This is a genomic window from Lacimicrobium alkaliphilum, from assembly GCF_001466725.1.
In the GTDB taxonomy this organism is placed as follows: Bacteria; Pseudomonadota; Gammaproteobacteria; order Enterobacterales; family Alteromonadaceae; genus Lacimicrobium; species Lacimicrobium alkaliphilum_B.
The window spans coordinates 4,205,036-4,262,706 of sequence record NZ_CP013650.1; the positions used below are offsets into that span (position 1 = coordinate 4,205,036).

Annotated in this window: 53 protein-coding genes, 3 tRNA genes and 3 rRNA genes (2 of these 59 running past the window's edge); 29 read left to right on the top strand and 30 right to left on the bottom strand. The window is 49.7% G+C overall.

Features of this window, described 5'->3' with window-relative positions; translation table 11 throughout:
* Nucleotides 1-148, top strand: the 3' portion of a protein-coding gene (locus AT746_RS18740) for a hypothetical protein (RefSeq protein WP_062483529.1). 212 nt of this gene lie to the left of the window's left edge; 148 of the gene's 360 nt are visible here — the last part of the coding sequence; its start codon lies beyond the left edge, outside the window; its stop codon occupies nt 146-148.
* Between the two features lie 70 nt (nt 149-218).
* Here the strand turns inward: AT746_RS18740 and AT746_RS18745 are convergent, their stop codons facing one another.
* Complete coding sequence (locus AT746_RS18745; protein WP_231730980.1) at nt 219-1,283, bottom strand: glycosyltransferase family 4 protein; 1,065 nt, start codon at nt 1,281-1,283, stop codon at nt 219-221.
* A gap of 199 nt (nt 1,284-1,482) precedes the next feature.
* Here AT746_RS18745 and AT746_RS18750 point away from each other — a divergent pair, with 199 nt between their 5' ends.
* From AT746_RS18750 to coaD, 5 genes are all read left to right on the top strand, one after another.
* A complete protein-coding gene (locus AT746_RS18750) occupies nt 1,483-2,208 on the top strand; it encodes a 3-deoxy-D-manno-octulosonic acid kinase (protein ID WP_062483533.1) in 726 nt (241 codons plus the stop codon).
* Nucleotides 2,209-2,282: 74 nt separating this feature from the next.
* Entirely contained in the window at nt 2,283-3,701 is a 1,419-nt protein-coding gene (locus tag AT746_RS18755) for a capsule assembly Wzi family protein (protein WP_062483535.1), read from the top strand.
* Between the two features lie 12 nt (nt 3,702-3,713).
* Nucleotides 3,714-4,109, top strand: coding sequence for an adenylyltransferase/cytidyltransferase family protein (locus AT746_RS18760; RefSeq protein WP_062483537.1), 396 nt, complete (start codon nt 3,714-3,716; stop codon nt 4,107-4,109).
* On the top strand, nt 4,106-5,134 hold the full coding sequence (locus AT746_RS18765) for a CDP-glycerol glycerophosphotransferase family protein (RefSeq protein WP_062483539.1): 1,029 nt from the start codon (nt 4,106-4,108) through the stop codon (nt 5,132-5,134). Before AT746_RS18760 ends, AT746_RS18765 begins: the two co-directional genes overlap by 4 nt.
* Before the next feature lie 45 nt (nt 5,135-5,179).
* Nucleotides 5,180-5,671, top strand: a complete 492-nt coding sequence (coaD, locus tag AT746_RS18770; protein WP_062483541.1) for a pantetheine-phosphate adenylyltransferase — start codon at nt 5,180-5,182, stop codon at nt 5,669-5,671.
* Nucleotides 5,672-5,698: 27 nt separating this feature from the next.
* On the opposite strand, the gene mutM is transcribed toward coaD, so the two are convergent.
* From mutM to radC, 5 genes are all read right to left on the bottom strand, one after another.
* On the bottom strand, nt 5,699-6,511 hold the full coding sequence (gene mutM / locus AT746_RS18775; RefSeq protein ID WP_062483543.1) for a bifunctional DNA-formamidopyrimidine glycosylase/DNA-(apurinic or apyrimidinic site) lyase: 813 nt from the start codon (nt 6,509-6,511) through the stop codon (nt 5,699-5,701).
* Nucleotides 6,511-6,972, bottom strand: coding sequence for a hypothetical protein (locus tag AT746_RS18780; RefSeq protein ID WP_062483545.1), 462 nt, complete (start codon nt 6,970-6,972; stop codon nt 6,511-6,513). The genes mutM and AT746_RS18780 overlap by 1 nt, the downstream gene beginning before the upstream one ends.
* Before the next feature lie 156 nt (nt 6,973-7,128).
* A complete protein-coding gene (rpmG, locus tag AT746_RS18785; protein ID WP_062483547.1) occupies nt 7,129-7,284 on the bottom strand; it encodes a 50S ribosomal protein L33 in 156 nt (51 codons plus the stop codon).
* A 10-nt stretch (nt 7,285-7,294) separates the two neighbouring features.
* On the bottom strand, nt 7,295-7,531 hold the full coding sequence (gene rpmB / locus AT746_RS18790) for a 50S ribosomal protein L28 (protein WP_062483549.1): 237 nt from the start codon (nt 7,529-7,531) through the stop codon (nt 7,295-7,297).
* A 149-nt stretch (nt 7,532-7,680) separates the two neighbouring features.
* Entirely contained in the window at nt 7,681-8,355 is a 675-nt protein-coding gene (gene radC / locus AT746_RS18795; RefSeq protein ID WP_062483551.1) for a RadC family protein, read from the bottom strand.
* 94 nt (nt 8,356-8,449) lie between these two features.
* On the opposite strand from radC, the gene coaBC reads away from it, so the two are divergent.
* From coaBC to AT746_RS18825, 6 genes are all read left to right on the top strand, one after another.
* Nucleotides 8,450-9,652 (top strand): bifunctional phosphopantothenoylcysteine decarboxylase/phosphopantothenate--cysteine ligase CoaBC, encoded by a 1,203-nt coding sequence (gene coaBC / locus AT746_RS18800; protein ID WP_062483553.1) that lies wholly within the window; start codon nt 8,450-8,452, stop codon nt 9,650-9,652.
* Nucleotide 9,653: 1 nt separating this feature from the next.
* Nucleotides 9,654-10,109 (top strand): dUTP diphosphatase, encoded by a 456-nt coding sequence (dut, locus tag AT746_RS18805; RefSeq protein ID WP_062483555.1) that lies wholly within the window; start codon nt 9,654-9,656, stop codon nt 10,107-10,109.
* Nucleotides 10,110-10,121: 12 nt separating this feature from the next.
* Nucleotides 10,122-10,712 carry a nucleoid occlusion factor SlmA gene (gene slmA / locus AT746_RS18810; protein WP_062483557.1) on the top strand — a complete coding sequence of 197 codons (591 nt, stop codon included), beginning with the start codon at nt 10,122-10,124 and terminating at the stop codon, nt 10,710-10,712.
* 60 nt (nt 10,713-10,772) lie between these two features.
* Nucleotides 10,773-11,342, top strand: a complete 570-nt coding sequence (locus AT746_RS18815) for a TetR/AcrR family transcriptional regulator (RefSeq protein ID WP_062483559.1) — start codon at nt 10,773-10,775, stop codon at nt 11,340-11,342.
* Nucleotides 11,343-11,431: 89 nt separating this feature from the next.
* The gene (locus tag AT746_RS18820; protein ID WP_062483561.1) at nt 11,432-11,755 is read left to right on the top strand and encodes a DUF1820 family protein; all 324 of its coding nucleotides are present in this window, start codon (nt 11,432-11,434) and stop codon (nt 11,753-11,755) included.
* 129 nt (nt 11,756-11,884) lie between these two features.
* Entirely contained in the window at nt 11,885-13,633 is a 1,749-nt protein-coding gene (locus tag AT746_RS18825) for a DUF885 domain-containing protein (RefSeq protein ID WP_062483562.1), read from the top strand.
* Nucleotides 13,634-13,640: 7 nt separating this feature from the next.
* On the opposite strand, the gene AT746_RS18830 is transcribed toward AT746_RS18825, so the two are convergent.
* Nucleotides 13,641-14,108: an EVE domain-containing protein gene (locus AT746_RS18830; protein WP_062483564.1), complete on the bottom strand. Its 468-nt coding sequence runs from the start codon at nt 14,106-14,108 to the stop codon at nt 13,641-13,643.
* A gap of 125 nt (nt 14,109-14,233) precedes the next feature.
* Here AT746_RS18830 and AT746_RS18835 point away from each other — a divergent pair, with 125 nt between their 5' ends.
* From AT746_RS18835 to AT746_RS18845, 3 genes are read left to right on the top strand one after another with little or no spacing between them, the layout of a single operon-like run.
* Nucleotides 14,234-14,872, top strand: coding sequence for a SulA-like leucine-rich domain-containing protein (locus AT746_RS18835; protein WP_197414295.1), 639 nt, complete (start codon nt 14,234-14,236; stop codon nt 14,870-14,872).
* Between the two features lie 10 nt (nt 14,873-14,882).
* The gene (locus tag AT746_RS18840; protein WP_062483567.1) at nt 14,883-16,289 is read left to right on the top strand and encodes a Y-family DNA polymerase; all 1,407 of its coding nucleotides are present in this window, start codon (nt 14,883-14,885) and stop codon (nt 16,287-16,289) included.
* Nucleotides 16,289-19,378 carry an error-prone DNA polymerase gene (locus AT746_RS18845; RefSeq protein ID WP_062483569.1) on the top strand — a complete coding sequence of 1,030 codons (3,090 nt, stop codon included), beginning with the start codon at nt 16,289-16,291 and terminating at the stop codon, nt 19,376-19,378. The genes AT746_RS18840 and AT746_RS18845 overlap by 1 nt, the downstream gene beginning before the upstream one ends.
* A gap of 526 nt (nt 19,379-19,904) precedes the next feature.
* Here the strand turns inward: AT746_RS18845 and rrf are convergent.
* The 5 genes from rrf to AT746_RS18870 form a co-directional block, all read right to left on the bottom strand.
* Nucleotides 19,905-20,019 (bottom strand): 5S ribosomal RNA (gene rrf / locus AT746_RS18850).
* Nucleotides 20,020-20,121: 102 nt separating this feature from the next.
* A 23S ribosomal RNA gene (locus tag AT746_RS18855) occupies nt 20,122-22,999 on the bottom strand.
* 248 nt (nt 23,000-23,247) lie between these two features.
* Nucleotides 23,248-23,323 (bottom strand) — tRNA-Ala (locus AT746_RS18860).
* A gap of 79 nt (nt 23,324-23,402) precedes the next feature.
* Nucleotides 23,403-23,479 (bottom strand) — tRNA-Ile (locus AT746_RS18865).
* Between the two features lie 72 nt (nt 23,480-23,551).
* Nucleotides 23,552-25,090 (bottom strand): 16S ribosomal RNA (locus tag AT746_RS18870).
* The 16S, 23S and 5S rRNA genes sit together here with 2 tRNA genes alongside, the layout of an rRNA operon.
* A gap of 375 nt (nt 25,091-25,465) precedes the next feature.
* On the opposite strand from AT746_RS18870, the gene AT746_RS18875 reads away from it, so the two are divergent.
* Nucleotides 25,466-25,993, top strand: coding sequence for a gamma carbonic anhydrase family protein (locus AT746_RS18875; RefSeq protein ID WP_062483571.1), 528 nt, complete (start codon nt 25,466-25,468; stop codon nt 25,991-25,993).
* Between the two features lie 7 nt (nt 25,994-26,000).
* Here AT746_RS18875 and aroE read toward each other — a convergent pair whose 3' ends face one another.
* Nucleotides 26,001-26,822, bottom strand: a complete 822-nt coding sequence (aroE, locus tag AT746_RS18880; protein WP_062483573.1) for a shikimate dehydrogenase — start codon at nt 26,820-26,822, stop codon at nt 26,001-26,003.
* On the opposite strand from aroE, the gene AT746_RS18885 reads away from it, so the two are divergent.
* Nucleotides 26,821-27,258 (top strand): group II truncated hemoglobin, encoded by a 438-nt coding sequence (locus AT746_RS18885; protein WP_082633347.1) that lies wholly within the window; start codon nt 26,821-26,823, stop codon nt 27,256-27,258. The genes aroE and AT746_RS18885 overlap by 2 nt on opposite strands.
* On the opposite strand, the gene hemF is transcribed toward AT746_RS18885, so the two are convergent.
* The 6 genes from hemF to AT746_RS18915 all read right to left on the bottom strand — a co-directional run bounded on the left by hemF (nt 27,252) and on the right by AT746_RS18915 (nt 32,147).
* Nucleotides 27,252-28,172, bottom strand: coding sequence for an oxygen-dependent coproporphyrinogen oxidase (hemF, locus tag AT746_RS18890; RefSeq protein WP_062483575.1), 921 nt, complete (start codon nt 28,170-28,172; stop codon nt 27,252-27,254). The two genes, AT746_RS18885 and hemF, sit on opposite strands and share 7 nt — an antisense overlap.
* Nucleotides 28,173-28,178: 6 nt before the next feature.
* Entirely contained in the window at nt 28,179-28,751 is a 573-nt protein-coding gene (locus AT746_RS18895; protein ID WP_062483577.1) for a Sua5/YciO/YrdC/YwlC family protein, read from the bottom strand.
* 66 nt (nt 28,752-28,817) lie between these two features.
* On the bottom strand, nt 28,818-29,396 hold the full coding sequence (locus tag AT746_RS18900) for a topoisomerase DNA-binding C4 zinc finger domain-containing protein (RefSeq protein ID WP_062483580.1): 579 nt from the start codon (nt 29,394-29,396) through the stop codon (nt 28,818-28,820).
* 67 nt (nt 29,397-29,463) lie between these two features.
* On the bottom strand, nt 29,464-29,940 hold the full coding sequence (locus AT746_RS18905) for a DUF494 family protein (RefSeq protein WP_062483581.1): 477 nt from the start codon (nt 29,938-29,940) through the stop codon (nt 29,464-29,466).
* Between the two features lies 1 nt (nt 29,941).
* The gene (dprA, locus tag AT746_RS18910) at nt 29,942-31,054 is read right to left on the bottom strand and encodes a DNA-processing protein DprA (protein ID WP_062483583.1); all 1,113 of its coding nucleotides are present in this window, start codon (nt 31,052-31,054) and stop codon (nt 29,942-29,944) included.
* Nucleotides 31,055-31,082: 28 nt separating this feature from the next.
* Nucleotides 31,083-32,147 carry a LysM peptidoglycan-binding domain-containing protein gene (locus AT746_RS18915; RefSeq protein ID WP_062483585.1) on the bottom strand — a complete coding sequence of 355 codons (1,065 nt, stop codon included), beginning with the start codon at nt 32,145-32,147 and terminating at the stop codon, nt 31,083-31,085.
* A gap of 248 nt (nt 32,148-32,395) precedes the next feature.
* Here AT746_RS18915 and def point away from each other — a divergent pair, with 248 nt between their 5' ends.
* From def to trkA, 4 genes are all read left to right on the top strand, one after another.
* Nucleotides 32,396-32,905, top strand: coding sequence for a peptide deformylase (def, locus tag AT746_RS18920; RefSeq protein ID WP_062483587.1), 510 nt, complete (start codon nt 32,396-32,398; stop codon nt 32,903-32,905).
* A 9-nt stretch (nt 32,906-32,914) separates the two neighbouring features.
* Complete coding sequence (gene fmt, locus AT746_RS18925; protein WP_062483590.1) at nt 32,915-33,850, top strand: methionyl-tRNA formyltransferase; 936 nt, start codon at nt 32,915-32,917, stop codon at nt 33,848-33,850.
* Complete coding sequence (rsmB, locus tag AT746_RS18930) at nt 33,847-35,145, top strand: 16S rRNA (cytosine(967)-C(5))-methyltransferase RsmB (protein WP_062483592.1); 1,299 nt, start codon at nt 33,847-33,849, stop codon at nt 35,143-35,145. The genes fmt and rsmB overlap by 4 nt, the downstream gene beginning before the upstream one ends.
* A gap of 67 nt (nt 35,146-35,212) precedes the next feature.
* Nucleotides 35,213-36,592 (top strand): Trk system potassium transporter TrkA, encoded by a 1,380-nt coding sequence (gene trkA, locus AT746_RS18935; RefSeq protein WP_062483594.1) that lies wholly within the window; start codon nt 35,213-35,215, stop codon nt 36,590-36,592.
* Nucleotides 36,593-36,716: 124 nt separating this feature from the next.
* Here the strand turns inward: trkA and AT746_RS18940 are convergent.
* From AT746_RS18940 to elbB, 5 genes are all read right to left on the bottom strand, one after another.
* A tRNA-Leu gene (locus AT746_RS18940) sits at nt 36,717-36,803 on the bottom strand.
* A gap of 72 nt (nt 36,804-36,875) precedes the next feature.
* Nucleotides 36,876-38,123, bottom strand: coding sequence for an EAL and HDOD domain-containing protein (locus tag AT746_RS18945; RefSeq protein ID WP_062483596.1), 1,248 nt, complete (start codon nt 38,121-38,123; stop codon nt 36,876-36,878).
* 126 nt (nt 38,124-38,249) lie between these two features.
* Nucleotides 38,250-39,701 (bottom strand): TrkH family potassium uptake protein, encoded by a 1,452-nt coding sequence (locus AT746_RS18950; protein WP_062483598.1) that lies wholly within the window; start codon nt 39,699-39,701, stop codon nt 38,250-38,252.
* Nucleotides 39,702-40,136 carry a YtoQ family protein gene (locus tag AT746_RS18955; RefSeq protein WP_062483600.1) on the bottom strand — a complete coding sequence of 145 codons (435 nt, stop codon included), beginning with the start codon at nt 40,134-40,136 and terminating at the stop codon, nt 39,702-39,704.
* Nucleotides 40,137-40,243: 107 nt separating this feature from the next.
* On the bottom strand, nt 40,244-40,897 hold the full coding sequence (gene elbB, locus AT746_RS18960) for an isoprenoid biosynthesis glyoxalase ElbB (RefSeq protein ID WP_197414296.1): 654 nt from the start codon (nt 40,895-40,897) through the stop codon (nt 40,244-40,246).
* Between the two features lie 394 nt (nt 40,898-41,291).
* Here elbB and polA point away from each other — a divergent pair, with 394 nt between their 5' ends.
* Nucleotides 41,292-44,030: a DNA polymerase I gene (gene polA, locus AT746_RS18965; protein ID WP_062484414.1), complete on the top strand. Its 2,739-nt coding sequence runs from the start codon at nt 41,292-41,294 to the stop codon at nt 44,028-44,030.
* Between the two features lie 299 nt (nt 44,031-44,329).
* On the opposite strand, the gene yihA is transcribed toward polA, so the two are convergent.
* Nucleotides 44,330-44,938 carry a ribosome biogenesis GTP-binding protein YihA/YsxC gene (gene yihA / locus AT746_RS18970; RefSeq protein ID WP_062483604.1) on the bottom strand — a complete coding sequence of 203 codons (609 nt, stop codon included), beginning with the start codon at nt 44,936-44,938 and terminating at the stop codon, nt 44,330-44,332.
* A 208-nt stretch (nt 44,939-45,146) separates the two neighbouring features.
* Between yihA and AT746_RS18975 the strand changes: the two genes are divergently transcribed.
* The 4 genes from AT746_RS18975 (at nt 45,147) to AT746_RS18990 (ending at nt 47,847) form a co-directional block, all read left to right on the top strand.
* Entirely contained in the window at nt 45,147-45,764 is a 618-nt protein-coding gene (locus tag AT746_RS18975; RefSeq protein ID WP_062483606.1) for a c-type cytochrome, read from the top strand.
* Between the two features lie 405 nt (nt 45,765-46,169).
* The gene (locus AT746_RS18980; protein ID WP_062483608.1) at nt 46,170-46,805 is read left to right on the top strand and encodes a class I SAM-dependent methyltransferase; all 636 of its coding nucleotides are present in this window, start codon (nt 46,170-46,172) and stop codon (nt 46,803-46,805) included.
* Between the two features lie 59 nt (nt 46,806-46,864).
* Nucleotides 46,865-47,383, top strand: a complete 519-nt coding sequence (gene yihI, locus AT746_RS18985; protein WP_062483610.1) for a Der GTPase-activating protein YihI — start codon at nt 46,865-46,867, stop codon at nt 47,381-47,383.
* Nucleotides 47,383-47,847, top strand: coding sequence for a DUF2489 domain-containing protein (locus AT746_RS18990; RefSeq protein WP_062483612.1), 465 nt, complete (start codon nt 47,383-47,385; stop codon nt 47,845-47,847). Before yihI ends, AT746_RS18990 begins: the two co-directional genes overlap by 1 nt.
* Here the strand turns inward: AT746_RS18990 and AT746_RS18995 are convergent.
* Nucleotides 47,817-48,398, bottom strand: a complete 582-nt coding sequence (locus tag AT746_RS18995; RefSeq protein WP_062483614.1) for a DNA-3-methyladenine glycosylase I — start codon at nt 48,396-48,398, stop codon at nt 47,817-47,819. The genes AT746_RS18990 and AT746_RS18995 overlap by 31 nt on opposite strands.
* A gap of 107 nt (nt 48,399-48,505) precedes the next feature.
* On the opposite strand from AT746_RS18995, the gene glyQ reads away from it, so the two are divergent.
* The 3 genes from glyQ to AT746_RS19010 are packed head-to-tail and all read left to right on the top strand — an operon-like array spanning nt 48,506 to nt 51,974.
* Nucleotides 48,506-49,414 carry a glycine--tRNA ligase subunit alpha gene (gene glyQ, locus AT746_RS19000; RefSeq protein WP_062483616.1) on the top strand — a complete coding sequence of 303 codons (909 nt, stop codon included), beginning with the start codon at nt 48,506-48,508 and terminating at the stop codon, nt 49,412-49,414.
* On the top strand, nt 49,414-51,480 hold the full coding sequence (gene glyS / locus AT746_RS19005; RefSeq protein WP_062483618.1) for a glycine--tRNA ligase subunit beta: 2,067 nt from the start codon (nt 49,414-49,416) through the stop codon (nt 51,478-51,480). The genes glyQ and glyS overlap by 1 nt, the downstream gene beginning before the upstream one ends.
* Nucleotides 51,481-51,530: 50 nt before the next feature.
* Nucleotides 51,531-51,974 (top strand): hypothetical protein, encoded by a 444-nt coding sequence (locus AT746_RS19010; RefSeq protein ID WP_062483620.1) that lies wholly within the window; start codon nt 51,531-51,533, stop codon nt 51,972-51,974.
* 84 nt (nt 51,975-52,058) lie between these two features.
* Here AT746_RS19010 and gyrB read toward each other — a convergent pair whose 3' ends face one another.
* The 4 genes in view from gyrB to dnaA are tightly spaced (at most 21 nt apart) and all read right to left on the bottom strand, a layout consistent with a single transcriptional unit that may run on beyond the window.
* Nucleotides 52,059-54,476 carry a DNA topoisomerase (ATP-hydrolyzing) subunit B gene (gyrB, locus tag AT746_RS19015; protein WP_062483622.1) on the bottom strand — a complete coding sequence of 806 codons (2,418 nt, stop codon included), beginning with the start codon at nt 54,474-54,476 and terminating at the stop codon, nt 52,059-52,061.
* A 7-nt stretch (nt 54,477-54,483) separates the two neighbouring features.
* Nucleotides 54,484-55,572 (bottom strand): DNA replication/repair protein RecF, encoded by a 1,089-nt coding sequence (gene recF / locus AT746_RS19020; RefSeq protein ID WP_062483624.1) that lies wholly within the window; start codon nt 55,570-55,572, stop codon nt 54,484-54,486.
* Between the two features lie 21 nt (nt 55,573-55,593).
* The gene (gene dnaN, locus AT746_RS19025) at nt 55,594-56,697 is read right to left on the bottom strand and encodes a DNA polymerase III subunit beta (protein ID WP_062483627.1); all 1,104 of its coding nucleotides are present in this window, start codon (nt 56,695-56,697) and stop codon (nt 55,594-55,596) included.
* Nucleotides 56,698-56,717: 20 nt separating this feature from the next.
* Nucleotides 56,718-57,671, bottom strand: partial view of a chromosomal replication initiator protein DnaA gene (gene dnaA / locus AT746_RS19030; protein WP_062483628.1) — the 3' portion only. Its footprint extends 432 nt past the window's final position; the window shows 954 of its 1,386 coding nt (coding positions 433-1,386); its start codon lies beyond the right edge, outside the window; its stop codon occupies nt 56,718-56,720.

The window sequence follows — 57,671 nt, forward strand, 5'->3', positions numbered from 1 at the left end:
TGAACGTCGTCAGGTGACTGGCACTCGTTTCGGCGAGCGTGTTTGTACTACCGAACGTCAGCGTGAAGCGGAGCGCAAACACGCGATGGAAGCCATGAGCCGTGTCTCCAAAAATGCTTCTCGCCTGGCCGGGCCGGAAGGCGGTTAATAACGGCTTTGTTTAACGGAGGATGTCCCTGCCGGGGCACCCTCCGACAGTTGCCAGACCTCTGCCAGAGTCACCTAAGAGTTTCAAAAAATTCCAGTAACTGACGGGCTTCTCTTTCAATACTGTAATGCTCGAGAACCCGTTCACGCCCGCGTTTACCCATGGTCTCACATCGTTTCGTATCAGACAGCAACACATCCAGCTTCTGATTAATTTCATCACTGGCATTTACCGGCACCACATAGCCATCGATATCCTGACGAATTATTTCCGGCCAGGCTCCGGCATCGGTAGCCAGCACCGCAGCTTCGGCGCTCATGGCCTCCGGCACGGTCAGCCCAAATCCTTCATTATCACTCAGGGCCGCAACCACAGACAGTGCCGAGAAAATCTGTGGGATTTGCTTAAAGGGCAGCTCGCCGGTGAAGATTATTCGCGAGGACAGACCCGCCTCTTCCACTTCAGACTTAAGCTGTTCAACAAATTCCCGGTGCGAGGACGAGATCGCCCCGACTATAACGGCAGTTACATCCGGATATTTGGGTAAACTAGCGATACAGGCCCGGACAAAATGATGCACGCCTTTCTGTTTTCGCACTCGCCCTAACATACCGATTCCAATTTTTCCGCCGTACCCCAAAGCTTGCCAGGCCAGGGCCTTGTTCCGGGCTGGCTGGTAAAGGTGAGTCTGTATACCATGGGGAATAACGATATCCGGCGGATCGGCGAGAAATCCCGCCGAGCGCTGGCTTACAGCAACGACTGCATCCATTTTGCGGGTGATCCACACCGTCGACCCTGAACGCTTCCTCTGTGCGGCGCTGCTGAAGACAATCTTTAACTTACACCTGAACAGATAACGTAAAATCAGCGCCTGTATCATTTCATCCACCCGCCGGGCGTGAAAAACCCTGAATTTACCGTTTTTCAGCGGTTTCCGGCATAGCCTGACGGTATCCCAAAAGCTGATATACAAATCCGGATCCGTCAGATGGTGTTTACCCATTATCCTTAAATTCACCCACTTTCTCTGCTCGGCGGAAACCTGCAACATGGTGGATGTCACCCCTGAAAAATTCGGATTGGAATTACCCAGGATTAAGGAAATTTCCTCTTCATTCTGTTCGTTCGGCACCTTCACTACCTGTTGTTATGACTCTATTACAACCACTTCCAGTTAAAACGCTCCACTGGATCGTCAATCGCCTGAGTCTACCATGACCGTATCTATTACATAATATACACTGTGTAACCTGCAATGCGCGGCAGCGAACCGCTGATTTGCTGCGATCATGGTATTATCCACATTTAATTACTGAAACTGATAAGAGTTGATGGGGCATAAAGAGCACTACGATGAGCATGGACACTGGTTTTTGTATCAGCAAGATATACCGGTAACCCTTCATCCACAGATATTCAGCCCGGCATACTGGCAGTCTCAGGGCGCGCTGATCGGCGGAGCCAAAGGCCGGGGTACCACAGTTTTTATCCGGCCCAAAGCCACAGAAGAGTGGGCTCTGAGGCATTATCGCCGCGGTGGCATGATTGGCCGATTGCTAACAGACCAGTTTGTTTACACCGGTCTGAACAAAACCCGCGCCTGGCAAGAGTTTCACCTGCTTGAGTATATGCGCGACCAGGGCTTACCGGTGCCAGAACCTGTGGCTGCCCATGTGTGCCGATCTGGATGCTATTATCAGGCAGATCTGATCACCAGGCTGATCCCGGACAGCCAGGATTTGCATAAGGTGCTTTGCGAACGTCCGCTCAGTGAAAATGAGTGGCGTAAAACAGGCCAAATCATTGCCCGCTTGCATCGGCATCAGGTATATCACCATGATCTTAACATTCGCAATCTGATGCTCGACGCGCGGGGCACCATCTGGATTATCGATTTTGACAAATGTCGACGCCGCGCGGGTAATAACTGGAAAAAAGAGAATCTTGACCGGCTACACCGTTCCTTAAAAAAGTCTGCCGAGAATCAGAGCAACTGGTATTGGCAGGAAGCCGATTTTGAAACGCTGCTGGAAGCCTATTCTGATCCGCATAGATAGTTGTTCACTCATACCATCCTGCGCAGGCTTATGTATAATTGCCGCTTTGTAAATCATCAGGTGAAAACTGTTCTATGCGAAGCTTAGGCCTGCTCTTGTTTTGCTTCTTCCCGGCCACCCTTTTGGCAAAAGGGCTGTCTCCCTATTTGCCCTTGCAACTGTCACCAGAGATCGAGTCGCAAATCGAGAAAGTCATGGCGCTCACCCCGGGAGCTCCGCTGATTAAGCCCTACAAAGCCTCAGAAGTGCTGACCCGTATTAAACAATTACAGAACAGCCATCCGGGTTTGTATGGTCAGGTAAGCCGTTATCTTCAGCGTTATACCCGCACCTTCGGCAGAAGTCACAGCTCGGTTGAGCTGGCGGTTAATCAGGATAGCGATAAAGATTTACCCAACCAACGGGGGATCCAGACCCAGTCCGGCTATGTCCTGTCTGCCGGAGGCTTTTATCATCCAAACCCTTATTTTATTGCTTCAGCAGGTATGCTGCTAACCGATGACAGCGGCGGCCCTGTGCATACCGGAAGTTACATCGGATTTGGCTACGAATATGCGCAGGTCGAACTGGGGTATCGGGAACATTGGTTTTCCCCTTTTCAGGATTCTGCCATGCTCGTCAGCACCCATGCCCAGGCATCACCCTCCATCACCATAAGTAATGCCACTCCTATCACCGACTGGAATATTCGCTACGAGATGTTTTATTCCAAACTTGAAGAAGTGGAGGGGATTCGGCTGGGTGATGAGTTCTTCACTGGGCACCCCAGACATGCTGGCATACACCTTAGCTTTACGCCCCTGGAGTTCTGGACACTGGGTGTAAGCCGCACCTTTCAGTTTGGCGGTGGTGCCCGGGAAGTGAATTTCTCGGATGTACTGCATGCCCTGTTTGATCCCGCCGGTAAGGATAATATCGGCACCAATACCGATGACCCGAACTTTGAGTTTGGCAATCAGCAGGCCTCTTTTACCAGTAAAGTAAATGTTCAGCTTTGGGATATTAACTGGTCTTTTTATGGTGAAATTGGCGGCGAAGACACCGAAGGGGAGAAAAATTACAAACTGGGTAATGAAACGCTGTCTTTTGGTATATACACGCCCGATCTTACCGACAAATTAAGCCTGCGATATGAGTATAACCGCTGGGATACCCGCTGGTACGTGCATCACCTTTACCGTCAGGGCTATACCAATCTGGGCCAGGTGATGGGACACTGGGGCGGTGATGAGCGCATTCTTGACTACGATACACCTGCAAAAGTGCACGCTCTGTCTTTGGAATATCTGCTCGACAGCCGCTCATTGTTGTCAGGCACCCTGCGTACCATTCGAAATGAGGACAAAAGCCGCTTTGATTATAGCCGAGGATTCGAACTGGAGTTAGATTACAGCTATGCTACCGACTCGGGTTTCTGGGGTATCAGCCTGTACGCAGGCCGCGATACTCAGGAAAACAATTTCAGCCGTTTAGCGCTTTTTTATCGCTGGTAAGGTCAGTCCTGTATGAAACGCATCATTACATTTGGCACCTTCGACGTATTCCATGTAGGCCATATAAACCTTCTGGAAAGGGCCAGGGCATTAGGTGGCCATCTGACGGTAGGGATCTCTTCGGATGAGCTGAATATGAGTAAGAAAGGCCGCATGCCAATCTATCCTTATACCAGCAGAGCCAGGATTATTCAGTCATTGCGCTGCGTAGATGAAGTATTTAAGGAGGAATCACTGGAGCAGAAGCCTGAGTACCTGCAGCACTATAAGGCCGACATGCTGGTGATGGGTGATGACTGGAAAGGCCGCTTTGATCACCTCAAAGTCTATTGTGAGGTGCATTACCTGCCCCGCACCCCTTCTATCTCGACCACTGAGCTTATCGAAGTGATAAAGGAAGTGCCTTGAATCAGTATCTGTTTTACATCTCCCAGAATTACGCTTTTGAGATCTTACGCCCGTTACAGACCGAGATTAGACGTCGCGGGGATCAGGTTCACTGGTTTACAGAAGGCGACGAGGTAGACCGGCAGCTGTTTTTATCTGACGAATCAGTACTGAGTACTGTGGCAGAGGTGATCGCCATGGGCCCCAAAGCCGTCTTTGTGCCAGGCAATTATGTACCCAGCTTTATCCCAGGCTTAAAAGTACAGGTTTTCCATGGTTTCGAATGGAAAAAGAAAGGTCATTTTCGTATTCGTGATTGCTTCGATCTTTACTGCACGCAGGGGCCCCTTTTCACCCGCAAGTTTGAGCAACTGCAAGCCGAGCATCCCCATTTCAGGGTGCTGGAAACCGGCTGGCCAAAGACAGATCCTTTATTTTCAGTTGAACCATACCCGTGGCCAACCCCAGCAACAGGGCCTCTGATCCTGTATGCACCAACCTTTTCGCCGTCACTGACTTCTGCCCCGGCACTGCTTGAACACATTAATGCCCTTTCCAGACAAGGTGATGCCCGCTGGCTGATCAAGTTTCATCCGAAAATGGATCCGCAATGGATACAGGCATATAAAGCCGTGCAACATGAGGCTCTGGTTGTTGCACAGGACAGTGCCATCAATCCATTACTACAAGCAGCCGACATCATGCTGTCCGATACCTCATCCGTCATCACCGAGTTCTGCCTGCTTAAAAAGCCTGTTATTACCTTTAATAATCTGCAACCTGAAGCTCATATACTTAATATAAGCTCTCCTGAACAGCTGTCTGGAGCCATTCAACAGGCTCTGTCACCATCAGCCGACTGGCAGCGTGCTATTGAGGAAAATATTAACCAGCTTCACCCCTATACCGATGGCCAGTCCTGTTCCAGAATATTAGAAGCTGTAGATTACGCCATAGCGCTCGGTTCCGAGGGGTTGAACAAGAAACCTGTAAATTTGTTTCGCCAGCTTAAGCTGCGATTAAAGCTGGGTTACTGGGGCCGCTAAACCTGATAGGATGGGCGCAGTCCCAAAGGTAATGTATCAATAATTATGCACACTAAAGCCATCTACCCCGGTACTTTTGATCCTATTACAAACGGCCACGCGGATCTGATTGAACGCGCAGCCAACATGTTTTCTCATGTGACCGTTGGTATTGCCGCAAATCCGAGTAAGAAGCCGCTGTTTAACCTGGATGAGCGGGTCGAGCTGGCTCAGCAGATTACCGCTCACCTGGATAATGTTGACGTGTTTGGTTTTACCGGTCTGCTGGTTGATTTTGCCAGTAAACACAAGGCCACTATTCTGATTCGGGGGCTAAGAGCAGTTTCTGACTTTGAATACGAATTTCAGCTGGCTAATATGAACCGCCGCCTGAATCCGGATCTGGAAAGTGTATTTCTGACACCCTCTGAGGAGAACTCCTTTATCTCCTCAACCCTGGTTAAGGAAGTCGCCTTACATGGTGGTGATGTCAGTGGCTTTTGTCATCCGATTGTACAACAGGCACTGATGCAAAAATTCAGACAGAAAAACAGTTAGTTGTCGTCCTGAGCGCCGGATTCACCATTACCGCTGACATTGGCTGCAATAGAAGCTGTTGCGCTGTCCAATCACCACAGCCCTGACAGGCGTTTCACAGACCATGCACGCTTGCCCCGACCTGCCGTACACTCTGAGTTGCTGGGCAAAATAGCCCGGGTTACCGTCAGCCTGGGCAAAGTCCTTCAGTGTTGTGCCACCTTGCTCTATGGCCCCAATTAAAACCTGTTTTATTGCCTCAGCCAGCTGCTGATATTTATCCTGGCCGACCCGGCCGGCCTGTCGTCTTGGGTCAATACCGGCCAGAAACAGTGATTCATTGGCATAAATGTTACCCACACCCACCACAATGGCATTATCCATAATGAAGTTCTTAACCGCCTGTTTCCTTCCCCGCGACAGCCGGTATAGCCGCTCGCCATCAAAATCAGATGTTAAAGGTTCCGGGCCCAAACGTGTTAACAGTGGCAAAGTTGGCTCATCACGACCCTGCCAGAGACAGGCACCAAAGCGTCTGGGATCATTCAGGCGCAGTGAATGCTGATTATCCAGTGCAATAATCAGATGATCATGTTTCTGCAATGGTGCATTAAGGGCTAAAACTCTCAGTTTACCGGACATTCCAAGATGCAGAATGATACTGCCCGGCTCCGTATCCAGCAGCAGATATTTGGCCCGCCGCCGGATATTTAGTATCTGATAACCTTCTGCCTGATGGATCGCTTGCGGCACTGGCCAGCGCAACTTTGGCTGACGCACAGTAATACGGCTAATCTGCTGTCCAATCATCAGCGGACTGATACCCAGCCTGCTGACTTCAACTTCCGGGAGTTCAGGCATCAGAGTATTTCCTGCGGAATAAATTCATTGATCTGCCGGTTTTCTGCCCGGTACAGTCGGCTCTGATGCTGCAGTAACAGATCATCTCCTTGCTGGGTAAGCTGGAACACAACCCCCTCAGACTGACCGGCCAGCCAAATCACTACCACTGCGGTATTTTGCAATTTCCCGCCGGAGAATGGTGTAACCACAATCTGCTGCCAGTTATCCACCAGCAAGCCCAGCTCCGATTCGTTCAGTTCCAGCCCAGGCCTGATTCGCCATCCCTGCCCTATACGCTCTAACCTGTGGGTACCGAAGTCTATTTTCATTACCGGCACATCTTCCGGTAACAGACTCTGACTTTGCGATGGTGCAGGCGCCTGATTAAAAAACTCACCACTTTGGTGAAACACCAGAATCAATAGCAAGGTGGCAAAAATAAGGACGTTATTCCAGCCTCGTTTAGATAAACGAATCATACTCAATCTGAACCAGAGGATTATGTGCAGATGGTAACAAAAAGGGCAAAAAAAAGCCCGGCTTTGCCGGGCTCTTATGGAGACAAGTTTTCTGTAATCGGCCTGCTTGCTGATGACAGAAACGAACACTGATGCTTCAGGTTCGCCAAAAATCTCTTACTTGATTTTGGCTTCTTTAAACATCACATGCTTGCGAATCTTGGGATCAAACTTTTTGATCTCCATTTTGCCAGGCATGTTACGTTTGTTTTTGTCTGTGGTATAGAAATAGCCAGTACCAGCAGTAGAAACCAGTTTGATTTTATCGCGCATGGGTTATTCCTTAGATTTTTTCGCCACGGGCACGGATATCAGTCAAAACTGCATCGATGCCTCTTTTATCAATAATGCGCATACCTTTTGCGGTCAGGCGCAGTTTTACAAAGCGATTCTCGCTCTCAACCCAGAAACGGTGCGTTTGCAGGTTTGGCAGGAAACGACGACGAGTGGCGTTCTTGGCGTGCGAACGGTTATTACCTACCGCCGGACGCTTGCCAGTTACTTGACATACTCTGGACATTGTTTGTCTCCAAATTACCTATAATTCAATCCTGGCTGGCTACAAGCTACCCAAACCAGTTCACGCTAGTGACAAGAGGGCGCATTTTATACAGCAAAGCCACTTCTGAATCAACTCTTTTCCCGATCTATTCCTGTAATTAAGCCCATTTATAGCAGGCCTCGCTCCGCAAATGACACGGCCACCCCGTCACCGATAACAAAATGATCTAAAACCCGGATATCCACCAGCGCCATGGCATCGATGATCCTGCGGGTGATCTGTTGGTCGGCCTGGCTGGGTTCCGCCACCCCGGAGGGATGGTTATGGGCCAGAATGACCGCCGCCGCATGCAGATCCAGAGCCGTCTTAACCAGTACCCGCGGATAAACTGAGGCCGCATCAATGGTGCCCTGAAACATAGGTTTAAAGGTTATCAGGCGGTGCTGGGAATCCAGTAATAACATGGCAAACAGCTCATTGGGTTCATCCCGCATGCGACTGATCAGATAGGCCCTGGTATCCTCAGCACTGGTAAAGGCCTGCTCACGCTGAAGCGCCTCCGCCAGATAACGGCGTGCCATCTCCATCACCGCCTGTAACTGCACATATTTTGCCTGACCAAGGCCTTTAGCACTACAAAACTCATGCTGCTTAGCTGAGACCAGGGCTCGCAGGCCGCCAAAACGGTTTAACAGCTGACGGGCCAGATCCACGGCGTTAGTGCCTGCTACACCCGTGCGCAAAAAGATTGCCAGTAATTCAGCATCGGACAATGCCTGAGGCCCCTGCTCCAGTAATTTCTCTCTTGGCCTCTCCCGCTGCGGCCACTGTTGAATACGCATACCCACTCTCCTTGAAGGTTTATACCAATGACTTATCCCCTAACCGGCTCTTTAATGATAGGCTAAGAGCAAATCGCTAACCTGCTTTATTGATATGACTTCCCTGACAGGTAAAAAAGTACTGCTGGGTATCACGGGCGGCATCGCCGCTTACAAGACCCCAGACTTAGTCCGTAAGCTCAAAGCAAAAGGCGCACAGGTACGGGTTGTGCTGACCGCCTCGGCAAAAGAGTTTGTCAGCCCGCTGGCGCTGCAGGCTGTATCAGGTTTACCGGTATCCACCGAGCTGCTGGATCCTGCCGCTGAAGCCGCGATGGGTCATATTGAGCTGGCCAAATGGGCGGATATCATTCTGGTTGCCCCTGCCAGTGCTAATTTTATTGCCCGCCTGAGTGCCGGTATGGCCGATGACCTGTTGACAACACTATGCCTGGCCAGCAGTGCTGAGCTGGTCATCGCTCCGGCCATGAATCAGCAGATGTATAAAGCCAGTGTGACTCAGCATAATCTTGAGCTGTTACGCTCCCGTGGCATCAGCCAGTTAGGCCCCGCTGAGGGCGAACAGGCCTGTGGTGATAACGGCCCGGGACGTATGCCGGAGCCACAGGAACTGGCTGATGCGCTGGAACAGCCTGCCAGGCCAGGCTCACTCACAGGGCGATGCGTAATGATTACCGCAGGGCCGACCCGCGAAGCCATTGATCCGGTGCGCTATCTGAGCAACCACAGCTCCGGAAAGATGGGCTATGCGCTGGCACAGGCCGCCGTCGAAGCCGGCGCCAGAGTCATTCTGGTCAGTGGTCCGGTTGCCCTGAACGCTCCCCCTGGCTGCGAACGACTATCAACCCAGAGTGCGCAGCAGATGCACGATGCCGTAATGCAACGCATTTCAGAAGTGGATATCTTTATTGGGTGCGCGGCGGTATCCGACTATCGCCCGGCTGTCTGTGAAGATCAGAAGATCAAGAAAACAGACAGTGATAAGTTAACCCTTACTTTAATTAAAAACCCCGATATACTTGGCGATGTTGGGGCACTGGCAGATCCTCCCTTCACCCTGGGTTTCGCTGCAGAAACACAACAAATTAAACAGTATGCGCAGCGTAAACTGGCAGCAAAAAAACTGGATATGATTGCAGCAAACGATGTATCCAAGCAGAATGTTGGCTTTAACAGCGATATCAATGCGCTCAGTGTTTACTGGGAAACAGGGGAGGCAGTATTGCCGGTTGCAGATAAGTTACACCTCGCCAGACAGCTTATTGAGTTAGTCGCAGAAAAATATAAAGAAAAATAATATGCACAAGATAGATATTAAAGTACTGGATCCACGCATTGGTGACACCTTCCCTCTGCCGGATTACGCCACACCAGGCTCCGCAGGCATGGATTTGCGGGCTTGCATCGACGCACCATTAACCCTGGAGCCGGGTCAGACCGAATTGATCGGCACCGGCATTGCCATCCATATCGGTGATCCCGGGATCTGCGCCACTATCCTGCCACGTTCGGGTTTAGGGCATAAACATGGCATCGTTCTGGGTAACCTGGTGGGACTGATCGACTCAGATTATCAGGGCCAATTGATGGTGTCGGTGTGGAATCGCAGTCATCAGGACTTTGTGATTCAACCCGGTGACCGTATCGCTCAGTTAGTGATGCTGCCGGTCATCCAGGCCAACTTCAGCATAGTCGATGACTTTGACTCCAGTGAAAGGGGTCAGGGTGGTTTTGGCTCTTCTGGTCGTAACTAACGGAAAAGCATTATGGCTGCCACAAAAAGAACGAATCGTCGCGCACAAATTCTGCAATCTCTGGCCAGTATGCTGGAAACCAGCCCTGGACAACGCATTACCACTGCAAAGTTAGCGGCCGAAGTTGGGGTATCTGAAGCGGCGCTTTATCGCCACTTTCCCAGCAAAGCCCGGATGTTTGAGGGCTTAATTGAATTTATTGAAGAGGCGCTGTTTTCCCGTATCAATAAAATCCTCGAAGAGGAAAAAGATGCCACAGTGCGTTGCCAGCATATATTGCATCTGTTTTTAGGCTTCTCTGAACGCAACCCCGGTATCACCCGCATTCTCAACGGGGATGCCCTGATGGGCGAACAGGATCGGTTGCGTACCCGCATCGCTCAGTTATTTGAGCGTCTGGAAACCCAGTTAAAGCAAGTGCTCAGGGAACGTAAACTGCGCGAAGGCAAAGCCATGGCTATCGATGAGAGTCAGGTCGCCAGTATTTTAATCTGCTTCGCCGATGGCCGGATTAACCAGTTTATCCGCAGTGAGTTCCAGCGCCGTCCCACTGAGGGCTTCGCTGAACAGTGGCAGTTTATCCGTAATAGTTTCTTTAACTAAGTTTGACTTCGGGCGCTGATTCACTACTCTAGATGAGAATGAATATTCTCAGGTGCCATTATGCCAAGAAAAGCGCTCTATAATGTTGCCCAGGTGCTGGATCAGGCGGTCGATGTACTGCTGGAGCATGGTTTTCACGGCGCAATAATGGACGAGATCATAGCCCGTACTGACTTTAATCGCCGGGCCTTCTATCTGGAGTTCGGCAGTAAACAACAGTTTCTGTATCAGGTACTGGAACATTATCAGCAACAGAAACTGGCACCGATTATCTCTCACCTCACCGAAAACCAGGGCTTGCACTCGATACAGGCTTTCTTTGAAGATTATGTGGCTCTGGTAAAGGGACGGGGATGCCTGTTGATTAATTGTATTGCTGAACTGGGTGTGGATGATGCCAGGATCCGCGAAATAGGGCGCCATTATCTGGATAATCTGCAGATCAGTTTTATCGGTTGCCTGGAGCGGGCCATAAGACACGAGCAGATCCGCGCAGATATCCAGATAGAGTCTACCGCGCTGCAACTCACCTGTTATGTTCAGGGCTTTGCCATCAACGGCATTCTCGCCGGTCAGACTGATGAGCTGAATCTGGCCACTCAGGCTTTGCTTGGCCCGCTTGCACGGTAATGAGGTGCGACAATCAAGCTTGGCTAGAATGCATCGCAGAGTTAGAATTCGCACCCTGTTAACTTGCCTTTTAGCATTAAGCCAGTTTTATGACCAATCCTAAGCACTTATATAAAGTCCAGTTTATCAGTAACGCCGAGCACTACGAAGTCTATGTGCGCGAGGTCAGTCAGGGTGCGATGTTTGGCTTTATCGAGATAGCCGACTTTGTCTGGAACACGCAAAGTTCTGTGGTCGTGGATCCCGGCCAGGAAAAGCTGAAATCTGAGTTTGAATCGGTCACCCGCACCTATATCCCGATGCATAATGTACTGCGTATTGATGAAGTGAAAAAACAGGGCACTGCAAAGATTTCTGAGCTGTCCGAGAAAGTCACCCGTTTCCCTAAGCCGGTGTACACCCCGAAAAAATAAATCATCGACAGGCAAAACAGCCTGTCGCTGCCTGCGTACCATCTGCCTCACAAATCACCTGTTGATGATACACTTCACAGCAAGATTGCCTTATGCTGGTCGGGGTAACTACATTACAGGCAAAAAACCATGTTAAAAGCACTTTTGGCAGGACTATTCCTGATTCTGACGGCAAGCGTTTCGGCAAACCAGAAACTGGATAGCCTGCTCGATGAGATCTGGCAATTTGAACTTCGTATCAATCCGACCATGGCCACTTCCCGGGGCGTGCATCAATACGACCACCTGCTCTCGGATGTCTCTGCTGAAGGCTTAAAAGCGCAGTATCAGCAGGCCAAAGCTTATCTTCAACAACTGGATAAACTGGCCGGGCAGGATTTAAATAAACAGGATCAGATCAGCCTGCAGATGCAACGCCGTCGCTTGCAGGAAATGGTGGACTCCTATGACTACAACGCTCATTACATGCCCATTACTTCAGAGTATGGCTTTCACAGTGGCCTGGCCTTCCTGACCCGCACCAGTAAATTCAATACGGTCCAGGACTATGAAAACTATCTGACCCGGCTGACTGCCTTCGAGGACTACTTTAATCATCAGATAAGCTGGATGCGCAAGGGGCTGGAAACCGGCCTGACTCAACCCAAAGTGGTATTAAAAGACTTTGAAAAAACTGCCCTGGCCTTTGTTCATGATGATGCCACACAGAGTCAGTTTTACAGCCCCTTCAGTACTATGCCTGCTGCGATAAACAGCAATAAACAGGCTGCACTGCAGGAACAGGCAAAGAAGGTCATCAGCAACACTGTGATGCCCGCTTATCAGCAGTTTTATGACTTTCTGGTCGAAGAGTACATTCCCGGGGCCAAAGAGGATATAGCGGCTAAGTCCTGGCCAAAGGGTGCAGAGTATTATGAAAATCGCGCCCGCTATTACACCACGTTGGACATGAGCTCTGAAGAAGTCCATCAACTGGGCCTGCAGGAAGTCAAACGTATTCGCGAAGACATGCAACAGGTTATCGATGAAGTTGGCTTTGAAGGCAGTCACGCCGATTTTGTGCATTTTCTGCGCACCGATCCGCAGTTCTACGCCAAATCCGCTATGGAGCTGATCAAAGAGGCCACCTACTTATCCAAAAAAATCGATGCCCTGTTGCCCAAATTATTCTATAAGCTGCCACGTACTCCCTATGGCGTAGCGCCGGTACCGGACAGCATTGCCCCTAAATACACCACCGGCCGCTATATCAGCCCCAGCCGCGATGATCAGCCCGGCTATTACTGGGTCAATACCTATGCGCTGGACAAACGTCCACTCTATTCCTTGCCCGCACTGACCCTGCATGAAGCCGTTCCCGGGCATCATCTGCAAAATGCTCTGGCCAGCGAAATGGATCACCTTCCGCCAGTACGCCGCTATACCTACATTTCGGCTTTCGGTGAGGGCTGGGGATTGTATTCAGAGTATCTGGGTAAAGAAATCGGCTTTTACGAGACCCCCTATGATGAGTTTGGCCGCTTAAGCTATGAGATGTGGCGTGCCTGTCGTCTGGTGGTGGACACCGGTATGCACATGCAGGGCTGGAGTCGTCAGCAGGCCATCGACTACATGCTGGAAAATACCGCATTGTCGGCCCATAACGTTACCACAGAGATCGATCGTTATATCTCCTGGCCGGGTCAGGCGCTATCCTACAAACTCGGTGAAATAACCATCAAGCGCCTGCGCAAAGAAGCCGAACAGCAGTTGGGTGAGCACTTCGATCTGCGCGCCTTCCATGACATGCTGCTGGAAAACGGCTCAGTGCCACTGAATGTGCTGGAACAGCATGTCAGAGACTATATCAAGGCGGAAAAAGCGGCTCAGACAAGCTAGAGCTGGTCTAACGGCGTTTTGCCATAGCCAGTAAAATCTGCCCGTGCTCCGGGGTAACCGGCTGAATCGACAGCCGGTTGCCTTTTCTGACCAGCATCATCTCTTCCAGAGCCGGGTTGGCCTTAATTTGTTTCAGGCTGACGATTTCAGCAAATACGTCTGCTAATTGCACATCGACCATCAACCAGCGCGGGTTTTCCTCACTGCTTTTCGGATCATAGTAAGGACTTTCAGGATCAAACTGAGTGTGATCGGGATAAGCTCCTCTGACGACTCTGGCAATCCCGGCAATGCCAGGCTCAGGACAACTGGAATGATAAATAAACAGCTGATCTCCGGTTTGTACCTGATCCCGCAATAAGTTCCTGGCCTGATAGTTTCTTATCCCGTCCCAGGGCTCTGTCTGTTCAGGCCTTAGCGCCAGATCTTCGATACTGAAAGCCTGTGGTTCAGTCTTAAATAGCCAATAAGCCATCTTCTTCTCCTGCTCTTGCAGCTTTTGAATAATCCAATATACTGTATTTATATACAGTCATTTTGCACATCATGAATACCATATTACATCAATTAAAAAGCAAAGGGCTGCTCTGGCAAGGTAGCGTGCAAGCCCAACAGCCCCGGGCCACAGGTGTGGTCGGTGACTGGCTGGCAGCGCATATTCCCGGCGGATTAAGCGGTCATCCCGTCATCGCAATACACAGCCCTGCCGGTATTGGTGAGTTGCGTCTGTTACTGCCTAATCTGCAGGCTAACGGGGCTGATAACAGCAAACTGCTGGTATGGATAGCGCCTCCCCACAAACCCGGCGCCGAGGCCCTGCAGGCAAACGGATTTGCCCTCAATCGCCTGCTGATTATCCATCCGCCAGAGCCACAACAGGCGCTTTGGGCGGCTGAACAATGTCTTAAAAGCGGTGCCTGTCATTCAGTGCTGTTGTGGCATGACAAACTCAGCGTTGCACAGTTACAACGCTTGCAACAAGCCGCCAGACAGGGGCTGGCTCAGCTGTTTTTTCTGTGCAGAGCTGCAACACTTAGCCTGTCATTACCTGTCTCTCTGAGTATTGGTCTGCAGCCTCAGCCACAGGGCCTGATAGTAACAGTACAAAAATGCCGAGGCAGCTGGCCCCCGCCACCCTTTATGCTGAATATGAGCAAGCTCTGGCCTCAGCTTAGCCTTACGGCCACAAGTTCAGAAAGGAATTCGGTGGTGACCTTTCCCGGCTCCCGGGCCAGTTAAACGCACTTTTATGTCTGATCTGTGGCTGTATCTGCATTTTCCATCTCTGCAACTGGACTGTTTACATAGCAAACCCGGCCAGCCAGTTGTGGTGCTGAACAAAGCTGACAACCGTATTATCCAGCTTAATCAGACAGCATATCAATGCGGGATCCGGTCGGGTATGGGGCTGGGCACCGCGGCCTCCCTGTGCCATGGCCTGCAGGTAGCAGAATATCAGCAGCAACTCGAAAGCGACAAACTTAAGGATATTGCCTCCTGGCTATATGGCTGCACCTCAGATATTGCATTATGGCCACCCGACGGATTATTGTTGCGCGTTCATCCCATGCTGTCTTTATACGGTGGCCTGCAACCTTACTGGCTGGCTGTAAAGCAGCGCCTGCAGCCGCTGGCGTTTAACCACACCTATGCCTGTGGTCAGACCCCACTGGCGGCCAGATTACTGGCTCGAGAGGGTCTCAAGCTTATCGATGAGGAGCCGCAAAAGTTGCACGAAGCAATACGGCATTGCCCCTTATCCGCTACGGACCTCAGTACTAAACAGCAACATCAGCTCACCCGGGTCGGGGTCAGGCGTGTCGGCGAACTGCTGGCCATCAGTACCACTGAGCTAAGTCAGCGCTTCAGTCATGATCTCGCCATTTATACAGGGCGTCTCAGTGGCCATTTCAGTCACCCGCAGATCTTTTATTATCCGCCACCACACTTCAGACAAACGCTGACACTACTGTACGGCGTTGAAAACAGCCAACGTCTGCTGTCACCTATTCAGGCTTTGTTACTACAGCTCGAACACTTCTTACGCCTGCGGGACAAGCTCACCACCAGGCTGTTGTTACGCTTTGTTCATCAGGATAACAGCACAGCAGAGCTTTGTATTGAATCGGCCCAGGCCGAATATCAGGCTTCATTCTGGCAGTCGTTAATTGTACTTAAGCTGGAAAAGCTGACGCTGTGTGAAGCGGTGCACGCCATAATGCTGAAGGTCACCGAGTTACAGGATAAGCCAGGTCAATGTCAGGATCTTTTCGCCGGTCAGCAAGGCCGGCAAACACCGTTACAGCTGCTGGCGCAATTACAGGCCAAGCTGGGTAAAGAGGCACTTAAAGGCTTAAACCTTGACGATGACTTTCGCCCGGAACAAAGCACGGGATACACAGAGCCTGACTTTACCGGGACCAGCTGTATTAACCGGACGCTGCCATCAATGCGGCCGCTGTTGCTTTGCGACCCTCCCACAGCCCTGAATGAAAAAGTCAGACTGCTGCATGGTCCGGAGCGGATTGAAACCGGTTGGTGGGACAGCAAGCCGGTACATCGGGATTATTTTATTGGCCGTTGCACAAAAGGGCGCTGGTTGTGGGTATATCGCACCCCACAAGCACAATGGTTTATACAGGGAGTGTTCAGTTGATGGCCTATGCCGAACTTTTTTGTCAGAGTAACTTCTCTTTTTTGCAGGGAGCGTCCCATCCACAAGAACTGATCAGGCAGGCCGATTTTCTGGGTTATGAAGCACTGGCCATCACCGATGAATGTTCTTTAGCTGGTATTGTCAGGGCCTATACCGAGATCAAACAACAGCAGCTGTCCATAAAACTGATCGTGGGTAGTCTGCTGCGCCTTGAGCCCGACCTGCAAGTGGTGCTGCTGTGCCCGGATAAAAATGCCTATTCAGAACTCTGTCGGATTATCACTAACGCCAGACGACGGGCCAAAAAGGGACACTATCAATTACATGAATGGGATCTGAAAAGTCTGCAACATTGTCTGCTTATCTGGTTGCCCTGCGGGCAAACAACACAGGATCAGCATTGGGCAAAGTGGCTGACAAAGCACCACAGGGAGAGATTGTGGCTCGGCAGCAGGCGATTATTGCACGCCGATGAACAACAGCACCTGGATCACTGCCAGCAGCTCGGTCTGGCCTTTGATATTCCGATTACCTGTTGTACCGGCGTATTGATGCACCAGAGCGAACGCCTGGTGCTGCAACACTGTCTTACCGCCATCCGTCTTAAAACTTCTGTTGCCGGATTAGGGCATCGGGCATTATCCAACAGTGAAGCGAGCCTGCGACCGCTGCACAAGCTTAACAAACTTTATCCGGATGAGTGGATAGAGCAAAGCCTGCAGATTGCCAGACGCTGTACCTTCAGTCTGGATGAACTGCGTTATCAATACCCTGCTGAGCTGGTTCCCAAAGGCTATTCAGCTACTGATTACCTCAGACAACTGGTCTATGAGGGCGCGGCTGAACGCTACCCCGGGGGGATCCCTTGTAAAGTCAAAACTCTGGTAGAAAAGGAGCTGGCACTGATTGCACTGAAGCAATACGAGTACTTTTTTCTCACCATCCGGGATATCGTCGAATTTGCCCAAAAGCAACAGATTCTGTACCAGGGGCGCGGCTCAGCCGCTAACTCTGCCGTGTGTTATTGCCTGCAAATTACCGCTGTGGATCCCAGTAAGAGTGAAGTTCTGTTTGAACGATTTATTTCCAAGGAGAGGGATGAGCCACCGGATATTGATGTGGATTTCGAGCATGAGCGCCGTGAAGAGGTTATCCAGTACATTTACAGAAAATATGGCAGGGAAAGAACCGCCCTTGCAGCCACAGTGATTACTTACCGACTCAAAAGTGCTGTGCGGGATATCGGTAAGGCTCTGGGTATTGAGGAAACCCAACTGGATTTTTTTATTAAGAATATCAATCGTCGCGATAGTGGCCTGAGCTGGCAATTACAAATCAGCGAGCTAGGGCTCGATCCACAGAGCCACACGGCCCACAATCTGATCCAGCTGACAGAGGCTTTGCAGGGATTTCCCCGTCACTTATCACAGCATGTGGGCGGCTTTGTCATTTCCTCCGGACCACTCTATGAACTGGTTCCGGTAGAAAATGCCGCCATGCAGGAGCGCACGGTGATCCAGTGGGATAAAGACGATATCGAAAGCATGAAGCTGATAAAAGTCGATATACTGGCATTGGGCATGCTTACTGCTATCCGTAAATGTTTTGCGCTAATCGAAAAACACTACGGCCGACAGCTTAGTATCGCCACCATCAGTAATCTTGGCGATGACCCGGATGTGTACAGGATGATCCAGCAGGCCGATACTATCGGCGTATTTCAGATAGAATCCCGGGCGCAAATGAGTATGCTGCCCAGACTGAAACCCCGCTGTTACTATGATTTGGTGATCGAAATCGCTATCGTCAGACCAGGGCCTATCCAGGGGGATATGGTACACCCCTACCTTCGACGCAGAGATGGCAAAGAACGGGTTGACTACCCCTCAGATGCAGTCAAAGGTGTACTGGACCGCACTCTCGGCGTGCCTATTTTTCAGGAGCAGGTGATCCAACTGGCTATGGTGGCTGCGGGTTTCAGCGGAGGTGAAGCCGATCAGTTGCGCCGGGCTATGGGTAGTTGGAAAAGAACCGGTGAGCTTAAAAGCTTTGAACAGAAACTGATTAAGGGCATGCTCGACAGAGGCTATAAACGGCAATTCGCCGAGCGTTTATACCAGCAAATCTGCGGCTTCGGTGAATATGGTTTTCCTGAATCCCACTCCGCCTCTTTTGCGGTACTGGCTTATGTGTCGGCCTGGCTTAAGCACCATTACCCTGCTGCTTTCTATACCGCCTTGCTGAACAGTTGGCCTATGGGCTTTTATTCGCCATCCCAGTTAATACAGGATGCCCGGCGTCATCATATTAGCGTGCTCCCTGTGTGTATTAACCATTCTGACCATGATTATACACTGCAGGCTCATGACAAAGATCTCGCAATCCGTATTGGCTTGCGACAAGTTAAAGGTCTCAGCACTCAAAGCGCCCTGGCTATAGTCGGTCATAGACCAAAGCAGGGCTTTGAGGGCACATCTGAGCTTCGCGCTGTAGTGAAAAAAGATGACGACCTACAAGCTCTTGCCAGTGCCGATGCCCTGAGAGCCCTGAGCAGAGACAGTGAAAGTAACCGCTACCAGGCCAGGTGGATGCTGATGGACAACACCCCGGCACTGCCTCTGTTTTCTCAGGTTGAAGAAAAAAAAGGACAATGGGCACTAGCCCCCAGCGATATAGATAATATGCTTGAGGACTATGCCGCAACAGGCATGACACTCAGCACTCATCCAATTGGATTATTGCAACAAGCAGGATTACTGGGCCATATAACTTCAGCCAAAGATTTGCCAGGTAAGGCTCATAACAGCGTGGTCAGAGTAGCAGGGCTTGTACAGGGCAGACAAAGCCCCGGAACGGCCTCTGGTGTCACTTTTATTACCCTTGAGGATGATACCGGTAATATTAATGTGATCGTCTGGCGCGCTACCGCCAGAGCACAAAAACAGGCCTATCTTAAATCATCCATCCTCAAAGTGACCGGTATTATCGAGAAAGGTGATGGTGGCGTCATCCATATCATCGCCGGCAAACTGGAAGATCTCAGCCACCAGTTCCAACAGTTAAAAATCAAGTCCCGGGATTTTCATTAATCAACAGCACAGCCGTTGGTAAGAGGTCCTGATTGCCATCAGGATTGCGGTGTAATGTCTATGTTCTCTCCCAAAAGCACTGTGTATTTTGATTCTATTCATATCTCAGCGCCTCTGCGTCTCTGCGAGATCAAAAACAAAAAGCCAGATGATCTCGCAAAGGCGCAGGGACGCAGAGGTTTTAAGTGTCTGAAACGAATCAGGGCCACCTGATAACAGGTGGTCTTGATTCTGAATAGGAGCCTGGCGGTGTGGGCAGCGTCGGGCTGAAGCCCGACCTACAGAATACTCACATGGGGTGAGCGAAGACCGTTATGCCTGTGGCATAACGCAGCTGAGTGAACGACGAGCAGGGATGCGAGGCTGGAGGCTGCCCCAGGGACGGGTGACAGATGACTCCCTCCTGCAATACGCTTATCCCATAGACAGTCCGATGGGTTGGGTTTGCCATGAGACCGGACACGCAGTGTCTATAATGCAAAAAGCCCCTAGCTGTACTCAGCTAGGGGCTTTTGCGTTATTAGGAGCCTGGCGGTGTGCTACTCTCACATGGGGAAACCCCACACTACCATCGCCGCTGTTACGTTTCACTGCTGAGTTCGGAATGGATCAGGTGGTTCCGTAACGCTATGGCCGCCAGGCAAAACTGGTTTTAATAATTTGGTACAAGCTTTAAAGAAATCAATTGTAGCGTCATGGTTGAATCAGTTGTGGCTACACATACATCGTAATTTGGGTGTTGTATGGTTAAGCCTCACGGGCAATTAGTACAGGTTAGCTTAACGCCTTACAACGCTTCCACACCCTGCCTATCAACGTCTTAGTCTCAGACAACCCTTCAGGACAGTAAACTGTCAGGGATGACTCATCTTGGGGCTCGCTTCCCGCTTAGATGCTTTCAGCGGTTATCGATTCCGAACGTAGCTACCGGGCAGTGCCATTGGCATGACAACCCGAACACCAGCGGTTCGTCCACTCCGGTCCTCTCGTACTAGGAGCAGCTCCCCTCAATCATCCAGCGCCCACGGCAGATAGGGACCGAACTGTCTCACGACGTTCTAAACCCAGCTCGCGTACCACTTTAAATGGCGAACAGCCATACCCTTGGGACCGACTTCAGCCCCAGGATGTGATGAGCCGACATCGAGGTGCCAAACACCGCCGTCGATATGAACTCTTGGGCGGTATCAGCCTGTTATCCCCGGAGTACCTTTTATCCGTTGAGCGATGGCCCTTCCATTCAGAACCACCGGATCACTATGACCTACTTTCGTACCTGCTCGACGTGTCTGTCTCGCAGTTAAGCTGGCTTATGCCATTACACTAACCTCCTGATGTCCGACCAGGATTAGCCAACCTTCGTGCTCCTCCGTTACGCTTTGGGAGGAGACCGCCCCAGTCAAACTACCCACCAGACACTGTCCGCATCCCAGATAATGGGACAACGTTAGAACATCAAACATACAAGGGTGGTATTTCAAGGGCAGCTCCACATCATCTGGCGACAATGCTTCATAGCCTCCCACCTATCCTACACATGTAGGGTCAATGTTCAGTGCCAAGCTGTAGTAAAGGTTCACGGGGTCTTTCCGTCTAGCCGCGGGTACACCGCATCTTCACGGCAATTTCAATTTCACTGAGTCTCGGGTGGAGACAGCGTGGCCATGGTTACACCATTCGTGCAGGTCGGAACTTACCCGACAAGGAATTTCGCTACCTTAGGACCGTTATAGTTACGGCCGCCGTTTACCGGGGCTTCGATCAAGAGCTTCGCCTAAGCTAACCCCATCAATTAACCTTCCGGCACCGGGCAGGTGTCACACCGTATACGTCATCTTTCGATTTAGCACAGTGCTGTGTTTTTAATAAACAGTCCCAGCCACCTGGTCACTGCGGCCCCCATTCGCTTACGGCGTAAAGCCTTCACAAACAGGGGCGTACCTTCTCCCGAAGTTACGGTACTATTTTGCCGAGTTCCTTCACCCGAGTTCTCTCAAGCGCCTTGGTATTCTCTACCTGACCACCTGTGTCGGTTTGGGGTACGGTCAGTATTATCATAAGCTTAGAGGCTTTTCCTGGAAGCAGGGCATCTGCAACTTCATCACCGTAGTGACTCGTCTCGTGTCTCAGAATTAATGAACCGGATTTACCTAATTCATCTCCCTACGCACTTTCACATGGACTACCAACGCCATGCCTGCATAGCCTTCTCCGTCCCCCCTTCACTGATAATACCGGTACGGGAATATTAACCCGTTTCCCATCGACTACGCCTTTCGGCCTCGCCTTAGGGGCCGACTTACCCTGCCCTGATTAGCATGGGACAGGAAACCTTGGTCTTCCGGCGAGGGGGTTTTTCACCCCCTTTATCGTTACTCATGTCAGCATTCGCACTTGTGATATGTCCAGCAACCCTCTCGAGTCACCTTCAGCCACTTACACAACGCTCCCCTACCCAGCATACTTAGTATGCTGCCGCAGCTTCGGTATATTGCTTAGCCCCGTTACATCTTCCGCGCAGACCGACTCGACTAGTGAGCTATTACGCTTTCTTTAAAGGGTGGCTGCTTCTAAGCCAACCTCCTAGCTGTCTGGGCCTTTCCACATCGTTTCCCACTTAGCAATATTTTGGGACCTTAGCTGGCGGTCTGGGTTGTTTCCCTCTTCACGACGGACGTTAGCACCCGCCGTGTGTCTCCCGGATAGCACTCTACGGTATTCGGAGTTTGCATGGGGTTGGTAAGTCGGGATGACCCCCTAGCCCAAACAGTGCTCTACCCCCGTAGGTGTTCGTCCGAGGCGCTACCTAAATAGCTTTCGGGGAGAACCAGCTATCTCCCGGTTTGATTGGCCTTTCACCCCCAGCCACAAGTCATCTCCTAATTTTTCAACATTAGTGAGTTCGGTCCTCCAGTTGATGTTACTCAACCTTCAACCTGCCCATGGCTAGATCACCGGGTTTCGGGTCTATACCTAGCAACTGAACGCGCAGTTAACACTCGCTTTCGCTACGGCTCCCCTAATCGGTTAACCTCGCTACTAAATATAAGTCGCTGACCCATTATACAAAAGGTACGCCGTCACCCCGAAGGGCTCCGACTGCTTGTACGTATACGGTTTCAGGTTCTATTTCACTCCCCTCACAGGGGTTCTTTTCGCCTTTCCCTCACGGTACTGGTTCACTATCGGTCAGTTAGGAGTATTTAGCCTTGGAGGATGGTCCCCCCATGTTCAGTCAAGATAACACGTGTCCCGACCTACTCGATTTCACTATCAGCGTTCCTTTGTGTACGGGGCTATCACCCACTATGGCGGCACTTTCCAGAGCCTTCCACTAAAACACTGATAACTTAAGGGCTACTCCCCGTTCGCTCGCCGCTACTAGGGGAATCTCGGTTGATTTCTTTTCCTCGGGGTACTTAGATGTTTCAGTTCTCCCGGTTCGCCTCACTTAGCTATGTATTCACTAAGTGATAATGCATAAATGCACTGGGTTTCCCCATTCGGACATCTGTGGCTCAAATGCGTTTTGTCAGCTCACCACAGCTTTTCGCAGACTTACACGTCCTTCATCGCCTCTAACTGCCTAGGCATCCACCGTATACGCTTTGTTACTTAACCATACAACCCCAAATTACGTCGTAATTCAGTGCTCTACAGCCAAACAACTTCATCAACATTCTCTAATCAAGAATACCAATGACGCTACTTCTAGCTAAATCAATTGCTTAATTTAGCTGGATGATTTCTTTATCAGCTTGTCCAAATTGTTAAAGAACAGGTTTAAGGCTTAAAAAACCTTAATCAATACACACTTCTAAAGTGCTTATTCATTAAGGTTATTCTTCTCGTCTTTCACCACAATGAAGTGGTGGAGCTAAGCGGGATCGAACCGCTGACCTCCTGCGTGCAAGGCAGGCGCTCTCCCAGCTGAGCTATAGCCCCTTGATAATGCTGAATGATGAGTGATTAGGACTGAATGCGTTCACTCAGCATTCATAACTTATCACTTAGCATTCATGATTGGTGGGTCTGAGTAGACTTGAACTACCGACCTCACCCTTATCAGGGGTGCGCTCTAACCAGCTGAGCTACAGACCCATAATCTCGCTCGTTCTTCTTACCAACAAAACAATCTGTGTGGACACTACACTAAAAAAGCGCAGCCTTACGTAAGGAGGTGATCCAACCCCAGGTTCCCCTAGGGTTACCTTGTTACGACTTCACCCCAGTCATGAAACACAAAGTGGTGATCGCCCTCCCGAAGGTTAAGCTAACCACTTCTTTTGCATCCCACTCCCATGGTGTGACGGGCGGTGTGTACAAGGCCCGGGAACGTATTCACCGCAGTATGCTGACCTGCGATTACTAGCGATTCCGACTTCACGGAGTCGAGTTGCAGACTCCGATCCGGACTACGATTGGCTTTAAGGGATCCGCTCCACCTCGCGGTCTCGCTTCCCTCTGTACCAACCATTGTAGCACGTGTGTAGCCCTACTCGTAAGGGCCATGATGACTTGACGTCGTCCCCACCTTCCTCCGGTTTGTCACCGGCAGTCTCCTTAGAGTGCCCAACCTAATGCTGGCAACTAAGGACAAGGGTTGCGCTCGTTGCGGGACTTAACCCAACATCTCACGACACGAGCTGACGACAGCCATGCAGCACCTGTATCTGGATTCCCGAAGGCACTAAAGCATCTCTGCTAAATTCCCAGTATGTCAAGAGTAGGTAAGGTTCTTCGCGTTGCATCGAATTAAACCACATGCTCCACCGCTTGTGCGGGCCCCCGTCAATTCATTTGAGTTTTAACCTTGCGGCCGTACTCCCCAGGCGGTCTACTTAGCGCGTTAGCTTCGCTACGCACAAATTAAATTCGCACACAGCTAGTAGACAGCGTTTACGGTGTGGACTACCAGGGTATCTAATCCTGTTCGCTACCCACACTTTCGCACATGAGCGTCAGTCTTTGGCCAGGGAGCCGCCTTCGCCACTGATGTTCCTCCAGATCTCTACGCATTTCACCGCTACACCTGGAATTCCACTCCCCTCTCCAAGACTCTAGCTTGCCAGTTCCAAATGACCCTCCCAGGTTGAGCCCGGGGCTTTCACATCTGGCTTAACAAGCCGCCTGCGTGCGCTTTACGCCCAGTAATTCCGATTAACGCTCGCACCCTCCGTATTACCGCGGCTGCTGGCACGGAGTTAGCCGGTGCTTCTTCTGTGGCTAACGTCAATGAAGTACGCTATTAACGTACTCCCCTTCCTCACCACTGAAAGTGCTTTACAACCCGAAGGCCTTCTTCACACACGCGGCATGGCTGGATCAGGGTTGCCCCCATTGTCCAATATTCCCCACTGCTGCCTCCCGTAGGAGTCTGGGCCGTGTCTCAGTCCCAGTGTGGCTGATCTTCCTCTCAGAACAGCTAGAGATCGTCGCCTAGGTGAGCCTTTACCTCACCTACTAGCTAATCTCGCTTGGGTTCCTCTGATGGTGTATGGCCCGAAGGTCCCATACTTTGGTCCGTAGACATTATGCGGTATTAGCCACCGTTTCCAGTGGTTGTCCCCCGCCATCAGGCAGATCCCCAAGTATTACTCACCCGTCCGCCGCTCGTCATCTTCTAGCAAGCTAGAAATGTTACCGCTCGACTTGCATGTGTTAGGCCTGCCGCCAGCGTTCAATCTGAGCCATGATCAAACTCTTCAATTAAATAAATCATGAATATAACTTTTTGGCTGACACTCTTTTAATGAGTGCCCACACAGATTGTCTTGTTGCTAATTGTTAAAGAACAGTTCGCTCAAAAGCACCTTCAAGGCCTCTCTCAAGCGGGACGCGCATTTTACGCTATCCTTTGGTAAAGTCAAGCTACATAAATAAATTATTTCGCTTTGTTTACCTTTCAGGTTTGTCGTTGCCGATGTCCCCCGAAGAGAGCGCGCATTCTACAGATCCGTATTTTAGCGTCAACGATTTTTTGTAATTTTCTGGCATTTATTTAGCTTTGCGCATGAAATAGGCATCAAACGTCTATTTTTGCTACTATTTGCTCTGAATCAACGCCTTTTACTGTGGAGATAAGCTATGGATTTATATAAAGGAAAAGCCCCTGTTCTGGGTAAAAATTGTTATGTGGATGATAGCGCGGTTATAAAAGGTGACATCAGCCTGGGCGACGATTCGAGTATCTGGCCTTTGGTTGCGGCCAGGGGGGATGTGAATTTTATCCGCATTGGTGAGCGCACCAATATTCAGGATGGCACTGTGTTGCATGTCACCCGTAAATCGGACAACAACCCGGATGGGCATCCTTTATTAATAGGTGATGATGTGACGGTAGGTCATAAATGTATGCTGCATGGCTGCAAGCTGGGTAACAGAATATTGGTGGGTATGGGTGCCATTATCATGGACGGCGCCATAGTAGAGGATGATGTTTTTATCGGCGCCGGTGCGCTGGTGCCACCGGGTAAGACGCTGCAATCAGGATACCTGTATGTAGGCAGCCCGGCCAGCCAATCCAGACCATTGCGTCAGGCAGAATTAGATTTTCTTAAACAATCAGCAGTAAATTATGTGGAGCTCAAAGACGACTATCTGTCTCAGCTCTGACTTTGGCTTACCCATACTCCAGGTGTTGTCGCAGGGCTTTGCGCACAGCCCCCGTGTCCGGCATCACTCCGCGCCACAGGTAAAAGCTTTGTGCAGCCTGTTCCACCAGCATTCCCAGACCATCCAACAGGATTGCCGCTCCGCTTATGTTTGCCCATTGATTAAAGGGTGTCATTGCTTTGGCATAAAGCATGTCATAGCAAATGCTATCCGTATTTATAACTGACTGTGGGATCTGCGGCCGATCACCGGACAACCCGGAAGATGAAGCGTTGATGATCAGCTCATAGTGCTGTTGAGGAATAGACTCCAAGCCGCCACCGGAGATATCGCCATAATCAGCAAATTTTGCTGCTAGCTCTCTGGCTTTTGCCTCGGTCCGGTTAGCAATATGCAAACTAAGGGGCTGCTGCTCCAGCACCGGCAGAATGGCCCCTCTGGCTGCACCGCCGGCTCCAAGCAATAATATTCGCTTGCCACTAAGCTCGATATCATGAAACTGCAAGTCTCTGACCAGCCCTATACCGTCCGTATTATCCCCTTTAATCACTCCCTGGAGATAACTGAGGGTGTTGACCGAGCCTGCCAGCTCGGCGGCGGTTGACAGCTCATCTGCAAGTTCAAAAGCCTGTTGCTTAAACGGAACTGTGACATTGGCCCCCTTGCCGGAGCCGTTGAAAAACTGCCGTACTGTTTCGGTAAAGCCATTCAAAGGTGTTAGGATCGCCTCATAATTCAGCGGTTGCCCGGTTTGCTGCGCAAACATGGTATGAATAAAAGGGGACTTGCTGTGGGCAATAGGGTTACCAAAGACGGCGTATTGATCCATGAAGCTTACCAAACTTAACGACTGGCTGAGCAGAGTAAACCAGAAGTCAGCAAAATCCAAACCTGCCAGCCTGTATGAAATGATTGGCGGTGAACAAACCACCACAGCTCTTTGTCAGCGCTTTTACGATATTATGGAGCAGGATCCTAAAGCTGCCGAGCTGCGGGCTATTCACTCACAGGATCTGAGCACTACCCGGCAGAAATTTCTGGAGTTCATGACAGGCTGGTTAGGCGGCCCCCCTCTGTATGAACAGAAGTACGGGCATCCCCGCTTACGAGCAAGGCATCTGCATGTGAAAGTGGACGAGCTGATGATCAGCCAGTGGTTATATTGTATGAGCCGGGCTCTTGAGGAGTCGGTAACCGATTATCAACTTCGACAGGTTATCTGGAATAACCTTCAGCCTCTGGCCCGACATATGAAAAATCACTGATCATCACTCAGCCAGTCTCTTGGTTTAAGAAAATGCTGATATAACTGGTGCTCACGGCTTCCTGGCATAGGTTTATAATCATAAGCCCACCTGGCCAGTGGCGGCATGGACATCAGTATAGATTCAGTGCGACCACCAGTTTGCAGACCAAACAATGTACCTCTGTCGTACACCAGATTAAATTCGACATAGCGTCCACGGCGGTAAAGCTGAAACTGACGCTCCTGTTCACCAAAAGCCGTTCCCTTTCGGGTTTCGATAATCGGCACATAGGCATCCACAAAGCCGTTACCCACAGCCTGCATAAAGGCAAAGCATTTGTCGAACCCCCATTCATTGAGATCGTCGAAGAAAAGCCCGCCTACACCCCGGGTTTCATTTCTGTGTCTGATATAAAAATAGTCGTCACACCATTTCTTATATTGCGGGTATACCTCATCACCAAAAGGCGCGCAGAGATCACGGGCGACCTTGTGCCAGTGTTGGACATCTTCCAGAAACGGATAAAAAGGAGTTAAGTCGAAGCCACCGCCAAACCACCATACCGGCTCTTCTCCTGGTTTTTCGGCAACAAAAAAGCGCACATTGGCATGGGAAGTCGGCACATAGGGATTATTGGGATGGATTACCAGCGATACCCCCATAGCCTGGAAACTGCGCCCCTGCAATTCAGGCCTGGCCGCTGTCGCCGACGGTGGCAAGGCATCACCATAAACATGGGAAAAATTTACTCCACCCTGCTCGATAACCTGACCCGCAGTCATCACCCTGGTGCGGCCGCCGCCACCCTCTTCACGCTGCCAGTTATCCTCAGCAAAATTACCTTTGCCATCCACCAGCTCCAGGGTCTGACAAATATTGTTTTGCAAACCCAATAAAAATTGCTTAACCGAATCCAGATTAATTTCAGACATATAACGCTACTTTCCGGGCCTGATGATGTTACCGGTCAGACCGTGACGAATTTCAGAAGGTTTAAGACTTCCCCCAACCTTTCCCGGCACCAGCACGACGTTATCGGCAAAGGTTCGCACAATTTCCTGCGCTTCGGTGACAGGCGGCTGGCCACTGAGATTGGCACTGGTAGAGACCAGGGGTTTATCCAGCATATCACACAGCTGCTCGACCACAGGGTGGGCAGATACACGAACCGCAATCATATCGCTGCCCCCGGTGATCCAGTCCGGCGCATTGTCAGACTTAGGCAGTAGCCAGGTAACCGGCCCCGGCCAGCTTGAAATAATAGCCGTGCGTCTGTCCAGTGGAATGGCAGAGTCTTTGACGTAGGGCAAAAGCTGCGAATAGGTTTTCGCCACCAGAATCAGACCTTTTTCCACCGGCCGCTTTTTCAATGCCAGCAGATTCATCACCGCTTGCTGGTTATCAGGATCACAACCCAGACCAAATACGGCTTCAGTGGGGTAAGCCAGTAACTCTCCCCGAATAAAGGCTTGTCTGACCTCATCGTGCCATTGCAGTTGCGATTCACTCATTTATGATGCCATTTTGCCAAAGAGCCGGGATCATATACTTATACCCGGATAACCTCAAAGCTAAGCTTATTCAGGCAGAGGGTCAGAGGGCGATATTTTATGCTGGCATTGACGTTGTGGGCATTGCAGGTATTCTCCCTGGGCCGCCTGTTTCTTTACCATCAAAGGCCAGTCACATTGTGGGCAGTGATGCTTAACAGGCGGGTGGTTCAACAAATACTTACAGGCTGGATAGCCATCACAGGCAAAAAACGTTTTGCCAAAACGGTTTGTTCGCTGTTGCAGTTGTCCTTCGCCGCAAGCCGGACAACCGATAGCCGTCTCCGTCTTTTGATTCATCTTTTCGATATGGTGACACTGAGGAAAATGGGTACATCCAATAAATAATCCATAACGGCCCTTTTTCACCGCCAGCCTGGCACCACAATCCGGACAGGCAGAGTCCTCAATGATCTTAAGCTCATGATATTGATATTCATGCAGAGGTTTACTGAATTCGCACTGTGGGTAACGGCTACAGCCAAGAAACGGGCCACTGCGCCCGGTGCGGATCTGCAGCTTCGCATCACATTGAGGACAATTGCCGTAAGCATGCTGCAGGGCATGCTCATCGGCTTTAAACAGGGAATGATCGATCTTTGACATAAGATGATTATGCCATAGTCAGGGCTCGCTTAATATCTAAGCGTTATTCAGTCTGGACAGTCTGCACTCAGTGCAACAGACCTTCAGGCTCCTCAAATAGCAGCTCTTCCATCTGAGCATAGGCATTTTCTTTGCCGGGCACATTGAACAGTACCATCAATACGACCCATTTGAGGTCTTCCAGACAGAATTCCGACGTATCGATCTCCATTACCCGATCCAACACCATCTCACGGGTAGAAGCATCCAGTACGTTGATCTGTTCCAGAAACATCAGAAACCCCCGGCATTCTACATCCAGTCGCATCTGCTCTTCCTGTGTATAAATGCGGGTAAGAGCAGAGGTGGAGGCATTGGCCAGATAAGGGTGAGTATCTGATTCCTGCAACGCTGCCAGCTTTTCCAGCCAGGACAGTGCTTTGTATATTTCATCATGGTGGAAACCGGCGCGCACAAGCTCATCGGTCAACTCGTCCTGATCAACACGAATTTCCGTTTCACTATGAATGAAGTTTTCAAACAGATACATGAGGATGTCAAACATACTATTTTCCCCTCAATTTTATGTAACCGCCAGGGATGGCAGTTACTAAGCCGCGCAACTCGTATTCTAATAATTCTGTCAACACTACCTTCAATGGCAGGCCGCTGCGCTGTGCGATCACATCAATGGGTGTGACCTCAAACTCAACACTATCTAACAATCTGTCCCTTGCCAAGCCATTGTTATTATTTTTTTCGGCATCATTTGCGTTAACTTTATCCACCACTGTGACAAGATTCTGATATTCCTCGATAATATCCTCTGCATTCTCCACCAGCTTGGCACCCTGTTTGATTAAATAATGACAACCTTTAGACAGCGGATTGTGCACACTGCCAGGGACAGCGAACACATCCCTGCCCTGCTCAAGTGCATACCGTGCCGTGATCAGTGAGCCACTCCTGATAGCGGCCTCAACCACCAGGGTGCCAAGACTCAGACCACTGATAATACGATTACGACGGGGGAAATGATCAGCCGCAGCTTTTTGCCATGGGGCAAACTCCGACAACAGACAACCTCCGCCATCAAGGATCTGTCGCGCCAGCTGCAAATGACGTTTCGGGTAGATTTGCTCAAGACCTGAGCCCAGTACAGCGGTAGTCTCACCACCTCGTTCCAATACCCCTTTGTGTGCCCACCCATCGATACCCAGTGCCATACCACTGGTCACAACAAACCCAGACTGACTGAGCTGAGAGGCTATCTCAAAGGCGAACTGACGTCCGGGAGTGGTTGGGTTTCTGCTGCCAACAATAGCGATTTGTGGCTTTTTCAGACAGTGACTATTGCCTTGCCCGAAAAGCAACAGTGGCGGGCGGGGAAGTTCCTTAAGCTGTTGCGGATAATCAACACTATCAAATCCGAGTAAGAAGTTCTCCGGACTGGCCGACAACCAGGCAAAATTCTTGTCCAGCCAGTCATTATTCGGTTTTCTTATGGTGCGGATTTGTTCCGAATTTAACCCCAGACTTCTGAGTTCAGAGTCCGGCAAACCAAATAACGAAAGCAACTGTCCCTGCGTATTGTCACAAAGCGTCCTCAATGTACCCGCACCAAGCCTTGGTAACTGTTCGAGAGTCATCCACTTTCTTAATTCCACATCCTGTGACATTTCACTGTCCTAATTATCTCGTCCCCGGTCAGGGCTTACCGACAATATCTCCCCGGCGAACGATTCTTGAGCTGTTCAGAATGAGCGCATAACTGGTACGTTCAAAGGTCTTAAACACCACCAAATCACCCGATTTAATCGCAGGGGGCCGGGGAGTTTCTTTGTTATCAAATATAGCTGGTAACCAGCTGTCTTCACTGATGCCCGTCTTACTGTCTTCGATAGCAGGTCCCTGAGTATAAATTCCCATTACGGTACCCGGCGTAACCTCACTGTGACCCAAATCGACTACCACCACATCAAGACGCCCCATAAGATGGTGTTCCTGTAAGTTACCCAGGATATGGCCTCGCTGACTGTCCGCAGAACGAAGCTGAATGTCGTCAGACTGTTCCATAATCGACACTGGCGCTAATCGGTCCCCGGCCCGCGTTTCCATCCTGGACTTATCCAGTCTGACCAGACTAAAGTCCTGACTTTCAGTAGGTATCAGCGTGGCACTGGCGAGGTTACGAATCTGCACGCCGACTTCATTATCCTGCATATCATAAATAGTGCTTTGCTGACGCAGCACCAGCAGTGAATCAGTGTTGTCAGCCATCTCTCCGACAAGTAAATCTTCATTCGCATACCTGACCGTATCATCGTAATCTGTGATGACCCTGGGTAGCGCGCTGAATTCTTCTTTACTCATCACCACGGCACCTTTTACAAACGGCTCAACCACTGACCAGGGTAAAACCGATACAGGCTCGCTGGCCTTATCCATAAGTTTACCCTGTGGGCTCAGCTTCTTTTGAGGTTTGTCATTACTGTCACGGGACAGCACCAGCTCAGCTTCACCCTGCTCATTAATGACAAGCCTTAGCTCATCACCAGGGTAAATTAAATGAGGGTTGCTGATATGACTGTTATTCCTCCACAGCTCAGGCCATAACCAGGGCTGCGTTAGATACATGGCTGAAATATCCCACAACGTATCGCCTTTCTTAACTTTGTAGACTTCTGGCGCATCAGGCCTGATCACCACAGCCATACACCAGGCTGGCAAAAACACAAGTATGAACAGCCATTTCGATAAATTAAACCGCATATTTCCCCCGGGCAGCTTGCATAATAAGATTCCAGCCACACTGAACATCTCAGCGGCAAAGGAGTCACAGTAAATATAGCCCCGGAGTCAGACATACAGACAATCAGGCAGGGCTATTATTTTTTGACCTCAGTTGAGCTAGAATAGCCGGTATTCTCAGGTATTAAATAGTCTTTTAACTTGTTTCGTATGTTAATTGATATTTAACGCCTTCATTTTTATCAAATTTAAGTGTAGCTGATTACTCCATGGCCAAATTAGAAGTTCTGCGCTTCCCCGATGAGCGCTTACGCACTGTCGCCAAGCCAGTGAAAGAGATAAATGACCAAATACGCACTCTGGTCGAAGACATGTTCGAAACCATGCGTGAAGAAAATGGTATAGGCCTGGCTGCCACTCAGGTCAACACCCATCTGCGTATTGTGGTGATGGATGTATCGGAAGATCAGAGTAATCCTTTGGTATTTATCAACCCGGAAATCACTGAAAAGAACGGCTCTACTATCAGTGAAGAAGGTTGCCTCTCTGTACCGAATAGCTATGCCAAAGTTGAACGGGCAGAAAAAGTGAAAGTCACAGCATTAGATACCAATGGCGAAAGCTTTAGCATGGATGCCGATGGCTTACTGGCCATTTGCATCCAGCACGAGCTGGATCATCTCAGGGGGGTGCTTTTTGTCGATTATCTTTCGCCCCTGAAACGCCAGCGTATCCGCAAGAAACTGGAAAAAGAAGCCCGTCTGTTGACCCGAGCCTGAGGCCCAGAGTTGAAAAAATCTTATAATATTGTATTCGCCGGTACGCCGGATTTTGCTGCCAGGCACCTGCAGGCACTTATCTCATCCGAACACCGTATCGTCGGCGTTTATACCCAACCGGATCGCCCTGCCGGACGGGGAAAAAAGCTTCAGTCAAGCGCGGTTAAGCAATTGGCCGAAACCCATAATTTGGCACTGTATCAGCCTGCTTCTCTGCGCTCAGAGGAGACTCAGCAACAATTGGCTGACCTGAAGCCTGATATTATGATCGTGGTGGCCTATGGTCTGATACTGCCACAGGCAATACTGGACATCCCCACTTATGGATGCCTGAATGTTCATGGTTCACTACTTCCCCGATGGCGTGGCGCCGCCCCCATACAACGTGCCATATGGGCCGGCGATACAGAAACCGGGGTCACTATTATGCAAATGGATAAAGGTCTGGATACCGGAGACATCCTGCTAAAAAGGACCATTGATATCACCCCGGCTGACACCAGTGCCTCACTCTATGAAAAGCTGGCAGAGGTTGGCCCGGGAGCCTTACTGGAAGCACTTGTATCGTTAGAGGATATTCACCCGGAACCTCAGAATAATGAGCTGGCAAATTACGCACAGAAGCTCACTAAAGAAGAGGCCCGGATTGACTGGCACGCGGATGCGCTGCAACTGGAGCGAAATATCAGAGCCTTTAATCCCTGGCCTGTATGCTACTTCGAGCTTATGGAGAAACCCGTCAAAATCTGGCAGGCCAGTGTCAGTGATGCTGCGGGAGAGCCAGGCACAATCCTCGCAGCAGATAAACAGGGGATCCTGGTCGCGACAGGACAAGGCAGTTTGCGCCTCGAGATTATTCAATTGCCAGGTAAAAAAGCCCTGTCAGCCGTTGAGGTGCTTAATGCCCGTCGCGAAGAGTTTGCTCCGGGAACCCGGCTCTCGTGAGCGCCGCTAAACTCAGAGCCGATGGTGCCACAGCCCTGTTCAGTGTGCTTGAACAAGGACAATCCCTGCGTCAGAGCTTTGCATACCTGCAAGCTCAGCATAATGAGAAAGACAAAGCCTGGCTGCAGGAAATGGTCTATGGGGTGTTGCGTAATTTGCCCCAGCTGCAATACTGGTTACGCCAGCTTCTACATAAACCTCTGAAGTCTAAACAAAAAATAGTCGAACATCTGTTATTACTGGGAATCTACCAATTAGCATTTAGCCGGGTTTCTACACATGCCGCTGTTGCTGAAACCGTTGGTGCGTGTGACAAGCTCAAATGTAACGGCCTGAAAGGATTGGTAAATGCCTGCCTGCGGAATTTTATCCGTCAGGATCTGAATGCACATCGTTCAGAGGACCCTCGGATTGCCTCCGGCATGCCGAAGTGGCTTTATCGCCGGCTCAAAGACAACTATCCACAAAATCTACCAGCGTTGCTTGTTGCGATGAACACCCGACCTCCTATCTGGCTTCGCGTGAATCAGCAGCAGGTGAGTCTGGATGATTTTTGTGATGCGCTTTCAGAGCAACATATTCAGTTTGACACCAATATTGCCGATGCTCCGCAAGCCGTAATATTACGCAAGGGATATGATCTGACAACCTTACCGGGCTACAGCCAGGGCTGGTTTTCCGCCCAGGATGGCGCGGCGCAACTTGCCGCCGGGCTGCTATCAGCTCAGCCCAAAGAGCGGATACTGGATGCCTGTGCCGCACCAGGTGGAAAAACCTGTCATATACTGGAGTTACAACCTGAGCTGGATGAGTGTTTGGCGCTGGATCTTGATGCTGAGCGTCTGCATAGAGTGGCCGAGAACTTAGAGCGTCTGAAGCTAAATGCGGAGCTGTTACAGGGGGATGCCGCCGAACCGGAGACCTGGTGGGATGGCAGAAGTTTTGACCGCATATTGCTCGACGCCCCCTGCTCTGCCACTGGGGTCATCCGCCGTCACCCGGATATCAGATGGCTGAGAAAAGACAGCGACATCGAACAGCTTGTACAAACTCAGGCTCAGCTATTGGAGTCGTTGTGGCCGTTGTTAAAAGCCGGCGGTACCTTACTCTACGCCACCTGTTCGATACTGGAACAGGAAAACCGGATGCAAATACTGCGCTTCTTGCGTGATCATCAGGATGCGAAACTTTCCCCTGTGCACCCTCAGGACACACCAGAACAACCGGGCATGCAGATATTACCGGGAGACCGGGAAATGGATGGTTTCTATTATGCCAGGCTGATAAAGTGCTGATAGATAAGGAAACCTGCATTAGTATTACCAGTGACATCAGAGTTCACAACGATAAGAATCACATAGTATGAAGATCATCATAGTGGGGGCCGGCCAGGTCGGCGGAACGCTTGCCGAAAACCTGGTCGGTGAAAAAAATGAAATCACCGTCATAGACTCTGACTATGATGTTCTCAGAAACCTGCAGGATCGCCTGGATCTGCAGGTAATTTCCGGCTTTGGTTCACACCCTGATGTGCTTAAAAAAGCCGGCGCAGAAGATGCTGACATGCTGATCGCCGTCACTAACAGCGACGAGTCCAACATGATGGCCTGTCAGATAGCGCATACCCTGTTTAAAACCCCAACCAAAATTGCCCGTATCCGCTCCGGTCAGTATTTAGCCTATCAGGACCAGCTATTTAAACATTCAGACATCCCGGTTAATCATATGATCGCGCCGGAACAGCTGGTTACACGCTCGATCAAAAGGCTTATTGACTACCCGGGAGCACTTCAGGTGGTTGAGTTTGCCGATGGCAAAGTCAGCCTGGTCGCCGTTAAAGCGTATTATGGTGGGTTACTTGTTGGTCATGCTCTGTCTGCACTCAAAGAGCATATGCCTAACGTGGAAACCCGGGTGGCCGCCATATACAGACGGGGACGGCCTATTCGTCCATTGGGTACTACCGTGATCGAAGCCGACGATGAAGTGTTTTTTATCGCCGCCACCAAACATATTCGCGCGGTGATGAGTGAGCTGCAAAAACTGGAAGCAAGCTACAAGCGCATAATGATTGCCGGGGGCGGGCTTATCGGCGCTGGCTTGGCTTCCCAGCTGGAGGACAAGCATCAGGTCAAATTAATCGAGTTTAATCAGGAAAGAGCAAAATACCTTTCATCAAACCTGAAGAAAGCCACTGTATTCTGTGGCGATGCATCGGATCAGGAATTGCTTAACGAAGAACAGGTAGAGCAAACTGACGTATTTATCGCCGTTACCAACGATGATGAAGCCAATATCATGTCCGCTATGCTTGCCAAGCGCATGGGCGCCAAGAAAACCATGGTACTGATTCAGCGCAGCGCTTATGTCGATTTGGTTCAGGGCGGTGAAGTGGATATAGCCGTCTCACCTCAGCAAGCGACCATCTCAGCACTGCTGACCCACATAAGACGTGGAGACATAGTGAATGTTTACTCACTCAGACGAGGTGCAGCGGAGGCCATCGAGGCCATTGCCCACGGTGACGAGCACACCTCAAAGGTTGTAGGTAAGGCCATCAACGATATCAAACTGCCTCCGGGCACCACCATCGGGGCTGTGGTGCGTAAAGACGAAGTTATCATTGCCCATGGTGATACTGTTATCGAGGCCGATGATCACGTCATTCTGTTTCTGGTAGATAAGAAGTATATCGACCACGTGGAGAAGTTGTTTCAGCCCAGCGCCTTTTTCTTTGGCTAAACGCTTACTGGACGCCGGCAAACAGAAACAATCGCCGAAAAAACGTTCCCGACATTATCGGCATACCGTCCATCCCTGGACATAAAAAAACCCTGACGATTATCGTCAGGGCTTTTTCAAGAATTGGTGCCCAGGAGAGGACTTGAACCTCCACGGGGTTTCCCCCACTAGCACCTGAAGCTAGCGTGTCTACCAATTCCACCACCTGGGCAAGAAGAGGGCGTACTTTAGTTATAAGCCTCTAAAAAGTCAACGGTCTGAAGCACTTTTTTGCGCTAACCGCTTAATTTGTAACCTTGGTTCTGGGAAAGTGCGGCGAAATGCTTTGTCTGATGCCATTTCCCCAGACGATCGCCTCGTTAAACAGGCCGTGCAGCATCTTCTGGCTGAGCTCCAGCTGACCAGACAATTTGATCAGAGCCAGCCAGTTAGCACTCTCAAAAGCCTTGGCCAGGCCCAGATAGTTTCTCAGACGTCCCTCACCGCCGCATAAGGCTGAACGAATTTCATCGTCTATCGGCAGTTTGCCTACCAAAGCGCTCATGTCCTGATCAAGCAGCGCATCCAACAACGAAAACAGCCCCACAAGAAACCCTTTCGGTGGATTATCCTTATCTTTCTTGGCGATGCTGACCAGTTCACAGAACTTCGCTCTGACCAATGACAGGTGCAACAGTTCTATGGGCTTGTCTTCGCCCATATTGGCCAGAGCCAGAATGGAAATAAATTTCTTCAGCTCCAGTTCACCGAGATAGTTCAGCGCATGGCGCAGTGACGAGATTTTATAGCGCTTGTTGATGGTTGGATTATTAATAAACCTGAGCAACATGTAGGACAGACCCACATCACGCTCAAAAATGGCGTTCACCCGTTCAAAACTGAATTCAGTGCTGGAGCTTTCCTGTAGCAGTTCCAGTAAGGCCAGTTTAGAAGTGGGCAGGTTTCGCTGGCGTATGACCTCAGGCTTGGAGAAAAAGAAGCCCTGAAAGTAGTCAAAACCCATATCCCGATAGCAATTAAAGTCTTCATAGGTTTCCACTTTTTCCGCTACCAGCTTGACCTTAGCTTGCTGAAACTTCGGCAGATTGCGGGCGATGGTGTCAAAATCACTGCGCAGGGTGTCGACTTTGATAATGTCTACATAGGGTAAGAACGCATCCCATCTGGGATCAAAGTTATGATCATCCAGGGCCAGCTTGTAGCCCATATCTTTAATTTGCTTACAGGCCCCCACCAGGCTGCTGTCAGAAGGAACAGTGTCAACGATCTCCACTACCACAGACTCTGGATCCAGCATGGTGGGAAAGCCGTTGATCAATGTTTCTTTGTGGAAGTTTATAAAAGAGGTTTTATGACAGGCAATGTCTTCCAATCCAAGCGTCAGGTGGCTGGCAGTAATGATTTTGGATGTTGCCTCATCAGGCTTTATATCCGGAAAACAATTTTTACGACCATCCCTGAACAGCAGTTCATAGGCATAAACATTTTTATCTGTGTCCAGTATCGGATGTCTGGCTACATAAGCAAACATGGGGCTAACCCTCAGACGATATTATAATCAGCATTTACCCGGCGCGAGTCCGGTGATCCTGCATCGACTGTATCAGAAGATGCACAGAAAACCAGCAGAATTCACCATGAGCCCATTGGTTCGGGCTTAACTACGCCAGAACGTTGGAGAAAATAAAACCAGCAACGAAAATACTTCCAGCCGGCCAAACAGCATTGCCAGCACCAGCCACCATTTGCCCGCTGATGTAACATCTGCAAAGTTGGCGGCTACCGCCCCCAGACCAGGCCCAAGATTATTCAGGCAAGCCGCCGTGGCTGTGAAGGCAGTCAGGTTATCCATTCCAGTTGCCACCATGGCTATCATGATAACAATAAAAATCAGTGCATAAGCAGAGAAAAAGCCCCATACAGCTTCAACAACCCGGTCTGGTAGCGCCCTGTTTCCCAGCTTTACAGAATATACCGCTTTGGGGTGTACCAGCCTGTCCACTTCCCGTTTTCCCTGCAGGAACAGCAACACCACTCTGACCACCTTCAGACCGCCACCTGTGGAGCTGGCGCAACCACCGATAAAACTGGCGAAGATCAACAGGATCGGCAGGAAAACCGGCCAGTCAGCGAAACTGTCCGCACTGAACCCCGCTGTGGTACTGATCGAAACTGCATGAAAAAGTGCCTGGTCAAAGGCCGTTTCAACGTCGGCATACCACTGATGTGCGGTGAGAGTGGCAAAGCAGATCAGCACCAATACAATCTGTATGGCAAAAAATGCTTTTAACTCTGGATCGCGCAGATAAGCCTTGATACTGCGGTTGTGCACTGCGTGAAAGTGCAAAGCGAAGTTCAGTGCCGAAACCCACAGGAACAGAACACAAATTGCGTTGATCAGCGGGCTGTTAAAGTGTCCGATGCTGGCATCATAGTTTGAGAATCCGCCAATCGCCACGGTGGAAAAAGCATGGCAAATCGCATCAAATAAGCTCATTCCGGCCAACCAGTATGCGAACACACATGCCAGGGTCAGCACCATATAGATGTACCACAAGTGCTTGGCGGTATCCGCGATTCTCGGCGTCATCTTTGAATCTTTTACCGGACCAGGGATCTCGGCCCGATACAACTGCATTCCGCCTACGCCGAGAATCGGCAGTATTGCCACCGCCAGTACGATAATTCCCATCCCCCCGAGCCATTGCAGTTGCTGACGATAGAACTGAACAGCCCTGGGGAGGTAATCGATACCTTCAATGACCGTGGCGCCTGTGGTAGTAAGGCCTGAGAATGCTTCAAAGAATGAGTCGGTAACAGAAAGTTGCGGCTGCTCGAGGAAAATAAACGGTAATGAAGCAAAGCTTGCCAGTACCGTCCAGAACAGTGCCACAATAAGAAAGCCTTCTTTTGCTCTGAGCTCCGAACGATGCCGACGGTTTGGATACCAGGACAGTAATCCGGTGATCAGGCAAAGAAAAAAGGCCAGCAAAAATGGCAAGCCGCCGCCGTCAGCATAAATAACAGAGACGAGAGCGGGAGGCAGCATCGTCACACTAAACAGGGCGACGAGCAGGCCAAGAATTCGGATTATGGTGCGATACTGCATTTAGTTATTATCTATGGCCTTGTTATTACTCCAGGCATCCAGAATCGACAGCAACTGCTCCATGTCACCGGCTACCGCTGTGGCAACTCTGGAAATACTGGCAAGTTTATCCGCCAGCGCTTTTTCGTGCAGCACGACCATGGACTTACCCTGCACTATCGCCTGCCCGGCTGCAGCCAGCGCATGATGGTGATCTGAGTCACTATCAAAACGCACGACAATCAGCTCAGCCTCCCTCAATAAGGCATCATTAACTGCTGCTACACAACGAGCTCCTGCCATTTGTCTGGCTGGTTCAGCATTCACTGAACCTGACGCAGACTGCTTGTGAGGGCACCGGAAACTAATTGCCAGCTCCGCAGCCCTGGCCTGAGCCTGCAACTCTTTTTGCCAGCACGAGTGATTATCTCCTGCAAGGTATACGCGCTTGTACATTAAAGCAGCCGGGGTTAGTTGGATACCTAATTATTGACTGTATAGCCTCAGATCAAAAGGCTTAAATGAAAAAAACCAATGATAACCGCGATTTAGCAGATACACGTCTATGCCATTTCCAGTACTTTATCCACCAGCTTGTTGATCCCCGTCGCGGCCTCACCAATATTTTTTGCCAGCATATAGGCTGGTGTTGTAATCAGCTTACAGTCCCTGTCTTCAACCACATCGGTAACCGCACACTCGATATGAATTGCCCCCATCGCCTCAACAGCCTCAGCCGTTTCGGCATCATTGCCAATGGTCATCTTCACCTTACTACCATAGATACGGGCCAGCATAGCCGGCGCAATACACAAATAACCTGCGGGCTTCCGCTTCTCAGCGAAAGCCTTACAAATGGCCTCAACATCGGGATGAATTGTGCAATCCGCACCTTTGATCGCGAAATCACTGAGGTTCTTCGCGGCACCGAAGCCGCCGGGTAAAATCAGTGCATCATAGTCATCAACATTGAGTTCTTTGAGTTCCTTTATATCTCCCCTTGCAATACGGGCAGCCTCAACCAGAACATTACGACTTTCGCCTTCCATCACTTCACCGGTAAGATGGTTAATCACATGATGTTGCTGCATATCAGGTGCGAAACACTGGTATTTTGCCCCCCTTGCATCAAGTGCCAGCAAAGTGATCACTGACTCAAAGATCTCAGCACCGTCAAACACGCCACAACCACTTAATATAATTGCCACATTTTTCATCATCACCCTCCAGGTCAGATAATTACTTACTTATGCCCTTTGCTCTGAATCTTCATAGCCAATAATTCTAAGCATTGGCTAATCAGCACTTTTCAAACGACAGGGTTGTGTTAGAGTAACGCTTCGCTTTGCGCAAGGTCAAAAATCTTTGCAAAGCGTTATCCACAAAGGAAAATAAAAAATATAAACGGTCCCGCAGTTATCCGTTAGTTATCAAAACCGCTATATATAAGCATTTCAAACACTTCATTGTTTTTCAGTGAGGTGAACTTAATCGTGCGCACAAGGATAATCAACAGGGTTATCCACAGGACTTAAAAACTGTGTATAACTATGCCATAGCGGGTTTTCTTATGGCATCCTACTCATCATTTCCGGCAATAAGCGAATGACTATGGCAAAACTTCCTGATAACCCTCTTATTCTGGTAGACGGTTCCTCTTATTTATTCAGGGCTTTCCATGCCATGCCCAACCTGACCAATGAGCATGGTGAACATACCGGCGCAATATACGGTGTTATTAATATGCTCAGAAGTATGCTCAAGCAAATAAACCCAACACATATAGCCGTGGTGTTTGATGCTAAGGGTAAGACTTTCAGAGATGATATTTATGCCGATTACAAAGCAAATCGCCCGCCTATGCCTGACGATCTGCGGCAACAGATTGCGCCTTTGCACAGTATTATTCAGGCCATGGGTCTGCCCATCATAGTTGAAGAAGGAGTAGAGGCCGATGATGTTATCGGTACGCTCTCCCGCCAGGCCAGTGCGGCAGGAATCGCCGTTCTGATCAGTACCGGAGACAAGGACATGGCGCAACTGGTTGACGACAATGTCACCCTTATCAATACCATGACCAACACCTTACTCGATCCTGATGGTGTATCAGAGAAGTTTGGTGTACCGCCGGAGTTGATCATCGACTTTCTCGCGCTTAAAGGTGACAAGTCAGACAATATTCCTGGTGTACCGGGTGTTGGCGATAAAAGCGCCCTGGCGATGCTGCAAAATCTGGGCGGTCTGGATCAGATATTCGGGAATCTGGATAAGATAGAGACACTGGATTTCCGGGGCGCCAGGAGCATGGCCCAGAAGATGCGCGAATATGAAGAACAGGCCCGCCTCTCCTACCAGCTGGCGACGATCAAAACCGATGTGGCATTGCACGTAGAACCACAGGATCTGGTGCCCGGTGAACCTGACACCAAACAGCTGACCGAGCTTTACAGCCGTTACAATTTCAAACGCTGGCTGGAAGAAGTTGAGCAACAGGGTCCGGTAACGGCCGCAACAGCGAACAACCAGCACGATATCAGCCATAACAACTACCAGACCATACTCAGTAAAGAGATCCTGCAAACCTGGCTGGATAAGCTAAGACAAGCTCCTTTGTTTGCGCTGGACACCGAAACGACCAGCCTCAATTACATGGAAGCCGAGCTCGTCGGGTTTTGCTTTGCAGTTGCGCCGGGTGAGGCGGCTTACCTTCCCGTTGGCCACGACTGCGCAGATGCCCCCGAACAACTGGATCGGGATTGGGTATTAGAACAACTTAAACCCATACTCGAAGACCCACAACGCCTCAAGGTAGGTCAGCACCTCAAATATGATAAAAATGTACTGTGCAACTATGGTATCGAACTCAAAGGCATTGCCTTTGATACTATGCTCGAATCCTATGTGTATAACAGCGTAGCCGGACGCCATGATATGGACAGCCTGGCCGAGCGCTATCTCGATTTTAAGACCATAAAGTTTGAAGATATCGCCGGAAAAGGCGCAAAACAACTTACCTTTAATCAGATTGCTCTGGAGCAGGCCGCACCTTATGCGGCGGAAGACGCAGACATTACTTATCGATTGCATGAAAATCTATGGCCGAAGATCGAGCAGGAGGCAGGCCTTAAACATGTGTTAACCGAAATTGAGGTACCACTGATACCGGTGCTGTCAAAAATGGAATACACCGGTGTATTAATAGACAGCCAGCAGCTGCGGGAACAAAGCCAGCATATTGCCAGTCGTATTCTGGGGCTTGAGGAAGAAGTCTACGAGCTGGCCGGAGAACAGTTTAACCTTGGCTCAACCAAGCAATTGCAAACGATCCTGTTTGAAAAGATGCAGTTGCCGGTAGTCAAAAAGACGCCTAAGGGCGCCCCCTCCACCTCAGAAGACGTGCTGCAAACACTGGCGATGAACTATCCCCTGCCCAGGTTGTTAATGGAATACCGGGGATTAAGCAAGCTGAAGAACACCTATACCGACAAACTACCGAAGATGATCAATCACCGGACCGGCAGAGTGCATACCTCTTACCATCAGGCTGTGGCAGCCACAGGCAGACTGTCTTCGACGGACCCGAACCTGCAGAATATTCCGATTCGCACCGAACAGGGCCGCAAGGTGAGACAAGCCTTCATTGCCCCACAAGGCTGTAAAATTGTTGCTGCCGATTACTCACAGATTGAGCTGAGAATTATGGCCCATCTATCCGCTGACAAAGGGCTTTTAAATGCCTTTGCCAAGGGGCTGGATATCCATAAAGCCACTGCAGCAGAAGTATTTGGAGTCAGTCTTGATAACGTCACCAGTGAGCAGCGACGTAATGCCAAGGCCATCAACTTTGGCCTGATCTACGGTATGTCTGCCTTTGGTCTGGCCCAACAGCTGAACATCCCGCGCCAGGAAGCACAGGAATATATGGATCTGTACTTCGATCGTTATCCGGGCGTGCTCACTTATATGCACAATACCAGAGAGCAGGCAAAGTCTCAGGGCTATGTCTCTACCGTATTTGGTCGTCGCCTGTATTTGCCGGAAATCAAATCCAGCAATGGCGCCAGACGCAAAGGGGCTGAACGTGCCGCCATCAATGCTCCGATGCAGGGCACCGCCGCAGATATCATCAAAAAAGCCATGCTGGCAGTGAACCAATGGATAGAAGAGCACGCTGCCAGCGAGGTCAGAATGATCATGCAGGTACATGACGAACTGGTTTTTGAAATAAAAGAACAGAATCTCGAGGCACACAGGAAGCGTATCATTGAGCTGATGGAGAAGGCCTCAACACTTGATGTTCCCTTACTTGTAGAAGCAGGTGTCGGCGCTAACTGGGATCAGGCTCACTAAATCATATCGACATTATTGTAATTAAATTACAAAAAGAGCTTGCGTTTTAAGAGGTTTGAACATAGTATTTTCGCTGTAGGGTACAGAGGTATGATGTTCTATCTTTCAAACCTTTGCTTTAACCCCGGTCTCTGACCGGGGTTTTTTTATGCCCGCAGGTTTCAGAAAGGCTCAGGACGTCAACGTATTTAAATTTCATAAAAGAAATTTACTTTCTTTGTGAACTTTTGCGTTTTAGCAGGCTCTGAACTTACGGTTTATGTGTGTCCCTGAGTGTGTGTTTAGCCCTGGCCTGTCGGTCAGGGCTTTTCTTTTTCTAATCCAAACCAGGCGTCCAGCACCCCTTCAGCCTCTGCCATACCGATACCATTGAGTGAAGAGAAGGCGTGTACCGTAACATCTCCGCAGAAGGCCAGGCTCGCCTCCCTGGCCATCAACAACTGAGCTTTACGCTTACCGGCCTTTAATTTGTCGGCTTTGGTTAACAACGCCAGCACAGGTAACTCACTGCTCACGGCCCAGCGGATCAAATCCTGATCCAATTCCTTGAACGGATGACGGATATCCATCAGCACCACTAAACCCTTAAGGCTCTTGCGCGCTTGCAGGTATTCCGCCAACGACTTTTGCCATTTCTTTTTCATCTCTAACGGCACCTGGGCAAAACCATAGCCAGGCAGATCAATAAGGCGCCTGTTCTCATCCAGCTCAAAAACATTGATCAACTGAGTTCTGCCAGGGGTCTTACTGGTACGGGCAAGCCCCTTCTGGCGACTGATACGGTTCAGAGCGCTGGACTTACCGGCATTCGAGCGACCGGCAAATGCCACCTCAATGCCTTCATCTGCACCAAGGTGCCGGATGTCCGGCGCACTCATTAAAAAACTGGCCTGACTGTAGTAGCTCACGGTAACTCCATCTCTTTGATTAAAATGGCATAGAAGGCCTTTAAACCTTGCTTTGCCGATTATAGCAGCGGCATATTGTAACACCTTCCCAGAAACCGAATGAGTGCTAAACCCCTATAAATCCATGGAAATTATTTTCCTTACGGTTTAAATGTGTAAAATACTGCATGACCAGTAGCCAGACACACAGAGCTCAACGAGAATCACTATGAAAAAATTATGCACAATGCTTTGCCTTATTTTCACACTCCCTGTTTTCGCCGAGGGTGATGCACAGGCAGGTAAAGAGAAATCTGTCAGTTGCGCTGCCTGCCATGGTGCAGATGGCAACAGTGCGGTAGACATGTATCCTTCTCTGGCCGGACAACATCAGAAGTACCTGATCAAGCAATTGCAGGAGTTTCGACTCGCATCACAGACAGGTGGCGAAGAGGGCCGCTATGATCCGGTGATGTCTGGTATGGCCGCGCCGCTATCCGATCAGGACATTCTCGATCTCGCGGCATTCTATAACGAGCAAAAAGCCAAGCCCGGCAGTGCGCCTGAAGATGTTATTCAGAAGGGTCAGAAACTCTATATGGGTGGCGATGTAGAACGCGGCCTGACAGCCTGTGCCGCCTGCCATGGCCCCAGAGGTGATGGAATGAGCCTGGCCAACTTCCCTGATATCAGCGGTCAGCATGCTGCATATGTTAAAAAGCAACTGCAGGATTTTCGTGCCGGTAAAAGAAATAATGATATGAATGGCATGATGCAGGATGTGGCTAAACGCCTCACCGATGAAGAGATCGAAATCCTGTCTAAGTTCCTGGTCGGCCTCTACTAAAGAGGCGCCGAGCCCCGTCCGCGGGGCTTTTACCCGTAAAATTTCCTTCCCTGTCAATAATTAGCTACAAAAGTTCAACTTTTTTTTGTAAATGAGTTGTAAAATAAATTCGATGCTGTATTCTTTCGCCTCAAACAACAGGGAAGCAGTATCCCGGGAAGGGAACAAGATGAAAGCCGTGTGTTTGACTCTACTCTTATATTATCAGGGACGGCAAAAATAAAGTGTCCGGAGGACCGATAATAATCAAGCTTCGCTAACAAAAGCAAAAAGAGAAGCACACAGATAAGGTTGTCGTAACGCGTTTAGGGAAAAGCGGAATAACGGGAGAAGTGTCATCTGGCACTTGGTTATACGAGAGGCGATAGGTAAACTATCGCCTTTTCTTTTTTGTGGTCCCCCCTGATGCAGTGCCCCCTTTGCCAAAAACAATCCAGCCAGCACTACTGGCAGGATAAACGCAGAGATTACCGGCAATGTGATATTTGCAAGCTGGTTTTTGTGCCTCCCGCACAGCGCCTGTCTCCTCAATCGGAAAAAGCAGAATACGATCTGCATCACAACTGCGCTGATGATGCCGGTTATATCAGCTTTCTGAACCGCCTTGCACTGCCCCTGACCGGAGTTCTGAGTGACGGGTGTATTGGTCTCGATTATGGCTGTGGCCCCTCACCCGTTCTGGCAGCGTTGCTGAGTGAAAAAGGGCATCAGGTCAGTTATTACGACCCTTTTTATTATCCTGATGAGAAAGTTTTCAAACGACGTTACGACTTTATAAGCTGTTCAGAAGCCATCGAGCATTTTTTTCACCCGGGAGAGGTCTGCCAAAACTGGATGTCGCTGTTAAAGGCAAAGGGCTGGCTGGCGATTATGACCAAGAGAGTCATAGATCGGCACAGATTCAAAACCTGGCACTATAAAAATGATCCCACCCATGTGTGCTTTTTCAGCGAGGAGACGTTTGGCTGGCTGGCAAAGAAGTACCGTATGCGCCTCGAAGTGTCGGGCCCCGATGTAGTACTGCTGCAAAAGCTCGCGTAGAATACGGCATTGAAAGATTCATCAACAAACGACCCTAGTGGTTGTCAGAGTGACATATCATGGCAAAAGCCCCCAGAACCAAACGAATCCCGGACAAAGCCCATCAGGCCAATGTCGCCGACAGGAAATCCAAAAAACGTAAAGGCCATGCCCCCGGCAGCCGACACAGTGAAGCGGATCAGACCAAAGTCAGGCAAAATCATGGGGCTAAGGCCGACCCCCGATTGGGAAGTAAAAAGCCGGTGCCATTAACAGCGCCATCAAAATCAGCCAAAGAGCCGCAGAAACATTTTTCACCGGCCAAAGAATTATCTGCCATTGAGCAGGATCCTCGTCTCGAGGCCCTGCTCGACAAGGCAGAACAGGATCAGAGCCTGACCGCTGAAGAAAAGACATATATCGATCAAAAACTCGCCCGTCATCGCCAGCTTTGTGAGTTACTCGGAATCGACGCTGCCGATGATAAAGATGAAAAGAGCAGCGATCCCCGGCAGCAATCTGGCCGTAGTCATGTAGCAGATGATGAGGACGCGCTGCTGGATAAGTTTATGAACAGTGATATTAAAGACCTTAACTGATGACATCGTTGCAACTGACACTGCTGATTGTGGCCAGCCTGATTGTCGTGGGGTTGGCCTTTTACGCCGGTAAACTGCTGTACTTGCTTCACATACAGAATAAAACTCGGCGTCGAGAGCAAGACGCACGCCGTGGTTACCTGGATGAAAGTATCTACACCATCTCCATGGCCGTCACCCAACAACAATGTTCGTTGTCAGAGGCCAGTATCAGACTTTGCGTATTGCTGGATCACCTTGAAGATGAGCATCACTATCCGGATGCCTATCCGGCACTTCATGAGCTTTATTCCCGTATCCGGCATATGCCCACTCATGATGCCTGGAAAGCCCTGCCAAAAGTACAGCGGCGCAAAATGGAACAGGAAAGGGAAGAACACGAAGCCGAGCTTGAAACACAAATACTCAGGGAAGCAGAACAGCTGATGCAGCGTCATCTGCCCAGTGCCGAGACCTCTTCATAACAGTGACAACAGGTTAAGTGATCATTAACCATCCCTACTGCCTGCATAAACGCATAGCAAATAGTACTGCCGACAAAATTAAAGCCCTGTTGTTTGAGCGCTTTGGACATCGCATCAGATGCCGGGGTGGTAACCGGCACCTGCCCCGGCTCCTGCCAGCGATTCTGTATACTGCGACCATCGGTGAACTGCCAGAGAAAGTCACTGAAATCAACGCCCTGCTCTGTCATCGCGATATAAGCCCTGGCATTTCGGATTATTGACGCGACTTTAAGACGATTTCTGACGATCCCCGGGTTCTGCAGTAACCTCTCAACATCCTGTTCATCAAACCGGCTGATTTTGCGGGGGTCAAAGTGACAAAATGCCTGTTCATAATTGGCCTGCTTTTTCAGTATCGTCAGCCAGCTTAAACCCGCTTGCTGACCATCCAGACACAGCTTGGCAAACAGTTCCTGAGCATCGGTCACCGGCCTGCCCCAGACCTTATCATGGTATTCCAGATAGATGGGATCCTGTGTTACCCAGTGGCAACGATGAAGATCTGACATATTTCCTCCAAAAACACCGTTTTGTCTGCAATTTAGCCTACATTCAAACCTGCGCAAAAGGTATACTTGGCAGCATCTTTCCGCAATCACCAGCAAATCGGGATGTTATGCAAAAATTTGACGTCAAGACTTTTCAGGGCCTGATACTCGCTCTGCAGGACTACTGGGCGCGTCAGGGATGCGTCATCATACAACCACTGGATATGGAAGTGGGTGCCGGTACCTTCCATCCTATGACGTTCCTGCGCGCTATTGGCCCCGAACCAATCAGCAGTGCTTATGTACAGCCATGCAGAAGACCAACCGACGGGCGTTATGGAGAAAACCCTAACCGCCTGCAACACTATTATCAGTTCCAGGTTATGCTCAAGCCTTCGCCAGAAAATATTCAGGACTTATACTTGGGCTCACTGGTTGAACTGGGCTTCGATCCATTGGTTCATGATATCCGTTTTGTTGAAGATAACTGGGAGTCTCCTACTCTGGGTGCCTGGGGTTTAGGCTGGGAAGTCTGGCTGAATGGCATGGAAGTGACTCAGTTTACCTACTTTCAGCAAGTGGGCGGGCTGGAGTGCAAACCGGTTACCGGGGAGATCACATACGGCCTCGAGCGGCTCGCCATGTATATTCAGGGTGTCGACAGCATTTATGATCTGGTCTGGACAGACGGCCCTATGGGCAAAGTCACCTACCGGGATGTCTTCCACCAGAATGAGGTGGAGCAATCGGCTTACAACTTTGAACATGCAGATGTGCAGGCACTTTTCAGAACCTTCGATCAATGTGAACTGGACAGTCAGAAACTGATTGAAGCAGGCCTGGCGCTACCAGCTTATGAGCAGGTTATGAAAGCTTCCCATGCATTCAACCTGCTGGATGCCAGACATGCTATTTCTGTCACCGAAAGGCAGCGGTATATTCTCAGAGTGCGCGCACTAGCCAAGGAATGCGCCAACAGCTTTTATGCGGCCCGGGAAGCCCTTGGTTTTCCATTATGTAAACAGGAGGCTGTTTGATGCGCCAGGATGATCTTTTAATTGAAGTTGGCACCGAAGAGCTCCCTCCTAAAGCACTAAAAAGACTCGGTCAGGCTTTTTGCGAGTTGATCGGTGCTGGCCTGCAGAAGGCGGAATTAGACTTCGGTGAAGCCCGATTCTATGCCTCCCCTCGTCGTTTGGCCGTTCATGTAACCAATTTAAGTTACCAGCAACAGGATAAGACCCTGGAAAAGCGGGGCCCCGCGGTAGCTGCAGCATTCGATCAGGATGGCAACCCCACTAAAGCGGCTCAGGGCTGGGCCAGAGGGCTGGGTATTACACCGGCTGAGGCGGGGAGAATCAAAACAGATAAAGGCGAATGGTTAGTTTATCAGGCCGAAGTGAAAGGACAGGCGCTAACGGAATTGCTACCGGCTCTGGTAACAGAGGCCCTGTCGAGATTGCCTATTCCTAAGATGATGCGCTGGGGCAGCAGTGAGCATTCATTTATCCGTCCCGTACACAGCGTATGTATGCTTTATGGCGACCAGTTAATAGAGGGCGAACTCTTTGGTATTAAGGCCTCTACAGCGCTTCTGGGGCATCGCTTTCATCATCCCGATACCATTTCGCTAAAACGCGCCAATAGCTATCTGGATACACTCAGGCAAGCCTATGTAGTGGCCGACTTCGGTGAGCGTCGCAACATGATCCAACAAGGCCTGCAGCAGGTTGCTGAGAAGCTCGGGGCACAGGTAGGAATCGACGAAGATTTGCTTGATGAAGTGACGGCATTGGTTGAATGGCCGGTAGTGCTGACAGCAGAGTTTGATCAGAGCTTTTTGCAGGTCCCCAAAGAAGCGCTGATCTATACCATGAAGGGAGACCAGAAGTATTTCCCCTTGCTGAGTTCTGATGGTCAGTTGATGCCTGTTTTCGCCTTTGTCACCAATATTGAGAGTAAGGATCCGCAGCAGATTATCGGTGGAAATGAACGGGTAATCAGGCCTCGTCTGGCAGATGCTGAGTTCTTTTTTAATACTGACAAAAAGCAGTCTCTGGAGAGTCGCCTGGACAGCCTGGGTACCGTATTGTTTCAGAAGCAGTTAGGCTCTCTGAAAGATAAAGCACAGCGTATCGCTTCACTGGCTAAATCCATTGCTGAACTGCTGAACGCAGACGTCGAACATGCTTACAGAGCAGGCTTACTGTCAAAAGCAGATCTGATGACTCAGATGGTGATGGAGTTCCCTGAGGTTCAGGGCACCATGGGGCAGCATTATGCCACTCATGACGGCGAGCCGCAGGCTGTTGCCTCCGCCATAGGGTCTCAATACCATCCTCGCTTTGCCGGAGACGATTTGCCCGATTCAGCAGTCAGTTGTGCGGTGTCGCTTGCTGATAAACTGGACACCCTGGTGGGGATTTTTGGTATTGGTCAGTTACCCAAGGGTGATAAAGATCCCTTTGCATTGCGCCGTGCTGCCATCGGCCTGTTGCGTATCTGTGTTGAAAAGGGGCTAAAGCTTGATTTAACGGTACTTATCGACAAGGCAGTGCGAGAATTCGGCGATATACTGACCAATGCTGAGGTGAATCAACAGGTGCTTGATTTTATTCTTGGTCGCTTCAGATCCTGGTACCAGGAGAAAGGGATCGAGACGGACGTCATTCAGGCAGTGCTGGCCCGTCAGCCGACCTCACCAGTGGACTTTGACGCCAGAATCAGGGCAGTACAACACTTTAAATCCCTTGAGTCTGCAACCGCGCTGGCAGCGGCAAACAAGCGCGTAGCTAATATTCTTGCCAAGAACGCTCACGACATGGACAGTTCGGTACAAGAGAGTCTGCTCAGTGACGAGGCCGAGATCGCTCTGGCTGAACATTTAAAACACACTGAAGCCGATGTTAATAGTGCGATGGAGCAGCTTGACTACAAACAGGTACTGGAAAGATTGTCAGCCCTGCATCAGGTCGTTGACAACTTCTTTGACCAGGTGATGGTAATGGCTGATGATGAGCAATTGAAGAATAACAGACTGGCATTACTGCAAAAACTGCGCAGTCTGTTTCTGCAGGTGGCAGATATTTCAGTGCTTAACTGATCAGAGGATGAGTACCAGCCACGGATGGCAAAGTTTTTCAGGATATAACAATGAAGAATCTTTTCAGAAAAACCAGCCAGTTGTTACTGCTTCTTTCGGTAGCTGCCTGTTCCTCCCTGCCCCAGGTAATTACTCCGGTATCACCTCCCGATGAGTTATACCTGCGAGGGGTGTTTAACTGGTGGGAAGCAGAAGAATCCTTCCGGCTGTATAAGCTGAGTGATCGCCTCTACACCGCAGAGACGGAACTTATTGCCGATGGGCAACCCTATGATTTCAGGATAGCCGATGCTGACTGGTCAAAAGGCGCCAATTGTGGCTATCAGGACAAAGAAGCCGACGAAGTGATAAGGCTTAACCGAAGTGTGAATGCCGATTGCAGTTCCATCAACAATAACTTCAAGTTTACCCCCCGGGAAACGGGTATTTATCAGTTTTTTATCGACTTCAATGATGTGCAATCTCCGACAGTAAAAATAAGACGTAAGAAGTAAAAGCAATCCATCAGAGTAGATAGTAACTTATTGATAAATAATAAAAAACCGGGCGTTGCCCGGTTTTTTTTATTTCTGAGAAGACTAAACGTCCAGGTTTGCCACTCTCAGCGCATTCTCTTCGATAAATGCCCTTCTGGGCTCAACCTGATCTCCCATCAGAGTAGTAAATAGCTGGTCAGCTCCGATGGCATCCTCTATGGTAACCTGCAACATTCTGCGGCCTTCAGGATCCATAGTGGTTTCCCATAGTTGATTGGGGTTCATCTCACCCAGACCTTTATAGCGCTGAATGTAAACGCCGCGCTTAGACTCCGTCAACAACCATTCCAGTGCATCTTCGAAATATTGAACCTGCTGAGTCTTCTCACCCCGGGCCACATAGCCGCCCTCTTCAATCAGGCCGTTAATAGCCAGATTCAATTCTCTGATCCGTTTGTACTCGGTTGAGTCAATAAAATCATGATCCAGTCTGTATTCTGTATCAATACCATGCTGTCGAATGATAATGGCAATGTAGTTGTTACCACGCTCTTTGTCTTCACGGATATGATAGCTGTACAGTGCGCCGTCATTTTCGAATTCTTCAAGTCGCTGTACCAGCACCTGGCCAAGATTATCCAGCTTGGTACTGTTGTTAAGATCATCCAGAGTCAGTACGTCGGTGTAAACCAGTCGGTTTAACAGGTTCTTCGGCATAATACGACTGATTCTGTCAATCATGGCCACGGTGGTTTGATATAACTTAACCAGTGACTCTAATGCTACGCCAGTTATAGCCGGGGCGTCGGGATTAACGTGCAATGCTGCGTTATCCAATGCCATTGAGGTCAGATAGGCTGTCAGCGCCGGGTCATCCTTAATATAATGTTCCTGTTTGCCTTTCTTCATTTTGTACAAGGGGGGCTGAGCGATATAGACATGGCCTCGTTCAATAATCTCCGGCATTTGTCTGTAGAAGAAGGTCAGCAACAAGGTACGAATGTGCGATCCATCCACGTCCGCATCGGTCATGATAATGATACTGTGATATCTGAGTTTGTCCGGATCGTACTCATCCCGGCCAATACCGCAACCAAGTGCCGTAATCAGTGTGGCAACTTCCTGAGATGATAGCATCTTGTCAAAGCGTGCCTTCTCAACGTTGAGGATCTTACCTTTGAGGGGCAAGATAGCCTGGTTTTTCCGGTTCCGGCCTTGTTTAGCAGAGCCACCTGCAGAGTCACCCTCGACAATGTATAGTTCAGAAAGCGCCGGGTCCTTTTCCTGACAATCAGCCAGCTTACCAGGCAGTCCTGCAAGATCTAAAGCGCCCTTACGACGGGTCATTTCTCTGGCCTTACGGGCCGCTTCTCTGGCTCTGGCGGCATCAATAATCTTAGAAACGATAATTTTGGCATCCGCTGGATTTTCGAGCAAAAACTCCTGAAGCTTTTCGTTCATGGCCGTCTCTACCGCGGGCCGGACTTCAGATGACACCAGTTTATCTTTGGTTTGCGAAGAGAACTTAGGATCCGGTACTTTTACCGATACCACTGCGGTCAAACCTTCACGGGCGTCATCGCCACTGGCATTGGTTTTCGCTTTTTTGTTCAGTCCTTCTGATTCCATAAAGGTATTCAGGGTTCTGGTTAACGCACCGCGGAATCCAGCCAAATGCGAGCCGCCATCTCTTTGGGGAATATTGTTGGTAAAGCAGTAAATATTTTCCTGAAAGCTATCGTTCCACTGCATCGCCACTTCAACACTGATGCCATCTTCACGTTCAGTAAGGAAGTGGAATGCTTTTTGATGAACAGGCGTTTTATTCTGATTGAGATATTGAACAAAGGCTTTGGTGCCACCTTCATAGCAAAAATGATCCGTTTTGCCATCACGCTCATCCAAAAGAATGATCGACACACCGGAATTAAGGAATGACAATTCGCGCAGTCGCTTGGCCAGTATATCGTAATGAAATTCGGTATTGGTAAATGTTGCAGGACTTGGCCAGAAGCGAATAGCGGTACCTTTCTCGTCTGTATCCCCCATTTGCTTAAGCGGAGCCTGCGGTACACCATGATGGTATTCCTGCTCAAATATCTTGCCATTTCGCCTTATACGCAGCAAAAGCTTTTCTGATAGCGCGTTAACTACAGACACTCCAACGCCGTGAAGGCCACCAGAGACTTTGTATGAGTTATCGTCGAATTTACCACCCGCATGCAGAACCGTCATGATAACTTCTGCCGCAGACACGCCCTCTTCCTCGTGCAGCTCAGTGGGTATACCCCGGCCATCATCTCTGACACTCACAGAGCCATCGGTATGAATAGTTACGCGAATATCTGAACAATGCCCTCCCAGGGCTTCATCGATCGAGTTATCAACGATTTCGAACACCATATGGTGCAGCCCTGTACCGTCATCAGTATCACCGATGTACATACCAGGACGTTTACGCACCGCATCAAGGCCTTTCAGGACCTTAATGCTGGACGAATCATATATATTGTCAGACATTCTAATTTTACTCCTCTCTCACCTGGCCATGTTCCACGTGAAACACTTTCTTGTCTTTATAATTCTCTACGAAATTGATTTGCTCTTTTTCAATTGCCGTAATGAACACTTGTGCCGATGTACTTAACAATGCATCGACAAATATTTGTCTGCGTTCTGCGTCAAGTTCTGCTCCGATATCATCGAGCAGAAACACGCAGGAACGCGATTTTTTCTGGTGTAGTAACTGAGCCTGAGCCAGCAACAGCGCCGCCACAAACATTCTCAGCTGACCTCTGGACAGAACTTCCTGCACTGCAACATTGTCAGCCCTGAGACGCAAATCAGCCTTGTGTGGGCCGCTGGAAACATGACCGAATCGTCGGTCTTTTTCCTGCTGCTGAAGCAGCACGTTAGTCAGATCGCTACTGTTATCCCAGCCACTATGATACGAGATTTCGAAGGAAAACTCAGGTAGAAAATCCTTCAGATTGGCTAATAAATAGGGTTTCAGACTGCTGAAAAAACTGGCTCGGTAGCTGTCAATCTTTTTCCCTGCCTCACCTAACTGCGTAAGCCAGTATCCCAACATATCATTCTTTGCTGCAGGCTTCTGTCTTATTAGTGCATTACTTTGTCTTAGTAGCTTCTGATAGGTCACAGACGCGTCAAGAAAACCATGTTCCACGTGGAACACTCCCCAATCAAGGAAACGACGCCTCATCCTTGGCGCTCCCGTAATTACATCGCTGCTGTTTGGTGTGAAAAGCTGGACGGGGAACAATCTGGCAAGATCTGAAACCTTCTTAAGAACCTCGCCATTGGCTTTGATAACTGGTTCTCCCTGACGTTCTCTCTGATAACCCAGATTAACGGGGTGGCCCGTGTTATCTGTCGCACGACAAAATAGAGTGAACTGTTGTGCATCCCTGTTAATAACATTGACATGCTTAAGGGTGCGAAAAGAGCGTCCGAAGCCCAGATAATGTATAGCTTCAAGCAAGGATGACTTACCGCTGCCATTGTCACCTATTATCAGGTTCAGCTCAGCCGCCGGACGCAATCTCACATCGGACAGGTTTCTGAATTGATTGATCTGGACGTCGTCCAGCCTCATAAGGGTCTTCGCAACGGTAAATCACAGCCTCATGGGCATGATAACGTACAATGCAGAGTCATCAGACGCATCTTCTATCAGCGCACTGTTATTGGAATCAGACATTGTCATCTTAACTTTCTCCGACGAGAGAGCATTGAGTACATCAATCAGATAAGCAACATTAAATCCAATTTCCAGACTATCGCCCTGATAATCTACATCTACGACTTCTTCTGCCTCTTCCTGCTCAGGGTTATTCGCGGTGAGTTTAAGTTCACCACTGGCAAGATTAAGACGCACCCCACGAAACTTTTCGTTAGACAGAATTGATACCCTGGAGAATGCCTGTTTGAGCGTTTCCTTGGAAGACAGTACTGTCTTGTCACCTTCTTTGGGTAACACCCGGCGATAATCCGGGAAACGACCATCTACAAGCTTACTGGTGAAAATAAACTCCGTGGAAAAAATACGAATATGATTTGAGCCAATCTGCACTTTCAGAGGTTTGTCTTCGTCCTCTATCAGGCGGGATATTTCCATTACACCTTTACGGGGCACAATCACTTGTCGCTCCGGGAGATCACCATTCTCGTACGCGATACGACACAACGCCAGGCGGTGGCCATCTGTTGCTACAGTACGAATGATATTAGCTTCAGTTTCAAAGGACATTCCATTGAGATAATAACGTACATCCTGCTGCGCCATTGAGAAATGGGTACTGTCGATCAGGCGCTTGAGGTTAGCCTGCGATATCTCAAACTCCACTTCCCCCTGCCAGTCTTCGAGGTTTGGATACTCTGCCGCAGGTAAAGTAGAGAGCGAATACTTGCCTCTGCCGGCCTTTAATATTGCCTTGTTGCCGTCCAGGCTAAACAAAATCTCACTGTTGTCTGTAAATCCTTTACAGATATCCAACAGTTTTTTAGCCGGAACAGTTACCTCACCGTCTTCAAAGTCACCGGTAAGCGCAACATTTGAAATCAGCTCCACTTCCAAATCCGTGCCTGTTAGCCATAGTGTGCCCTCACTTACCTTTACCAGCACATTGGAAAGAATGGGTAGTGTGTGGCGTCTTTCGACGGCTCCGGCAACCAGTTGTAAGGGCTGTAAGAAGTTTTCCCTGCTAATTGTAAATTTCATGAGCGACTCGTTATTATTTTTTATGACGACAGTGTGCGAATAAGATTTTGATAATCTTCCTTAATATCATGACTCTCTTCACGAAGTTGAGCAATCTTTCTGCAGGCATGTAAGACCGTTGTATGATCTCTGCCTCCAAAGGCATCCCCAATCTCCGGCAGACTGTGATTAGTCAGTTCCTTTGCCAGCGCCATAGCAACCTGCCTTGGTCTCGCTACACTTCGACTACGGCGTTTAGAAAGCACATCTGCAACCTTTATCTTATAATATTCAGCTACAGTTTTCTGGATGTTATCTATAGTAACGAGTTTTTCCTGCAAGGCTAATAAATCCCTGAGGGCTTCTCTGACAAAATCGATAGTAATAGGACGGCCAGTAAAATTCGCGTTGGCAATCACCCGGTTCAGTGCACCTTCCAGTTCCCGGACATTAGAACGCAACCGCTTGGCGATAAAAAATGCCACCTCATCCGGCAGCTGTATGCGATTTTCCACCGCTTTACGCATAAGAATTGCGACCCGGGTTTCGAGCTCCGGTGGCTCAATAGCAATGGTAAGACCCCAGCCAAAACGTGATTTCAGTCTGTCTTCAACACCATCAATTTCCTTAGGATAACGGTCAGAGGTCAGTATGATCTGCTGATTTCCCTCAAGCAGGGCATTAAAGGTATGAAAAAATTCTTCCTGGGAGCGGTCTTTCTTGGCAAAAAACTGGATATCATCGATTAACAGCGCATCAACAGAACGATAGTATCGCTTAAACTCTTCGATCGCATTGTTCTGCAAGGCTTTCACCATGTCCTGAACGAATCGTTCGGAATGCATATAAACCACAGTGGCATCACGGTTTCTGGCCAGCAGACCATTGCCCACGGCATGTAACAAGTGGGTTTTACCCAGTCCGGTACCACCATAAATAAACAAAGGGTTGTAGGCGCCGCCCGGATTGTCTGCGACCTGTGTGGCGGCTGCCCT

What these genes read in the sequence shown, in the direction of transcription:
- AT746_RS18750 (WP_062483533.1), top strand. Translation starts at nt 1,483, where the DNA reads ATGGGGCATAAAGAGCACTACGATGAGCATGGACACTGGTTTTTGTAT.
- AT746_RS18755 (WP_062483535.1), top strand. Translation starts at nt 2,283, where the DNA reads ATGCGAAGCTTAGGCCTGCTCTTGTTTTGCTTCTTCCCGGCCACCCTT.
- AT746_RS18760 (WP_062483537.1), top strand. Translation starts at nt 3,714, where the DNA reads ATGAAACGCATCATTACATTTGGCACCTTCGACGTATTCCATGTAGGC.
- coaD (WP_062483541.1), top strand. Translation starts at nt 5,180, where the DNA reads ATGCACACTAAAGCCATCTACCCCGGTACTTTTGATCCTATTACAAAC.
- mutM (WP_062483543.1), bottom strand. Translation starts at nt 6,511, where the DNA reads ATGCCTGAACTCCCGGAAGTTGAAGTCAGCAGGCTGGGTATCAGTCCG.
- AT746_RS18780 (WP_062483545.1), bottom strand. Translation starts at nt 6,972, where the DNA reads ATGATTCGTTTATCTAAACGAGGCTGGAATAACGTCCTTATTTTTGCC.
- rpmG (WP_062483547.1), bottom strand. Translation starts at nt 7,284, where the DNA reads ATGCGCGATAAAATCAAACTGGTTTCTACTGCTGGTACTGGCTATTTC.
- rpmB (WP_062483549.1), bottom strand. Translation starts at nt 7,531, where the DNA reads ATGTCCAGAGTATGTCAAGTAACTGGCAAGCGTCCGGCGGTAGGTAAT.
- radC (WP_062483551.1), bottom strand. Translation starts at nt 8,355, where the DNA reads ATGCGTATTCAACAGTGGCCGCAGCGGGAGAGGCCAAGAGAGAAATTA.
- coaBC (WP_062483553.1), top strand. Translation starts at nt 8,450, where the DNA reads ATGACTTCCCTGACAGGTAAAAAAGTACTGCTGGGTATCACGGGCGGC.
- dut (WP_062483555.1), top strand. Translation starts at nt 9,654, where the DNA reads ATGCACAAGATAGATATTAAAGTACTGGATCCACGCATTGGTGACACC.
- slmA (WP_062483557.1), top strand. Translation starts at nt 10,122, where the DNA reads ATGGCTGCCACAAAAAGAACGAATCGTCGCGCACAAATTCTGCAATCT.
- AT746_RS18815 (WP_062483559.1), top strand. Translation starts at nt 10,773, where the DNA reads ATGCCAAGAAAAGCGCTCTATAATGTTGCCCAGGTGCTGGATCAGGCG.
- AT746_RS18820 (WP_062483561.1), top strand. Translation starts at nt 11,432, where the DNA reads ATGACCAATCCTAAGCACTTATATAAAGTCCAGTTTATCAGTAACGCC.
- AT746_RS18825 (WP_062483562.1), top strand. Translation starts at nt 11,885, where the DNA reads ATGTTAAAAGCACTTTTGGCAGGACTATTCCTGATTCTGACGGCAAGC.
- AT746_RS18830 (WP_062483564.1), bottom strand. Translation starts at nt 14,108, where the DNA reads ATGGCTTATTGGCTATTTAAGACTGAACCACAGGCTTTCAGTATCGAA.
- AT746_RS18840 (WP_062483567.1), top strand. Translation starts at nt 14,883, where the DNA reads ATGTCTGATCTGTGGCTGTATCTGCATTTTCCATCTCTGCAACTGGAC.
- AT746_RS18845 (WP_062483569.1), top strand. Translation starts at nt 16,289, where the DNA reads ATGGCCTATGCCGAACTTTTTTGTCAGAGTAACTTCTCTTTTTTGCAG.
- AT746_RS18875 (WP_062483571.1), top strand. Translation starts at nt 25,466, where the DNA reads ATGGATTTATATAAAGGAAAAGCCCCTGTTCTGGGTAAAAATTGTTAT.
- AT746_RS18885 (WP_082633347.1), top strand. Translation starts at nt 26,821, where the DNA reads ATGAAGCTTACCAAACTTAACGACTGGCTGAGCAGAGTAAACCAGAAG.
- aroE (WP_062483573.1), bottom strand. Translation starts at nt 26,822, where the DNA reads ATGGATCAATACGCCGTCTTTGGTAACCCTATTGCCCACAGCAAGTCC.
- hemF (WP_062483575.1), bottom strand. Translation starts at nt 28,172, where the DNA reads ATGTCTGAAATTAATCTGGATTCGGTTAAGCAATTTTTATTGGGTTTG.
- AT746_RS18895 (WP_062483577.1), bottom strand. Translation starts at nt 28,751, where the DNA reads ATGAGTGAATCGCAACTGCAATGGCACGATGAGGTCAGACAAGCCTTT.
- AT746_RS18900 (WP_062483580.1), bottom strand. Translation starts at nt 29,396, where the DNA reads ATGTCAAAGATCGATCATTCCCTGTTTAAAGCCGATGAGCATGCCCTG.
- AT746_RS18905 (WP_062483581.1), bottom strand. Translation starts at nt 29,940, where the DNA reads ATGTTTGACATCCTCATGTATCTGTTTGAAAACTTCATTCATAGTGAA.
- dprA (WP_062483583.1), bottom strand. Translation starts at nt 31,054, where the DNA reads ATGTCACAGGATGTGGAATTAAGAAAGTGGATGACTCTCGAACAGTTA.
- AT746_RS18915 (WP_062483585.1), bottom strand. Translation starts at nt 32,147, where the DNA reads ATGCGGTTTAATTTATCGAAATGGCTGTTCATACTTGTGTTTTTGCCA.
- def (WP_062483587.1), top strand. Translation starts at nt 32,396, where the DNA reads ATGGCCAAATTAGAAGTTCTGCGCTTCCCCGATGAGCGCTTACGCACT.
- trkA (WP_062483594.1), top strand. Translation starts at nt 35,213, where the DNA reads ATGAAGATCATCATAGTGGGGGCCGGCCAGGTCGGCGGAACGCTTGCC.
- AT746_RS18945 (WP_062483596.1), bottom strand. Translation starts at nt 38,123, where the DNA reads ATGTTTGCTTATGTAGCCAGACATCCGATACTGGACACAGATAAAAAT.
- AT746_RS18950 (WP_062483598.1), bottom strand. Translation starts at nt 39,701, where the DNA reads ATGCAGTATCGCACCATAATCCGAATTCTTGGCCTGCTCGTCGCCCTG.
- AT746_RS18955 (WP_062483600.1), bottom strand. Translation starts at nt 40,136, where the DNA reads ATGTACAAGCGCGTATACCTTGCAGGAGATAATCACTCGTGCTGGCAA.
- elbB (WP_197414296.1), bottom strand. Translation starts at nt 40,897, where the DNA reads ATGAAAAATGTGGCAATTATATTAAGTGGTTGTGGCGTGTTTGACGGT.
- polA (WP_062484414.1), top strand. Translation starts at nt 41,292, where the DNA reads ATGGCAAAACTTCCTGATAACCCTCTTATTCTGGTAGACGGTTCCTCT.
- AT746_RS18975 (WP_062483606.1), top strand. Translation starts at nt 45,147, where the DNA reads ATGAAAAAATTATGCACAATGCTTTGCCTTATTTTCACACTCCCTGTT.
- AT746_RS18980 (WP_062483608.1), top strand. Translation starts at nt 46,170, where the DNA reads ATGCAGTGCCCCCTTTGCCAAAAACAATCCAGCCAGCACTACTGGCAG.
- yihI (WP_062483610.1), top strand. Translation starts at nt 46,865, where the DNA reads ATGGCAAAAGCCCCCAGAACCAAACGAATCCCGGACAAAGCCCATCAG.
- AT746_RS18990 (WP_062483612.1), top strand. Translation starts at nt 47,383, where the DNA reads ATGACATCGTTGCAACTGACACTGCTGATTGTGGCCAGCCTGATTGTC.
- AT746_RS18995 (WP_062483614.1), bottom strand. Translation starts at nt 48,398, where the DNA reads ATGTCAGATCTTCATCGTTGCCACTGGGTAACACAGGATCCCATCTAT.
- glyQ (WP_062483616.1), top strand. Translation starts at nt 48,506, where the DNA reads ATGCAAAAATTTGACGTCAAGACTTTTCAGGGCCTGATACTCGCTCTG.
- glyS (WP_062483618.1), top strand. Translation starts at nt 49,414, where the DNA reads ATGCGCCAGGATGATCTTTTAATTGAAGTTGGCACCGAAGAGCTCCCT.
- AT746_RS19010 (WP_062483620.1), top strand. Translation starts at nt 51,531, where the DNA reads ATGAAGAATCTTTTCAGAAAAACCAGCCAGTTGTTACTGCTTCTTTCG.
- gyrB (WP_062483622.1), bottom strand. Translation starts at nt 54,476, where the DNA reads ATGTCTGACAATATATATGATTCGTCCAGCATTAAGGTCCTGAAAGGC.
- recF (WP_062483624.1), bottom strand. Translation starts at nt 55,572, where the DNA reads ATGAGGCTGGACGACGTCCAGATCAATCAATTCAGAAACCTGTCCGAT.
- dnaN (WP_062483627.1), bottom strand. Translation starts at nt 56,697, where the DNA reads ATGAAATTTACAATTAGCAGGGAAAACTTCTTACAGCCCTTACAACTG.